General features: G+C 43.5%; 45 protein-coding genes, 1 tRNA gene and 1 pseudogene (1 of these 47 running past the window's edge). 6 read left to right on the forward strand and 41 right to left on the reverse strand.

All coding sequences use genetic code 11. From position 1 onward, the window contains the following. The 19 genes from EV212_RS08940 to EV212_RS09030 all read right to left on the reverse strand — a co-directional run. Positions 1 to 969 carry the 5' portion of a LysR family transcriptional regulator gene (locus EV212_RS08940; RefSeq protein WP_132092040.1) on the reverse strand. Its footprint begins 12 nt before the window's first position, so 969 of the gene's 981 nt are visible here — the first part of the coding sequence; the start codon lies at positions 967 to 969; its stop codon lies off the left edge, out of view. Positions 970 to 1,022: 53 nt separating this feature from the next. Further along, positions 1,023 to 2,120, reverse strand: a complete 1,098-nt coding sequence (glf, locus tag EV212_RS08945) for a UDP-galactopyranose mutase (RefSeq protein ID WP_132092043.1) — start codon at positions 2,118 to 2,120, stop codon at positions 1,023 to 1,025. Positions 2,121 to 2,145: 25 nt separating this feature from the next. Beyond that, entirely contained in the window at positions 2,146 to 3,090 is a 945-nt protein-coding gene (locus tag EV212_RS08950; RefSeq protein WP_132092046.1) for a glycosyltransferase family 2 protein, read from the reverse strand. Then, positions 3,063 to 4,262: a glycosyltransferase gene (locus EV212_RS08955; protein WP_132092049.1), complete on the reverse strand. Its 1,200-nt coding sequence runs from the start codon at positions 4,260 to 4,262 to the stop codon at positions 3,063 to 3,065. The genes EV212_RS08950 and EV212_RS08955 overlap by 28 nt, the downstream gene beginning before the upstream one ends. Positions 4,263 to 4,273: 11 nt before the next feature. Continuing rightward, positions 4,274 to 5,014 carry an ABC transporter ATP-binding protein gene (locus EV212_RS08960; RefSeq protein ID WP_132092052.1) on the reverse strand — a complete coding sequence of 247 codons (741 nt, stop codon included), beginning with the start codon at positions 5,012 to 5,014 and terminating at the stop codon, positions 4,274 to 4,276. A gap of 11 nt (positions 5,015 to 5,025) precedes the next feature. Next, entirely contained in the window at positions 5,026 to 5,814 is a 789-nt protein-coding gene (locus EV212_RS08965) for an ABC transporter permease (RefSeq protein WP_132092055.1), read from the reverse strand. Between the two features lie 24 nt (positions 5,815 to 5,838). Then, on the reverse strand, positions 5,839 to 6,843 hold the full coding sequence (locus tag EV212_RS08970; RefSeq protein ID WP_132092058.1) for a glycosyltransferase family 2 protein: 1,005 nt from the start codon (positions 6,841 to 6,843) through the stop codon (positions 5,839 to 5,841). A gap of 71 nt (positions 6,844 to 6,914) precedes the next feature. Continuing rightward, complete coding sequence (locus EV212_RS08975; RefSeq protein ID WP_165873345.1) at positions 6,915 to 7,904, reverse strand: glycosyltransferase family 2 protein; 990 nt, start codon at positions 7,902 to 7,904, stop codon at positions 6,915 to 6,917. A 165-nt stretch (positions 7,905 to 8,069) separates the two neighbouring features. Further along, positions 8,070 to 8,143 (reverse strand) — tRNA-Pro (locus tag EV212_RS08980). Between the two features lie 274 nt (positions 8,144 to 8,417). Continuing rightward, positions 8,418 to 9,623, reverse strand: coding sequence for a class I SAM-dependent methyltransferase (locus EV212_RS08985; protein ID WP_132092064.1), 1,206 nt, complete (start codon positions 9,621 to 9,623; stop codon positions 8,418 to 8,420). Positions 9,624 to 9,641: 18 nt separating this feature from the next. Then, entirely contained in the window at positions 9,642 to 10,808 is a 1,167-nt protein-coding gene (locus EV212_RS08990; RefSeq protein WP_132092067.1) for an ArsA family ATPase, read from the reverse strand. Between the two features lie 7 nt (positions 10,809 to 10,815). Then, entirely contained in the window at positions 10,816 to 11,994 is a 1,179-nt protein-coding gene (locus tag EV212_RS08995; RefSeq protein WP_132092070.1) for an ArsA family ATPase, read from the reverse strand. 70 nt (positions 11,995 to 12,064) lie between these two features. Then, positions 12,065 to 12,349, reverse strand: a complete 285-nt coding sequence (locus EV212_RS09000) for a ferredoxin family protein (RefSeq protein ID WP_132092073.1) — start codon at positions 12,347 to 12,349, stop codon at positions 12,065 to 12,067. Between the two features lies 1 nt (position 12,350). Continuing rightward, positions 12,351 to 13,652 carry an FAD-dependent oxidoreductase gene (locus EV212_RS09005; protein ID WP_132092076.1) on the reverse strand — a complete coding sequence of 434 codons (1,302 nt, stop codon included), beginning with the start codon at positions 13,650 to 13,652 and terminating at the stop codon, positions 12,351 to 12,353. Positions 13,653 to 13,705: 53 nt separating this feature from the next. Beyond that, positions 13,706 to 14,404 (reverse strand): ubiquinone/menaquinone biosynthesis methyltransferase, encoded by a 699-nt coding sequence (locus EV212_RS09010; RefSeq protein WP_132092079.1) that lies wholly within the window; start codon positions 14,402 to 14,404, stop codon positions 13,706 to 13,708. Next, complete coding sequence (locus EV212_RS09015; RefSeq protein WP_243115517.1) at positions 14,397 to 15,338, reverse strand: prenyltransferase; 942 nt, start codon at positions 15,336 to 15,338, stop codon at positions 14,397 to 14,399. Before EV212_RS09015 ends, EV212_RS09010 begins: the two co-directional genes overlap by 8 nt. Next, positions 15,325 to 16,317 (reverse strand): polyprenyl synthetase family protein, encoded by a 993-nt coding sequence (locus EV212_RS09020; RefSeq protein WP_207669091.1) that lies wholly within the window; start codon positions 16,315 to 16,317, stop codon positions 15,325 to 15,327. The genes EV212_RS09015 and EV212_RS09020 overlap by 14 nt, the downstream gene beginning before the upstream one ends. A gap of 34 nt (positions 16,318 to 16,351) precedes the next feature. Next, complete coding sequence (gene ldhH / locus EV212_RS09025; protein ID WP_132092082.1) at positions 16,352 to 18,508, reverse strand: L-lactate dehydrogenase (quinone) large subunit LdhH; 2,157 nt, start codon at positions 18,506 to 18,508, stop codon at positions 16,352 to 16,354. A gap of 20 nt (positions 18,509 to 18,528) precedes the next feature. Further along, on the reverse strand, positions 18,529 to 19,080 hold the full coding sequence (locus tag EV212_RS09030; RefSeq protein WP_132092085.1) for a LutC/YkgG family protein: 552 nt from the start codon (positions 19,078 to 19,080) through the stop codon (positions 18,529 to 18,531). A gap of 249 nt (positions 19,081 to 19,329) precedes the next feature. Between EV212_RS09030 and EV212_RS09035 the strand changes: the two genes are divergently transcribed. Continuing rightward, positions 19,330 to 19,584: a hypothetical protein gene (locus EV212_RS09035; protein WP_165873346.1), complete on the forward strand. Its 255-nt coding sequence runs from the start codon at positions 19,330 to 19,332 to the stop codon at positions 19,582 to 19,584. Positions 19,585 to 19,673: 89 nt separating this feature from the next. Here EV212_RS09035 and EV212_RS09040 read toward each other — a convergent pair whose 3' ends face one another. From EV212_RS09040 to EV212_RS09070, 7 genes are all read right to left on the reverse strand, one after another. Continuing rightward, a complete protein-coding gene (locus tag EV212_RS09040; protein WP_132092092.1) occupies positions 19,674 to 21,803 on the reverse strand; it encodes a DNA topoisomerase III in 2,130 nt (709 codons plus the stop codon). Positions 21,804 to 21,828: 25 nt separating this feature from the next. After that, complete coding sequence (locus tag EV212_RS09045; RefSeq protein ID WP_165873347.1) at positions 21,829 to 22,701, reverse strand: YitT family protein; 873 nt, start codon at positions 22,699 to 22,701, stop codon at positions 21,829 to 21,831. 99 nt (positions 22,702 to 22,800) lie between these two features. Then, positions 22,801 to 23,742, reverse strand: a complete 942-nt coding sequence (locus tag EV212_RS09050; protein ID WP_132092098.1) for an ABC transporter permease — start codon at positions 23,740 to 23,742, stop codon at positions 22,801 to 22,803. 16 nt (positions 23,743 to 23,758) lie between these two features. Continuing rightward, positions 23,759 to 24,787 (reverse strand): ABC transporter permease, encoded by a 1,029-nt coding sequence (locus EV212_RS09055; protein WP_132092101.1) that lies wholly within the window; start codon positions 24,785 to 24,787, stop codon positions 23,759 to 23,761. Continuing rightward, positions 24,787 to 26,304 (reverse strand): ABC transporter ATP-binding protein, encoded by a 1,518-nt coding sequence (locus EV212_RS09060; RefSeq protein WP_132092104.1) that lies wholly within the window; start codon positions 26,302 to 26,304, stop codon positions 24,787 to 24,789. Before EV212_RS09060 ends, EV212_RS09055 begins: the two co-directional genes overlap by 1 nt. Positions 26,305 to 26,400: 96 nt before the next feature. Continuing rightward, positions 26,401 to 27,465, reverse strand: coding sequence for a BMP family protein (locus tag EV212_RS09065; protein ID WP_132092107.1), 1,065 nt, complete (start codon positions 27,463 to 27,465; stop codon positions 26,401 to 26,403). Between the two features lie 53 nt (positions 27,466 to 27,518). After that, on the reverse strand, positions 27,519 to 28,886 hold the full coding sequence (locus EV212_RS09070) for an amidohydrolase (protein WP_132092110.1): 1,368 nt from the start codon (positions 28,884 to 28,886) through the stop codon (positions 27,519 to 27,521). Positions 28,887 to 29,037: 151 nt separating this feature from the next. Here EV212_RS09070 and EV212_RS09075 point away from each other — a divergent pair, with 151 nt between their 5' ends. Then, positions 29,038 to 29,607, forward strand: coding sequence for a helix-turn-helix domain-containing protein (locus tag EV212_RS09075; RefSeq protein ID WP_243115518.1), 570 nt, complete (start codon positions 29,038 to 29,040; stop codon positions 29,605 to 29,607). 63 nt (positions 29,608 to 29,670) lie between these two features. On the opposite strand, the gene EV212_RS09080 is transcribed toward EV212_RS09075, so the two are convergent. The 3 genes from EV212_RS09080 to rsmA all read right to left on the reverse strand — a co-directional run bounded on the left by EV212_RS09080 (position 29,671) and on the right by rsmA (position 32,397). Next, a complete protein-coding gene (locus EV212_RS09080; protein WP_132092114.1) occupies positions 29,671 to 30,354 on the reverse strand; it encodes a TIGR00266 family protein in 684 nt (227 codons plus the stop codon). Between the two features lie 72 nt (positions 30,355 to 30,426). Next, positions 30,427 to 31,464, reverse strand: a complete 1,038-nt coding sequence (locus EV212_RS09085) for a hypothetical protein (protein WP_132092117.1) — start codon at positions 31,462 to 31,464, stop codon at positions 30,427 to 30,429. A gap of 60 nt (positions 31,465 to 31,524) precedes the next feature. Next, on the reverse strand, positions 31,525 to 32,397 hold the full coding sequence (gene rsmA / locus EV212_RS09090; RefSeq protein WP_132092120.1) for a 16S rRNA (adenine(1518)-N(6)/adenine(1519)-N(6))-dimethyltransferase RsmA: 873 nt from the start codon (positions 32,395 to 32,397) through the stop codon (positions 31,525 to 31,527). 145 nt (positions 32,398 to 32,542) lie between these two features. On the opposite strand from rsmA, the gene EV212_RS09095 reads away from it, so the two are divergent. Beyond that, on the forward strand, positions 32,543 to 33,760 hold the full coding sequence (locus tag EV212_RS09095; protein WP_132092123.1) for a metallophosphoesterase: 1,218 nt from the start codon (positions 32,543 to 32,545) through the stop codon (positions 33,758 to 33,760). Here EV212_RS09095 and EV212_RS09100 read toward each other — a convergent pair. The 3 genes and pseudogenes from EV212_RS09100 to EV212_RS09110 all read right to left on the reverse strand — a co-directional run. Further along, positions 33,721 to 33,855, reverse strand: a pseudogene (locus EV212_RS09100) (D-alanyl-D-alanine carboxypeptidase family protein); the annotation flags it as partial. The gene EV212_RS09095 and the pseudogene EV212_RS09100 overlap by 40 nt on opposite strands. Positions 33,856 to 33,907: 52 nt before the next feature. Next, a complete protein-coding gene (locus EV212_RS09105; RefSeq protein ID WP_132092126.1) occupies positions 33,908 to 34,711 on the reverse strand; it encodes a TatD family hydrolase in 804 nt (267 codons plus the stop codon). Between the two features lie 15 nt (positions 34,712 to 34,726). Then, entirely contained in the window at positions 34,727 to 35,575 is an 849-nt protein-coding gene (locus EV212_RS09110) for a LysR family transcriptional regulator (RefSeq protein ID WP_165873348.1), read from the reverse strand. A gap of 187 nt (positions 35,576 to 35,762) precedes the next feature. On the opposite strand from EV212_RS09110, the gene EV212_RS09115 reads away from it, so the two are divergent. Both EV212_RS09115 and EV212_RS09120 read left to right on the forward strand, forming a co-directional pair. Beyond that, a complete protein-coding gene (locus EV212_RS09115) occupies positions 35,763 to 36,314 on the forward strand; it encodes a chromate transporter (protein WP_132092132.1) in 552 nt (183 codons plus the stop codon). Then, the gene (locus tag EV212_RS09120; protein WP_132092135.1) at positions 36,311 to 36,877 is read left to right on the forward strand and encodes a chromate transporter; all 567 of its coding nucleotides are present in this window, start codon (positions 36,311 to 36,313) and stop codon (positions 36,875 to 36,877) included. The genes EV212_RS09115 and EV212_RS09120 overlap by 4 nt, the downstream gene beginning before the upstream one ends. 426 nt (positions 36,878 to 37,303) lie before the next feature. On the opposite strand, the gene EV212_RS09125 is transcribed toward EV212_RS09120, so the two are convergent. The 9 genes from EV212_RS09125 to EV212_RS09165 form a co-directional block, all read right to left on the reverse strand. Next, the gene (locus EV212_RS09125; RefSeq protein ID WP_132092138.1) at positions 37,304 to 37,942 is read right to left on the reverse strand and encodes a redox-sensing transcriptional repressor Rex; all 639 of its coding nucleotides are present in this window, start codon (positions 37,940 to 37,942) and stop codon (positions 37,304 to 37,306) included. Between the two features lie 25 nt (positions 37,943 to 37,967). Beyond that, complete coding sequence (locus EV212_RS09130) at positions 37,968 to 38,930, reverse strand: PaaI family thioesterase (RefSeq protein WP_132092141.1); 963 nt, start codon at positions 38,928 to 38,930, stop codon at positions 37,968 to 37,970. Positions 38,931 to 39,086: 156 nt separating this feature from the next. Next, positions 39,087 to 40,085: an electron transfer flavoprotein subunit alpha/FixB family protein gene (locus EV212_RS09135; RefSeq protein WP_132092144.1), complete on the reverse strand. Its 999-nt coding sequence runs from the start codon at positions 40,083 to 40,085 to the stop codon at positions 39,087 to 39,089. Positions 40,086 to 40,096: 11 nt separating this feature from the next. Next, complete coding sequence (locus EV212_RS09140) at positions 40,097 to 40,885, reverse strand: electron transfer flavoprotein subunit beta/FixA family protein (RefSeq protein WP_132092147.1); 789 nt, start codon at positions 40,883 to 40,885, stop codon at positions 40,097 to 40,099. Between the two features lie 12 nt (positions 40,886 to 40,897). Then, positions 40,898 to 42,040, reverse strand: coding sequence for an acyl-CoA dehydrogenase family protein (locus EV212_RS09145; RefSeq protein WP_132092150.1), 1,143 nt, complete (start codon positions 42,038 to 42,040; stop codon positions 40,898 to 40,900). A 34-nt stretch (positions 42,041 to 42,074) separates the two neighbouring features. Continuing rightward, positions 42,075 to 42,518, reverse strand: coding sequence for a MaoC/PaaZ C-terminal domain-containing protein (locus EV212_RS09150; RefSeq protein WP_132092153.1), 444 nt, complete (start codon positions 42,516 to 42,518; stop codon positions 42,075 to 42,077). Positions 42,519 to 42,536: 18 nt separating this feature from the next. Next, positions 42,537 to 43,316: an enoyl-CoA hydratase-related protein gene (locus EV212_RS09155; protein ID WP_132092156.1), complete on the reverse strand. Its 780-nt coding sequence runs from the start codon at positions 43,314 to 43,316 to the stop codon at positions 42,537 to 42,539. A gap of 24 nt (positions 43,317 to 43,340) precedes the next feature. Continuing rightward, positions 43,341 to 44,639, reverse strand: a complete 1,299-nt coding sequence (locus tag EV212_RS09160; protein WP_132092159.1) for a GntP family permease — start codon at positions 44,637 to 44,639, stop codon at positions 43,341 to 43,343. Between the two features lie 22 nt (positions 44,640 to 44,661). Further along, the gene (locus tag EV212_RS09165; protein WP_132092162.1) at positions 44,662 to 46,230 is read right to left on the reverse strand and encodes an acyl CoA:acetate/3-ketoacid CoA transferase; all 1,569 of its coding nucleotides are present in this window, start codon (positions 46,228 to 46,230) and stop codon (positions 44,662 to 44,664) included. 332 nt (positions 46,231 to 46,562) lie between these two features. Between EV212_RS09165 and EV212_RS09170 the strand changes: the two genes are divergently transcribed. After that, positions 46,563 to 47,990 carry a sigma-54 interaction domain-containing protein gene (locus tag EV212_RS09170; RefSeq protein ID WP_132092165.1) on the forward strand — a complete coding sequence of 476 codons (1,428 nt, stop codon included), beginning with the start codon at positions 46,563 to 46,565 and terminating at the stop codon, positions 47,988 to 47,990. Positions 47,991 to 48,085: the final 95 nt, after the last annotated feature.

Below are 48,085 nucleotides of genomic sequence, written 5' to 3' on the forward strand. Positions count from 1 at the left end.
AATCCTGGATTCTTCAGAATCCCAATTTCCACTCCATTCGACACTCGTATCCGCATAGTAGATATAATGAAATTCCTTATGTTCTTTCAAATATTCCTTTGTAAATTCTATAAATTGATTCATCGCATGCGTTCTCGGGCGATTTTTCAAACAAAAGAATCCGACATCCCAATTGAATCCCTCTTTAATCTTTACCGCCTTAATATCCGGCAGAGGACTTTTTTCTACCAACGGTCTCGGCAGTATGGAAACTCCAAGATTGGCATCGACCATCATCAACGGGAAATCCCACTGGCTGCTCTTCGCCGTCACATTCGGTGTGAATCCCGCCTGCATGCATAATTGCATAATATCATCATAGAGCAAATACTGTTCGTTCATAAGAACGAAATTTTCGTCTTTCATATCCCGGATACTGATTGCATCCACAGCTGCATAGGCCTTACTCCTGTGGACCACTGCCACGCCTTCATCGTGAGTCAGTGGTATCACCTGTACGTCTCTGGGAATCGGAACGTTTTCCGAAAGCATGCCCATTCCCAAATCCAAGCGCTCTTCTCTCAGGGCCGCATTGATATCTTTCGTGCCCTCTCCGGATACAGAAATATTGATTCCCGGATACTTCTTCTGGAACTCACAGATCAGCTCAAAATAGCATAAATAGCCAAGAATATTTGGAATGCCTATCTTAATCTCCCCTTGATTCGATAACCGGACGTCGTCGATCATCTTGTAAATGTCCTGAAACTGCTCAATCAAACATACAGATTTCTGTAACAGCGCCTGTCCCGTATCCGTCAATTCAAAACTTTTATTGGTTCTCTCAATCAATACTGTCTTCAATTCTGTCTCTAAAAGACGGATACTCTTACTCAATGCCGGTTGAGACAAATGTAAATGTTCCGATGCTTTTCGGAAATTTCTTGTCTTAGCCAATTCCACAAAATATTCCAATTGTCGAATATCCACGGCTTCACCCCTTTATTAAAATATAACCCTTCGTCCGCCCCCTCTATACAGACTTACAATTCCTTTGAAACCAGTTCGAGCGCCGCCTCAATAACCTTATCCATATCATAATACTGATAATTTCCAAGACGGCCGCCGAATATCACCCTATCCTCCTTTGCTGCTAATTTTTTATATTTCTCGAACAATGCATTGTTTGCGTCATTATTTACCGGATAGTACGGCTCCATACCTACTTTCCACTCAGAAGAATACTCTCTGGAGATCACGGTTTTTTCCTGCTGACCAAACTCAAAATGCTTGTGTTCGATAATCCGCGTATATGGCACTTCTCTCGCTGTATAATTTACAACGGCATTTCCCTGATAATTATCACAGTCAAGTACCTCTGTCTCAAAGCGCACAGAGCGATACTCCAGCGCTCCCAGCTTATAACCATAAAATTCATCGATCATACCGGTAAACAACGTCTTTTGTGCAATATCCGGATTTTCTTTTATAAATTGAAAATAATCCGTATTTGTTTTTACATCTACGCCATCCAACATTTTCTCAATGATTTTTGTATAGCCGCCCATAGGAATTCCCTGGAAACGGTCATTGAAATAATTATTATCGTATGTGAAGCGCAGCGGCAGACGCTTGATGATAAACGCCGGCAGTTCCGTACAATCACGCCCCCACTGCTTTTCCGTATAACCTTTGACCAGCTTTTCGTAAACATCACGGCCAGCAAGAGACAATGCCTGCTCTTCCAGATTCTTCGGTTCTTCAATGTGAAGTTCTTCAATCTGCTTTGCAATAATGTCTTTGGCTTCCTGCGGTGTACGGATATTCCACATCTTACTGAAGGTATTCATATTAAACGGCAGATTGTATAATTCATCTTTATATACTGCCACCGGCGAGTTAATATAGTTATTAAACTCTGCAAACTGATTCACATATTCCCAGGTAGCCTTATTGGATGTGTGGAAAATATGCGCGCCGTATTTATGCACATTAATTCCTTCGATTTCTTCACAATAAACATTACCGCCAATATGCGGCCTTTTATCGATCACCAGGCATGTCTTTCCCCGCTTCTTTGCTTCATACGCGAAGACCGATCCGAACAGCCCCGCCCCTACAACTAAATAATCGTATTTCATACCGATTCCTCCATTTTAATGATCACTATCCAAACACCTTACAGAACGCCTGAAGCGCTTTAATCTTCAATCGTCCATCATTCATTTGATAGTCATCCATAATTTTAATAACTTCTCTGATTAAGTATCTGGCATTCGTCGGACGATCCACAACGATATCCGATCCAATAAAGCGTATAAACCAGCGGGTATACTCCCGATTCCATTTCTTTAAAAATCCCTTTTTATACCAGAAGTCGGTAATAAAACGCATATTACGAACATGCTGACATAACTTCCGTTCGTTTTCCCCATTATATTTATTCATCAAAGAACCCTGTCTGAAACATTGATAATAATGGAGTTTATCACTAATAAACTGAATGCCTCTGGCCAATGGGGCTGCCTGAAAAATGAATACAAGATCCTCGCCAAATAGCACCTCTTCTGAAAACGTCAAATGATTCCGCACTAAAAACTCCCTTGAGAATGCTCTGTTCCATGCAAACGGGTTTCCGCTCGGTTCTTTGAATAAAGCATCCGGATGAAATTTAGGATAATAGACATCCCGGCAAGTGAGAGCCCATACCGTCCACGGATCCGGCTCAGGTACCTCCGGAAAAGGCGTTGAGCCAAAAACGATGATATCCGCCCCGTGATTCAATCTTTCTTCATAAATTCGTTCACAGGCATTCAATGCCAAATAATCATCCGAATCCAAAAACAGAATCATATCTCCCGTCGCCACAGCTAATCCGGCATTTCTTGCCGATGACAAACCGCCGTTTTCTTTTTCAACCAATTGCATTCTGCTGTCTAACGCCATATATTCCCGCATAATTTCAACAGAGTTATCCTTTGTTCCATCGTTCACGCCAATAATCTCTATGTCAGACAATGTCTGGTTCATCACACTCTCAAGACAACGGCTCAAATAATCTTCCACATTGTATATCGGTATAATTATCGAGATTTTTGGTCTTTTAACCATGATAATCCCCTCGCAATCTTCTTACATCCAAGCTTAAACGTATAAACAATGCCGTCATCTTTCACACTTTGAATCCCGCCAAGAAATTTTCTTGGGAAAAAAGTAATTAATCTGCCGATTTTATAAGAATAAGAATTCTTAATCGTCCGAACAGCCTTTGATGTATAACCCGGTTGATTCAAAGCTTTCCGCGTATAATACACAACCGGATCCTCCACTAACTGCTTCACATCTTTCCACTTATATTCCTCAAAATATTTCGGATTCATCGTGCCCTTTTCAAAGTCCTCTTTAAATTCCATAGCCGCACGCTCGATAAAAATGTATCTATACTTTGGTGCCAATCTCTCAAAATTCCACATATAAGAATCATATTTTATACGTTTACAAACGCACTCAAGTCTTCCACGGTTCACCGGATTAGTCTCCAAAAACCGCTGCATTTCCGCATATTCATCACAAACGCAGAACACTTTCCCCACAGAATTTACAGAAGAATTTTCATTATCCTGCCGATAATGTAAAAAAGCATCCCGGATTAACTGCACCCTTTTTGCCAGTGCCATTACCTTAAAATTAAAACTGGCATCTTGAAAAGAAGCTCCCGGCGTTTCATTAAAGCGAATATTATTCTCGCGAATAAAATCTCTGCGATAAATGGCTGACCAGATTGTTGGCTTCAAATTAAAAAACTCAACCATTTCCATTGGCGCCTTAAAATCTGTAGCTGGACAAAAAATTACATTTTCTCTCGCCTTTGAAACAATTTCAATCTTTTCATTCCGTTCTGTCGGAATAGAATAGTAAAAATAATAGCCGGATTTTACAATATCCAACCGATTTTTACTGGCAATGCGATACAATACTTCAAACATATTCGGTTCTGCATAATCATCCGACTCAACAATACCGATATATTCTCCCTCAGCCATGTCAAAACCACGATTCATCGAATTTCCATATCCGCTGTTTGGCTTTGAAATAACCTTCACTCTATTATCTTTTTCAACGTATTCCTGAATAATTTCTGGCGATGAATCTGTAGAACCATCATCCACACATATAATTTCAATCTCCTTTAATGTCTGATTCACAACACTATCCAGACATTGGCGCAGATACTTTTCAACATTATAAATTGGCACAACAATTGATACCTTTGGTCTTCCCATATTTCTTCCTCCTATCTGTTCACCTGCATATATTCATCGCAGACTTCATCGACCAATCCGCTCTTACGCACCCGGCCTTTTTCCAGCCAAATGGCATGGTTACAAAGTTCACGTACTGAATCAATATCATGAGAAACATAGAGCAGCGTTGTTCCGCCCTGCAACATCTCCCGCATACGACCATAACATTTCTGCTGGAACTGATAATCACCAACAGACAAAATCTCGTCAACGACCAAAATATCCGGGCGCACCATCGTCGCAATGGCAAATCCCAAACGGGCCTGCATACCGGATGAAAAGTTTTTGATCGGTACATCTAAAAACTGATGCAGTTCCGCAAAATCAACAATTTCGTCAAAATGCTCCTGCATAAACTTACGGGAGTGTCCAAGGACTGTACCATTCAGAAATATATTTTCCCGCGCCGTCATATTGTAATCGAAGCCAGCGCCAAGCTCAATGAGCGGAGCGATGTTACCATTGATTCGAATACTGCCCTTATACGGTTTTAATATACCGCAGGTGGATTTCAGCAGAGTGGATTTTCCTGAACCATTCACTCCGATCAACCCCCAGGATTCCCCCCGCTTTACCTTCAGGTTCACATCCTGAAGCGCAAGAAATTCCTGAAACATCAACTCCCGCCGGATAAGTTTTATAAAATACTCTTTCAAATCACTGATTTTTTCCGATGCCAGATTAAACCGTATCGTCAAATTTTCAATGTCAACTACATAATCCTGTTCCATCTTCCGCGCTCCTATAAATATAAGATAAATTTATCCTGCGTTTTCTTAAACACAAACAACCCTAAAACCAGCATAATAAAAGCCCATATCCAACCGCCTACAAATACCCGCATGGTCGGGAAGCATCCATAAAGGACCAAATCTCTGAAATGTTCTACATAATACCAGGCCGGGTTAATCCATTCAACAATTGATCGGAGCCATTGCGGGAGCAGATCGATCGGATAAAACAGCGGCGTAATATACTGCCATGCTACCAGAAATGCTCCGTAAATATACTGAATATCTCTGAAAAACACATTTGCCGCCGACAAGAAAAATCCCATGCCACAGGCAAAAATGTAAACCTGAATAACGAGAATCGGCGTTGCCAGCAGATAGGGTGTAAACGCTGAACGCGTCACGATCATAACAAGCACCAGGGCCCCCAGAGAAAATACAAAATCCACCATGGTACTTGTGATTTTGGACAATGTGAAAATATATTTCGGAACATAGATTTTTTTAATCAGCGCCCCATTATCCAATACGGAATACATAGCCATTGTCGTTGAATTCCGAATAAAGTCAAATACCGCCTGTCCGGACAACAGATATACCGGGAAATTCTCGATCCCCGCGCGAAACATATGGGAAAATACGGCCACCATGACCAGCATGATCAGTAAAGGATTTAAAATGCTCCACAGATAACCAAGAAAACTTCTCCGGTACTTTAACTTCAAGTCCCGGACCACCAGCTCCCGTAATAAATCTTTATATCGAAAAAGTGTATTTAAACGTTCCATCATCAGATTCATATCCAGAATCTCCTTACACGTATTTTAATAAGAATTTCTACGGTGTTTAAACGCCAGCACGGCCACCGGGAAGGTTAAAAATCCCGTATACCGCATGAACCACACCGCTTTATTTTTTACACTGCGATAGGCCCCGGGGTTCCGCTTCTTCATAAAAGCATCGAACGCCATTGCCTCTTTTTGCTTACCGCTCCCCAGAGGGAAACTTATATAAATCTTCATCTGACTACCGATCATCCATCCGATGATTTCATTCATATACTGCCTCTGTGCATCGCTCAACTTTCCGTCCATATGTTCCATATAGCGTTCCAGACGCAACAAAACATGCAGATGATTTTTCAGATTCGCCTGCATTTTCTTAATAGACATACTTTGATTCGGTACTCCCAGTCGATACCGATACACCGATGGTTCAAGGAAGATCAGTGTATCTACATATGGAATCGGGAAAGTGATATACTCCATGTCAACATAGAACATATGCTCATCAATCTTCACCCTCATCTTTCGAAGAATCTCTGTCTTGATCGTCATGGCATGCATTGATACTGTCGTCTTGCCAACAATGTCTTCCAGATGATAGATTCTTCCATATTCCACCTTTTCAAAAGGATATTCCTGAAGCTTCGTCGGTTTTCGCGTCACATGGTCCACCATTGTATAATTACTTCCGACCACATCCACGTCTAATCGTTTTAACATTTTAATTAACCGTCGGAAATTTTCCGTATCTACCCAGTCATCGCCGTCCACGACTTTAAAATATCTCCCGGCAGCCTCTTCAATGCCCCGGTTGATGGTGGAACCATGACCACCGTTTACCTTTGTGATGACACGGAATGTCTCCGGATACTCTGACTCATACCGTTTGCCAATTTCCTCTGTCCTGTCCACTGAACCATCATTGACAATCAGGACCTCCAGATCTTCTATAATATCCGGATGGATAAAAGAGGTCAGCGTTTCTTCCAAATAAGCTTCTACATTATAACTCGGCACGACAACCGTTAATATCTTTTCACTCATAATGGGTTCTCTTTCCTGAATTTTCTATTTATATTATATCTTTTCTATTTTAAAGCTTTTACACAGGTTTGTCAACGAATCAGTCCGGCGATAAATCCGCAGCCATAGGAAACATGCAGCAGAAAATGAATCAATATCAGCCTCAGGCGCAGCATGAATCCATCCGAAGTATCCTCCGCTTTCAATGTACAAGAAACCCCCACATCCATTACTGTATAAAGTCCCATCACTCCAGCATAGAATTTTCGGAATCTCTGACTGAAACAGCTCATGAATCCTCCGAATATTAAAAACAAAACAAACATCATCGGAACAAGATGGGACAACCGCGCTGGTTTATGATGCTTCTTTATGACTGCGACTTTCCAGAACCCATAGCCAAAATATTGTTTGATAAGCCCAAAATAAGTATCACGTGGATAATAGATACTGTGAATTTCACTGGATATATAAATCTTGCCACCAGCTTCACTAAGCCTGAAATTAAAATCATCATCCTCATTTAAAATTAATTTTTCATCAAACAAACCAATTTCTTCCGCTATGGATTTTTTAAAAGCTCCTAAAAAAACCGTGTCGCTATAGCCCTCATAATCTTTAATATGCTGCTTTCCGCCTCCAAGGGCAAATGGCGAATGATAGGCGGCAGCCACTGCGCGCTGAATTGGATTTTTCCCTTCTGCTACCATTGGCCCGCCCACATTTTCAGCGCCGCTTTTCAGCAGATATTCCACACATTTTGAAATATAATCCTGAGCAAATTCTGAATGTGCATCCATGCGAACAATATACTTGCCTTTTGCCGCTTTGATGCCGATATTCAAACCGCAGGAAATCGTACCCTTTGAATTTTTCAGCATATGGATATGACCATAGCATTCCTCATATTCCCGGATAATTTCCTCTGTATCGTCTTCAGATGGACCTACTGCCAGCAGCACTTCATGTCTGTCCCGCGGATAATCCTGCCGTAACACCGAATCCAGACAGGCCCGTATATATTTATGCTCATTTCGCACCGGAATCACCACCGAAATAAACGGTAGTCTCGAACTTTCCATAACCCTACCTCCGTTCCGCAACATGCTTTCAAAATAAAAACATATTTTTATTAATTATACTTGTATTATTTTGCCAAGTCAAACCGAATTATGCAAAGAAAAGAGGTTCTAAAACAAAAAAGCACCGGATGCCTTAAACCTAGACTTTCCGGTGCTTTTCCATCGTCGAAGCGACGTGATTCGAACACGCGACCTCTGCGTCCCGAACGCAGCGCTCTACCAAACTGAGCCACGCTTCGATGTGCTTTATTATTCTAACGCTTTTGGGCAAAAAAATCAATATGTTTTTTCAAAAAATTAACAATTTGTTCACATCATGCCCACATATTTTTCACAGGACATGGATATACTATAGTCATCAAAAGAAATTTTGATTAATTTTTTCATAACTCCATCCGAAAGGATGGACCCTCCCCCTTTTAATGATAAGAATACTGAAGAAAGCCGCGCGATGCGGCTTTTTTCAGTTTCTCATCAAATCACCAGTTTTTTATCTCTTTCTGTCTCCGCTTTTTAATATCCGATCTTCAGAACGCCCTCTTCAAAAATCAGCGGCTTTGCCACTGTTCCGGCCTGTACATACTCCCGTTTCAAATCTTCTATCTGGCGGATAAGATCATCCTTCGACGATGCCTGATAGAGAGAAAGGATATGTTCATCGCTCATAGCCTGATATAGAAGCAGAAAATCCGGGAATTCCTTATGAGACCAAAGAGAATAGGTCAGAAGATTATTTCCGTCAGAATCCTGCAAAATGAATCCATTCAGAAGTTCCTTGCCAAAGTTCTGGAGTTCCATGTCCGCATACCATCCCGTATACTGAGAATTCTTTGCCAAATCTGTATGAACGATCTGACATGCGCACCAGAATCGATACACTTCATCCGCATCTTCCATGCCTGAATTCCGGGCCGCAAAAACCTGTATCCGACCCTGATTTTCCATCTCTTCACAGACAATTTCGCGATAACATTCCGGAAGGCCGGCAAGGCCGCATTCATTGAGTTTCTGAATCCATCCAAGAAATACCGGGTCCACATCGCATCGCTCCGCAGATACCAGGTAACCATTCTCAGCTACAAGACCGGCCAGCTTCTTTGCAAAATCATCAATATTCTCAGCAAAATCCGCCGCTTCCGCCTTTAACATATTATAACCTGACATTACATCATTAATTTCACAATTTTCCTGAAGAAGACGCATGGCAAATACCGTATCGTATTTCTGTCCCGGAAGATTGGTGACATCCGTATTTATAAATGTAATGTTGTTTACATCCAACCTTTCTGCCAGTTCCTTAGCCGCCCTGATCGCATTTGAGCTCCGGTCAACTGCTGTGATATGAGATTCAGGCAATGCCATTCCCAGGAAGCAACTCATAATTCCGCACTCGCATCCCGCATCCAGAATCTCTTTTCCAAAAACATCATGATTGTCTACGATCCAATTGCAGATCTGTCTGTAATTATCTGCCTGATATCCGCCGTTAAAAAGCAGGGCTTTATCCAGCGATTCGTTTTTCATCTCATAAAATTCTCTGAGATATTCCGGATTATCTTCAAACTCACGAATTTTCCTGTAAAGATCCGTAAGCATCTTACGTCCTGTCGTTTCTCCGTATTTTGCGCTGAACTGAAAATAAAGCAACTTGCTTTCCTTTGGAGGATTCATGTCTAACTGACGCAGATAACTGAGCCCAATATCTTTTTTCTCTTCCATAATTTACACCTTCCCACCTTAGTCATAATCAAACCGAATACAAAGTTCGCCATTATCAAATGACCAATCTGTCATTTTTCTTCTGCGCACTTTGTCCGGCAAATGAAAGCGTCTTGTCTGATTACGCACAACAAGAATCAAATCTTCTCCGTCCTTAGAAACGTCAATCTCTTTTTCCGACACGTACGGAAGTTTGACAATAAAAAGCCGCGTTCCCTGCTCATCTTCCATTCTGAAAGCCTGTTCACGGCTGAATACCGTTTCCGGATCGGACTCAGCGTAAAGTTCACATCCAACCGATTTCAAAATTTCAATTCCACGGAGCTCATCTTCCTGCAGCATCAGCTTAAAAACCTTGCAATCACCAAAGCTCTGCTCCGCAAGTCTGAGGCTTTCTGCCTGCATATCCGTCCACCCCGCAAAATATCCCTGCATCGCTTCTTCCGGATAAATTTTATTTACATAAATGGCATCCACGCCAAAATCATACTCGTTAATCCAGGTATAGCTGCGACGCGCCTCGTCCATAACGATACGCTCCGGTGTCGTCACAATACGCATGCTGGCAAGCTCTCTGTTTTTCAGGATTTTCTGCAGCTGTGCAAGACGTTTGACCAGCTTATCAAATTCCTCAAATACCTGATCCCTCGGCTTCGGCACCTGGGTCTTTCGGGATATCAGCCCCCCCAATGCATTATTCATACTGCGCACTGACGGCAGCAATCTGTCTGCCAGAACGCCCAAACGTTCTGGATATCTGAGCAGGGACAGGGTCTCTCCCGTCGGCGCACAGTCTACAATAATGACATCATAGGCGCCACTTTCATAGGCGTCCAGAATCTTCAGCAGTGAAAAGAGTTCATCCAATCCCGGGAACAGCAGCACTTCATCAGCCGCAATGCCTCCGTTGGCTTTCTCTGAAATAATCTGCTTTAGATAATCCCGCAAATTTCCCCATGCTTTTGTACTTTCGGCTACCGGATCGATCTCCAGAGCCTGAAGCCCTTCAAAAACCTCTGTCGGTTCAAACCCCAACGGCATATCCAGGGAATCTGCCAGACTATGGGCCTGATCCGTACTCATAACAAGGACTTTTTTTCCGGAAAGTGCGATATTTACAGCAGTAGCGGCCGCGATACTCGTCTTTCCAACACCGCCCTTCCCGGTATAGATAAGAATTCTCATGGCTGCCTCACATCCTTTCCTCCACCTTCAGGCAAATCCGAAGTATATCTTCCTGAAAGTATACATCTGTAACCCGTGCCCCCCGCAGTGTATTTGGAAGAGGAATACATCGGTTATAATTATTCACTTTTATATCTACATCCATATCATGCACCGTAACGTTCACTTTATCCGCCTCAGCCCCCGGGAGCCTGATCGACAGACAATATCCGCCGTCAATGACATCATAGGTCTCTTTTTCTCTCTGCACATTTATCTTAAAAAGGTTCGGTGTTTTCAACACATCTCTGGCCAGCCGCTCGATTGCTTCTTTTCCGCGGACTTCTTTCGAATACCACGGTATCTTTGTCACCGGCACATCCACAAATACTCTCTCAAGCTCATCTATATATTTTTTCTGTATATCCCGCCACCGGTTCATAAATTCACTGCCCGTATCCTCCGGCAGAATACGATTGATAAAAACCCCATCGACCTGGTAGTCATACAAGCTTAAATACATATAATTACGCTTTGTCTCTTCGACAACCATTTTCTCCGGCACACACACAAGACGCACACTGCAGACCTCTGGATTCTTAAGAAGCTCCTGCAAAAGGACCATCTGGCCATGCATCTCTTCAATCTCATTCATCGCCTGATGCGTCGGAAGGGTCACTTTATATTTGACCTTCGATACCGGAGCCAGCACCCGGACCATCACTTTACCCACCGGAAAAAACTTTTCCATATACCAGGTGAGCAGTTCCGGCAGTTTCAGGAGCGATAATGTTTCGCCCGTCGGCGCACAATCTACGATAATCCTGTCGTACTCACCGCTCTCATATATATCCTTAATTTTCATCAGCGAAAAAAGGTTCTCGAATCCGGGAATCATAAAATTGTTTCCATCCTTCCCGAGCGCCGCCCCTGAGCTTCCCATCAGCGAAGTGATCGCTTTATTGACATTCGGAAATTCTTCTTTCATAAGCATATCCGGGTCCAGCTCCAGCAGAAACAGATTTTCTCTCACCTTTTTTATATGCCTTCCGACTTCCGTCTCAAAAATATCGCCGAGATTGTGCGCCATGTCCGCGCTGGCAAGCAGGGTCTTTTTCCCCTCGTCAGCCGAGGCTATGGCATGAGCAGCCGCCACACTGGTCTTTCCCACACCGCCTTTACCGGTAAAAATAATAATTCTGCCCATTTATATTCCTCCAATTAAATGAGTCACACCAAAAGTCTCCCTCTGATGTGACTCATTATATCACGGTCTATCAACCCTGTCTGAAAGATACCCCGATTTCACCATGTGGATGTTTCCATCCCTTAACAATCTTATCATGGGAAAGAACTCTGCAGGTTCCGCACTCAAGGCATCCAAGATATGAGAAGCTAAACTTTCCATCAATGTACTTATAGCATTCTGCCGGACAGGCCAGAACGAGTTTTCTGATTTCCTCTTCATCTGTACACTCAAGGTCTACATCAATATGAGAGTTCTCTTCATCCGTATGGAATAAGTCAAGGCCTAACTTCGCTTCAACACTCAATTTCTTCATATTAGAACGCCTCCAGTATATTTGTGATCATGTCAACGAGCTCCCTGGCGCTGGTCTTCTTAGCAATGGACTCAATAATGTACATAATAAGTCCACTGTTTGGCTGACCATCCACTGTAAACAGCTTAGCTGCAATATCATCGGCCATGGCCGGAAGATCCTCAAAAATGCCTCTGCATGTAAGCAGTGTTGGGAATCCTTTACATCCCTCCATATCCTTCATAACAAAGCTGTCCTTCAGCGCTTTTTCATATTCTGAAAGTGTTGCCGCACTGAAATCACCAATTTCGTGTGCTTTGATCAATGTCTCGGCAGCAAGACGTCCGGACTCAATCGCGAAATCCATACCTCTTACAGTAAAGCCAAGGTTGATACACATGCCGGCAGCATCACCAGTCACAAGCACACCGTCTCTATAAAGTTCAGGAATCATATGGATACCTTCTTCAGGTACAAGGTGTCCTGAGTATTCAATGGTCTCTCCGCCTTCAATAAATGGAGCAACTGCCGGATGTTCCTTAAATCTGTCAAGCATCTGAGGAACAGATACATCCGAGTGTCCGATATCACTTAATGTTGCAACAACACCTACGGATACCGTGTCTTTGTTCGTATAGATAAAACCGCCGCCAAAGCCGCCAACGGTAGGATCGCCGGCAGAAAGCCATGCTGTACCTTCGCCCTCTTTGAGAGCAAAACGTTCATTGATGATCTCTTCGCTGAGTTTGATCGTCTCTTTAGCGCCTACAGCAACCTGTCCCGGTTCAAGCTCTTTCTTCATACCAATCTGCTGTGCCAGCAATGAGTTAACACCGTCGGCAAGGATAATAGCTTCTGCATACATCTCTTCACCATCAGATTCGATACCTACAACTTTGCCATCTTCAACGATAATATTATCAACAAGAATACCTGTGATAATTTCTGCGCCGGCTTCTTCAGCCTTTTCAGCCAGCCACTGGTCAAATTTTGCACGAAGTACAGTGTAGGATGCATTTCCCGGCTCTGAACTTAATTTTGCTGAACCATATCCGATATCCAGTGAACCATCCGCTGTCATAAGAGAAACTTTCTCGTGTTTGATAATTCTCTCAATTGGGGCTTCATCTTTGAAGTTCGGAATAATTTTTTCAAGACTGTGCCCATAGAGACGTCCGCCTGTCATATTCTTAGCGCCACAGTAATCTCCGCGTTCGATAACGATAACAGAGAGACCTGCATTGGCAAGAACGATTGCTGCAGAACATCCGGCAAGTCCGCCACCCACGATGATAACGTCGGCGTCAAATTCTCTCTCGCTCATTTATATCCTCCTTATTGTTTAAAAGCCAAAGGTCAATATTTACAAATTATATATTATTTTCGTCCCCAGACCAGAACGCACGCACCGCACATTCTGTTCTTATAATCCACCGCTTTTAATCCGATGTCACGGTACAATTCCTCAAGTTCCCCACGATGTAGAAACTTCTGTGTCGATTCATACAGCCACATATATTCCTGTCTATATTTCCTGCCGCCGCCAAGCCTCGGCATAATATAACGAAAATATATCTTGTAAAACGGCTGTACGACCGGGTTGTCAGGGACAAATGAGTCCAAACAATATATGTAACCACCGGGTCTGACAACTCTTCGCATCTCACGCAGGACCTGTTCATAATCCGCCGTATTCCGAAGTCCAAACGAAATACATGCCGCCGTGAAACTATCATCCCTGTAGGGCAATTTCATGGCATTGCCCTGTGTGAAACGGACATTTTGCCGTCTGCCGCGCTTGCTCTCCGCCACTTCAAGCATCGCCGGTGAAAAGTCAATTCCTGTCACCTTAAGGTCGTGCCTTGCGTCTGCCATCTTCAGCGCTATATCCCCGGTTCCGCAGCAAACATCCAGTATGTTGGTCCCTCGCGGCGTATTGGCAGCAAGTCTGTCTGTAAGTGTTTTCTTCCAACTATTCTGCAATCCCAGACTAATTCGATCATTGGCACTGTCATAGTCTTCTGAAATACTCTGAAATACACCGTAGACACGCTGCTCTTTTGAATGTTCAGCCATGTAAAACCTCCAGAATGAATCCTGCTGCAAAAGCAGCCGTATAAGCTCCGTTCAGTGCGATGTTGGTCATAACAATTCCCTGCATCGTGGCGATACGCCCCTCGGGCTCCAGTGTACATGCCAGCTGCTTTCTGATGGTTTTTCCACCCAGAAGTACCGTAAGTATCCCGCTTACAAAACCAATCGGTCCAAGCAGCGTCACCGGCAGCACGATCACAAGTATCAGCCATGATACAATGAGATACCGATATAACTCAAGAGTTCTCGCTCTGCCAATACATGTCGGAAGTGTCCGCCTTCCGGCCTTTCTATCCTTCTCAATATCACTGCCGTTATTGCTCATCATGATCAATGCGATTCCCGCGATCATCGGAAGTGAATAGAGAAGAAGCTGCCAGTGGATCTTTCCATCGGCGCAGCCTGCAATTCCCAGCGGAATAAGTCCGCCCATCACAACCCCCGATACGATTTCACCTATCGGAAGATAGGATACAGGAATCGGTCCACCCGAATAGATAAGAATCACCACACCGCCTGTGATACCGATAATAAGCGGAACCAAACCGCTTCCCATACAAGACACCAGCCCCAAGACTGCCCCTGCGACCATATATGCAATTCCGAGAATCAATGCACTTCCCGGTGTGATATTTCCATAAACCAGGACCGCATCGTTCACTTCTACATGATCGTTCGCACTGTCAACTCCTTTTATAAAATCAAAATAATCATTTAAGGTATTGACCGCACTTTGAAGAAAGACACAGGCGGCAAGAAGCATAACGCCTTTAAGCCATGTAAGTTCCAGCCCCTGCTGCCAGCAGTAAAAATCAGCAAACAATGCCGGAAATGCAGATGCTACCCATGTGTGGGGTGCTGCCAGGCTCAATGCCAGTCTGGGTGTCAGTGATCTATAATGCTCAGATTGTCTCAAGTTTATCTAACATCCTTCTGATCTTCGATGCTTCCGGGATGTCTTCCAGAGAATCCAGTATTTCTCCAGCCAGTGCCGCATATCTGTGAATTTCCTCCACGGTACGCTTTACACCGCCCCATTGAATCACATTCTTCTCCATTTGTTCTATCTCATCCGCACTCAGATTTCGCTCTGCATTCTCTCGCATGATCGGAAGAAGAGCCTCCCTGCCCCCAGGCGTCTCAAGTGCCATAAGGACCGGAAGTGTATATATGCCGTCATGGAAATCCTTATGTGTCTTCTTCCCCTCAGCCATCTCGCTGGATGTAAAATCCAGAAGATCGTCCCGGAACTGAAACATAATGCCCAGATACGCTCCAAAACATTTAAGTTTTTCGGCAGTTTTCTTACTGCATCCGGCTTCCATCGCTCCAAGTTCGCAGGCTGTGCTGAAAAGCGAAGCTGTCTTTCCTCTGATGTTCTTCAGATAGGCATCGACCGTCACATTCATGTCATATCGGCACACCGCCTGTCCAATCTCACCGATGCACATATCTTCCACTGTTTGCGAAAGAATCATTGCTGCGTCAATAAGTTGCTCTTTCACCTGCCAGTAATGAACCCGCTCAATCAGAAAATCTCCGGCATACACCGCCGCATCTTTTCCGTACTTACCCTGAATCGAAGGCTTTCCGCGTCTGAATGGTGCCTCATCAATAATATCATCATGAATCAGCGACGCCATATGAGTGAGTTCTACCATCGCTGCCAGCATGCAGAGCCTTTCGGACCGCTCCAAAGCATATGGCCCAAAGGCACTGCACAGCAGCAAAAGTCTGGGGCGAATCATTTTCCCGGATGAACCGAGCACGTCATCCAGTACGGCGCCTGTTCTGGTGCTGGCAAATGAATTCTCAGCGATTTTGTGTATATAGTAATTTACCCGTTCCATCGCTGACTCTTCCGTCATCGCACAGGCATTATTCCGCTCTGTCATTCTTTTATCTCCAGTTCATCATCTAATTTAAGTCTTAAACAAGGCCTCTCTTTTCAGCAATGATCTCTGCCGTATGTTTTACCTTGATATCCAGTCCGCGGGCATCCAGACCGCCACGGATCTGCATCATACATCCTGGACAGTCAACTGCAACAACATCTGCGCCTGTCGCCTGAATGTTGGCAATCTTCTTTTCAAGAATCGGTGTTGCAATATCCGGATAAAGGACGCTGTATGTACCGCCGAAGCCACAGCAGTTGTCATGTTCTTCCATCTCTACAAATTCAACACCCTTAGTGTTCTTGAGAAGTTCACGCTGTTCCTGTGTTACACGAAGGCTTCTGCACAGGTGGCAGCTGTCGTGATAAGTAACTTTAACAGCTTTTCCATCGCCGGATTCTTCGCATCCGCCAAGGTCATAGAACAGTTTACAGAAATCAAATGTCTTGCCTGCAAGTTCTGTTGCTCTCTTGTGCATCTCTGTGCCTTCCTCAAAGAAGGTCGGATAATCACGAAGCTGATGTGTACAGGATGGACATGCGGATACAATATAATCGTATTTCTCTGCTTCCATACCTTCGATATTGATTTCTGCCTCTTTTGTAGCATTCTCAACATCGCCCATCGTAGATGCCGGACATCCGCAGCAAGCCTGTCCCAAAGGCATCTCTACAAGATAACCAATGGAGTTCAGATCAAGAACAACGTCACGTGCAAGGTCTGTATATACAAAATCAAGCAGGCAGCCTGCGAATAATGCGATCTTACCCTTTGGATTTGGAACATCCTGTTCAATGGTCGGGAAGATATCACGCAGCGGAACCTGTGCAATATTCGGGAAGCTTCTTCCTTCTGTCAGGCCGGAAAGGAACATCGGCAAATGACGAATCATCGGCTGACCCTTTGTAAATGGTGCCTGAGCAACAGATGCGATACGAAGCATGGAATGGAACAGCTTACGGTCGCTGACAGCATCCAGTGCAAATTTATGAATTGCATTCGGATGTTCTTTCGCATTCTTTTCACGAATCTTCCGAATCATATCTGTAATCTTAAGGCCGCCGCCGCAAACTTCCTTACATCTTCCGCACTGGAGACAGAGACTCTGAATCTCACTTGCGCGGCCTTCATCGATCAGGAAATGTGTCAGCATAATACCGATACCGCCGGTATATACCTTGGAACCATATACATGTCCGCCAACTAATGCGAATGCCGGACAAACATCAAGGCAGGCGCCGCATCGGATACATTCAAATACCTGTCTGAATTCAGGTTCCGCAAGGATTGAACGACGGCCTGGCTCATCGAGAATAACAGCGTAGAATTCTTTCTTTTCTTTCGTATCATTCTCTTTATCTGTAACAACCTCTGTTGCACCTGTGTACATCGAAACATAAGATGCGATTCTCTGTCCTGTACCATTACGTGGAAGAGCTTTGAAGATCCAACGGGCATCCGATATGGATTTTACAAATTTTTCAATACCAAAGATATAAAGATGAATCTTTGGAAGTGCACCAACCATACGGCCGTTACCTTCATTGGACATGGTAAATACCGTACCTGTATCGGCAACTGCTACGTTCGCACCGGAAACACCCATATCTGCTGTACAGAATTTCTCTCTCATAACTTTACGGGCTGTCTTAACCTCTTCAGCAATGACAGGTGCATTTTTAACTTTTGTATAGTCCGTAAACAGATCGGCAACTTCTTCCTTATTCAAATGAAGTGCCGGCATAACCATATGTACCGGAGTATTTCCTTCAAGAGCTATGATAAACTCACCAAGGTCTGTCTCCTGAACCAAAACACCATCATCTGTGAGAACTTTATTAAAATGAAGTTCCTCAGAAGCCATGGATTTGGATTTTACGATCGTCTTAACATTTTTCTCTTTTACAAGAGCACGGATTTTTTCCATTGCCTCGTCTTTACTTTTGGCAACGATAACATGTCCACCTCTTGCTTCACAATTCTTCGTAAACTCTGAGATCATCTCATCAACATGATCTGCCGCATAACGTTTTACTTCACTGATTTTATTTCGTGTAGCCTCAAAATCAACACCTTCATAAGCTTTTTCTCTTTTAGCCGGATATGTCTTACAGAATGTACCCAGTGTTCTGGCAAGAGTGGTGTTGTCCAATGCAGCCCGAATTTCTTGTTTTAATGCTTCACTTGACATTGTATTCCCTCCTTACCTGATCATTCATCATCTACAACAACTACGGACATCTGAAGCGGTCCATGCACACCAACTGTGCTGACACACTCAATATCGGCTGTACGGCTCGGGCCGGTGACAAAGCCGACAAAATTAGGCAATTCCGGAAGTTCTGCGAGAATATCAAACATATCATCATACTCTGGTACAATTGTTGAACCCCTTAAAATACCAATATAATATTCAGACATCGTTGATACGATTCTCTCGTCAATAACGTCCCTCGCCTGAACCATGGTGCCAAGATCTGCAATACCATACTGACTCTCGGAAACACCGCCTTTTACTGTCTCTGCATTAAGACGAATGTGGTCTGTGTACACTTTAATCCCTGCTTCTTCCAGTGCATTGATGACTCCTCCCTCTTTCAGGAGTGGAGTTTCAACGATACATGTATCAGGGATGCCGGCTTCTGTAAATATTCCGGCAACTGCCTTACCAAGATTCTCCTTGGAAGTGCGCACACATGTTCCATTCACGCTTTCAAGATTCTTTTTGAATCTTTCATACAATTCATCCGTGATTTTATTCATTGTTACGCCCCTTTCTGACGAATTTATTGCGTCGTTTTACCTATTAAGTATATTAAAAAAAACACAGTTAGTCAACGTTATGCCGTGTATTTTGTTTGTTTTTTTAATCAAATTGACTATTTTTTCTTCAAATCTGGTCAATTTTTTGTCAATCTTTGGTATCATTTTCAAAAAACCTTATTTTTGTATTGATTCCACAAAACCTATCTGCTATGATTAAATAAAATTCAAAGATTCGAGGCAAAAAATATGGACATGGAAATCGAAAAAATCGCATTAAAACTTCAGGGCGATTTGTGTCTTGATGACTCAGACAAAAATCTGATCATGATCTGGAGTAAAGCCGTCGACATTGCCGACCAGCCGCTCATTGTCTGCTGGCAGGTGACAGACCCGGAGGCCGGCGAACTAAAAAATATGGTATCTGAATGGGACAAATTTATCGTTCTGAATGCCGACGGAAAACCCATCGGCACGGCAAACGATTACTTTTTGACAAAATGATGTGGCGCAGAAACTAAAAAGGACGGATGAAAAAACCGGTTATACCCCGGCTGATTCATCCGCCTTTTTTATCTGCATTCCGATATCATTTAATTTTTCAGATTCAACTTGGCAAAGGCTTCGGCAAAAGCATTATTTAACGGTTGTTCCGCCTCTTTCTTCTGTTTGTTCAGATACTTCTGTACATCCCGCTTGCTCACGCCGGCGCCTTCTTTTTTCCGACGTTCCTGAAAAATGGACAATTTTTCCTTATAGCCGCAGACACAGACAAACGTCTGCCCGTCCCCTTTGCCGTACATTTCCATCCGTTTATGACATTTCGGGCAGCGGGCATTGGTTGTACGGGCCACCGTCTCCCGATAGCCGCATTCTCTGTCCTGGCAAACGAGCATCCGGCTGTTTTTGCCCTTTACCGACAACATCCGCTTACCACATTGAGGGCACTTGGTATTCGTCAGATTCTCATGCCGGAACTTTCCATCTCCAGTGCGGATTTCTGAAACAATTTCTTCTGTATATCCTCGAATATCCCGGATAAACATATCTTTTTTCAGACGCCCTTCTGAAATCGCCATCAACTTCTTTTCCCAATCTGCTGTCAACGCCGGTTTCTTCAAATCCTCCGGCACCAGCTCCAGAAGCTGACGCCCTTTGGAAGTGACATGAATATCTTTATCCTTCTTTTCCATCAGGAATGTATGAAACAGTTTATCAATAATATCCGCCCGGGTCGCCACCGTACCAAGGCCGCCCTTTTCCATCGCTGTCAGCAGGGTCGCTTCATTATAATAAGCCGGGGGTTTTGTCTGACCTTCATTAATTTTGATCAGCTTAACCATTTGGGAGGTTCCTTCCTTTATCTCCGGAAGCAGTTGTTCCCGAATATCTTCTTCCGACACTTCCTCCTGAAAATCCTCATAGGCCGCCTGCCATCCCGGCTGTTTCATCACCCTTCCTTTGGCCGAGAATGTTTCTCCGCCGCACACTCCCTTTAATGTGGTCTGCTCATACTCACAAGGCGGATATAAAACCGCCGCAAAACGGCGCACAACCAGATCATAAATCTTCCTCTCGTCACTGCTCATGTGCTCCAGTTGGACAAACTGCTCCGTTGGAATGATCGCATGATGGTCTGATACCTTGCTGTCATCGACAAAACTTTTATTTAATTTAAGAGGCTGACTGATCAGCTTTCCGGCTACCTTCCGATAAGGTCCCACACTGCAGGCCTTCAGTCGTTCTTTCAGCGTCTCCGCCACATCCTTACCTATGTATCTGGAATCGGTTCGCGGATAAGTCAATACTTTATGATTTTCATAAAGCCTCTGCATGATATTCAGGGTTTCCTTCGCCGAAAATCCAAACCGTTTATTGGCGTCCCTCTGCAGCTCAGTCAGATCGTAGAGCCCCGGCGAATAGGTCTTTTTCGTCGTTCGATGCACTTCCTTTACCGTCAGTTTTTCTCCCTGGACCTGGCTTTTTATCTTCTCTATCCGTTCGGCGCTGAAAGTGCGGGCGCTTGCCGACCGTCCATCCTGCCAGGTCCATGTGACGCCGCCGCTGGACAGAGTCAGTCCGTAGTATTTTTCCGGTTTAAAATCACGGATTTCTTTTTCACGCTGATCGATCATTGATAAAGTTGGCGTCTGAACACGGCCGCAGGATAATTGGGCATTATATTTACAGGTCAATGCCCGGGTCCCGTTAATCCCAACAAGCCAGTCTGCTTCCGCCCGGGCCTCTGCCGCCGCATAAAGATTCATATAAGCCCTGCCGTCTTTTAAATGGGCAAAACCTTCACGAATGGCCTTATCCGTCACCGAGGAAATCCAAAGCCGTTTTACTGGTTTATGACTTCCTGCCTTCGCCAGAATCCAACGGGCTACCAGTTCGCCTTCCCGGCCCGCATCTGTGGCAACGACCACCTCAGAAATATCCTTCCGGTATAAATGGTTTTTTATTGTCTGATATTGTTTCCCCGTCTGTTTGATGACCACTAGTTGGAATTTCTCCGGAAGCATCGGCAGGTCTTTCATCTCCCAGACTTTATATTTCGAATCATAAGTTTCCGGGTCGGCCAGAGTGACAAGATGCCCCAAAGCCCAGGTAACCACATATTGGTCGCCTTCCAGCGCCCCCTGATTATTTTTACTGCATTTTAAGACCCGGGCAATATCTCTGCCCACTGAAGGCTTTTCTGCAATAACTAATGTTTTCATATACTATTCCTTCCTTATCACATAATTACATATCATTGGACACAGGTTTAAATCCTTCGCCAAGAATCTGGCTCACTTCGCTGACAATAAAGAAAGCATTCGGGTCCACCTCCCGGACAATCCGCTTGATCTGCCCGAACTGGGACTTCCGCGCCGCACAGAGAAGCACCGCCCTCTCCTCCATCGTGTAAGCACCGACTGCCTTTAAGATCGTAGCTCCCCGGTCCACATCAACGAGAATTTTATCTTTAATTTCCATATTCTTATCCGAAACAATAAGGAACATCTGGCCATGCTCACTGCCATAAACAATGCTGTCAATAACCTTTGTCTGAGCAAACAGGGCCACAACACCAAAAAGTCCCGCTTCTATATTATGAAATACAAAAACAGAAATGGCAAGTACCAATCCGTCGACCATCATCAAAGCCCGGCCGATGGGAAGATGTGGAAATTTCAATTGAAGCAAAAATGAAATCGCATCCGTTCCTCCGGTGGAAAAGCCCCGCAAGAATACCAGGCCGAGACCGGTACCCATGAAAACGCCGCCGAACAGTGAACCGATCAGCCTTTCGCCCGTATACATGGGCAGCCACGGCGTCACAATATAATCAAGAATGACCGTACTCAGCAGGACCGCTCCAAAACTCTGCAGTGTATACTTTCTTCCCAGATACCGCCAGCTCAATACAAATATAGGCACATTAATGACAAAGGTCATCATACCGATCGGCAGCCCCCATAGATATTGAATCAAAATGGCCACACCGGAAATGCCTCCCGGCGCAATATTGGCCGGTACAAGAAAACAATGAATGCCGATGGACATAATAAAAATCCCACCGACCTCAAAAATTAAGTCCAGCACCCTTTCCTTTCCCTGAAATTTTTGTTCCATGATTTTTTCCTCCTTTTTCCCTAGTATTCCCCAAAACGAAAACGAAGAGTACATTTTTCTTTGAAATATACTCTTCGTTGTTTTATCATGATAAAGTTTTTAGCGACTTCCCCGGATATACGGTTTACTTAATGATTCCGGTTCATTGCTCCGCCCGATGGAACCGAGCAGGGCGATCAATGTGATAATATAAGGCAGCATAGCCAGCGCCTGGGCCGGCAGCGGAACACCGACGGCCTGCAGCCGAATCTGCAGGGCATTGGCACCGCCAAAGATCAGGGCTGCTCCAAATGTCCCCACCGGTGTATATCTGCCGAGAATGACCGCCGCCAATGCGATATAACCACGGCCGGAAATCATATTTTCCGTAAACACGCCCAACTGGACAAGCACCAGATAGGCTCCGCCGATGCCGCCTAAAATTCCGTTGACCAACATGGCAATGTATTGATACTTATGGACCGGGATTCCCGCTGCATCCGCTGCCCGCGGATGTTCACCCACAGCCTGAAAAGCCAGGCCCTTAGCCGTTTTCGCATAAAAAACGGTCATAACAATAATCAACACATACAGAAAATATGTAAAAATATCCTGATTGAATAAAGCATCGCCAATCAATGGAATACTTCTCAGCCCCGGAATTTTTATGGTCGAAAATGTGGTCAGCTGCTGATAACTTTTTCCCTCTTTTAAAATCCTTGAGAAAAAGCTTGTCACACCAAGCACGAACATATTAATAGCGATGCCGCTGACCGACTGGTTCTGCGCCAGCTTGATGGACAGCACCGCATGAATCATACCGACAGCAATGCCGCCCAGGATACCACACAAAAGTCCAATCATGAGACTGCCTGAAAACATGGCTCCCGCAAAAGAACAAAAGGCACCGCTCAGCATGACACCTTCCATACCTATATTTAAGATACCGGCCTTCTCAGCAAACATTTCACCCAAACCAGCATAAATCAAAGGCACAGCCATACGCACCATGGCAGAGAAAAAGGCTGTAAAAAATCCCATGGTCAAAATCTGTTCCAACATCTCTTTTCTCTCCTTTCTATGCTGCTTTCTTTACTTTTTTTCTGCTCATCAATCCTTTGGCCAGAATAAGAAGCACAACAAGACCAACAAGTATATCCACGATCGCCGACGGAACGCCAAGCTGGCGCTGCATCGTATTCGCTCCGACCTGCATGGCCGCCATAGCGATCGATGCCACAACAACGCCCACCGGATGATTACCGGCCATCAGCGCGATCAAAACCGCCGTATATCCACAGTTGGAAGAAATTCCTTCCAAAAGCTTTTTCTGAATCGCCAATACCTCAACCACTCCGGCCAGGCCTGCCAGGCCGCCGCTCAGGAAGGCCGAGATAACAATATTTTTCATAACGGAAATACCGTTGCAGGCTGCCGCCCGCTTATTAAATCCAACGACCTTAATCTCATAGCCAAGAGTCGTTTTCTCTAACAAATACCATACCCCAGCCGCAGCCACCAGGGCAATAATAAATCCCACGTGAAGCCGTGTCGGTGGTAAAATCTGTGCCAGCAATGCGGATTCATCAATCTTCGCCGACTGAGGAACACTGCCGGCCGGATCCATCAAAAATGTCCGGACAGCAAGCCCGATCAGGTTAATAGCTATGTAATTTAACATAATCGTTACGATGATCTCTGAAATACCGAATTTTGCCTTGAATATAGCGGCGATCAACGCCCAGACGCCTCCGGCCAGAAATCCGATCACAAGAGCCAGAATAATCCGCAGGATTCCCGGAACACCCGGAAGTCCAAGGGCCACCATAGCCGATGTGAGCGCTCCCATATAAAACTGCCCTTCGGCTCCGATATTGAAAAACCCGGTACGGAAGGCCACCGCACAGCCAAGTCCTGTAAAAATCAGCGGCGTCGCTTTGACAAACACTTCACAAAATCCATTTAAATTTCCGAAAATTCCCCGGAAGAAATTGGTATAAGCGTCCATCGGATTCGCATTGGACATCACGATCAGGCCGGTTCCTGCAATAATTGTAATCAGCGCAATAACGACTGCCTGAACTATCTTTTGTTTTTTCCCCGTCATTACATGGCCTCCTTTGTCATTCCGCCCATTAACAAGCCAATCTTTTGTACATTCGCCTCACTTCGGTTCAGCACCCCGACGATTTTGCCGCCAAACATGACCGCGATCCGGTCAGACAACGCTAATATCTCTTCCAGATCCGCTGAAATCAGCAGAACGCTCCGATCGGAATTCCTGACATCCATCAGAGTCTGGCGCACAAACTCGGTGGCGCCGATATCCAGTCCTCGGGTCGGCTGATTCGCAATGACCAGTCTCGCCTCCTCCGTAACTTCTCTGGCAATAATAATCTTCTGCTGATTACCTCCGGATAAAAGCTTGACCACCGACTCCATCCCCGTTGTTCCTGTTGTTTTGATCTGGAACTTTTCAATGGCATTCTTTGCCTGCTCTTCGATCGGTTTTTTATTAAATATCCCTTTTTTAGAAAAAGGCTCCTTATCATAATCTTTCAGAAGCATATTTTCTTTTAAAGTCATATCAATGACCAGGCCATCCGCATGACGGTCATCAGATATATAGGAAATTCCTTTCTCAAAACGCTGCTTCACTGTCGCTTTCTGAATACTCTCATTCATAAAGCAGATTTCGCCGGAAGTACTCTTGCGAATGCCCGCGATCACCTCGGCCAGCTCTGTCTGTCCATTGCCGTCAACTCCGGCAATTCCCAATATCTCGCCCTTATTCACCGTCAGATGAATGTTATCCAGTATGGCTTTTTCGCCCTTCATAATATTGACATTTTTAAGTTCCAAAGCCACGCCAGTATCCGACTGTTCCTGTATTTCAAATTCCCCGTGCAACTCCCGTCCGATCATATACATCGACAATTCCTTTGGGTCCGTTTCGGAAGTTACCAGTTCCTTTACTTTCTTTCCATCTCTCAAAATCGTTACCCTGTCACTGATTGCCATGATCTCACTCATACGGTGAGTGATAATAATGACGGCGTAACCTTCTTTTTTCAATTTTCTCAGGACCTCAAAAAAGTCCTGTGTTTCCTTCGGCGTCAAAACGCCCGTCGGCTCATCCAGAATGAGCAGGTCCACATTCCGGTATAAAGCCTTCAAAATTTCCACTCTCTGCTGCTCACCTACGGATAAATCCCGGATTCTTGCATCCGGTCTCACCCGAAGCCCGTATTTTTCCGCCAGCTCTACAATGCTTTTTCTGGCATCCATTTTTGAAAGGAAAAGGCCATCCTGCTTCAAACCAAGAATAATATTCTCCAACACCGTCATTTTCTGCACAAGCGAAAAATGCTGATGCACCATACCTATTCCCTGATTGATTGCTTCTCTTGGAGAATCAAATACAACTTTTTTATCTTTCCAGTAAATTTCTCCGGTATCTGCCGTATAAATACCAAATAAAATATTCATCAGCGTTGTCTTTCCCGCCCCATTTTCGCCGAGCAGTGCATGAATTTCTCCTTTTTCCACAGATAAATCAACATCTTCATTCGCATACACGCCGGAAAAAGCCTTGCTGATATGTTTCATCTCTAAGATTGCCATAATCCTTCTCCTTCAACGTCTTCAATTAACCAGACATGGGACGTCCCGGCCAAGGCCAGTACGTCCCCTTTTGTCTGTTTTTATATCTTCTTAGAATTACTTTCTGATATTTTCATCCAGCGGTACAACAAATTCACCGGATTTGATCGCTTCAATCTTTTCGTCGATCATTGTGCGAACATCTTCAGGGATAGCGCTTTCCATATCATAATATGGAGCCATTTCAACAACGCCCTCTGCCATACCCAGATACTTCACTTCGCCTTTGAATGTTCCGTTAACAACATCCAGATAAGCGGATTCAATAACTAATGGCACATTGTACATGGAAGATGTAAGTACAGTTTCCGGAGCGAGTTCGTGCTGGTCATAGGAATCACCTGTCGCATAGATGCCGGCTTCCTGGGCTGCAGCGATCGCACCATTACCACATTCATTTGCATCATGAGCAATAAAGTCAACACCACTGTCGATCATCGCCTGAGCTGCTTCTTTTGCCAAAGCTGTATCTGTGAAGCTGCCTGTCCATGCTGTCTGAACTTCGATATCCGGATTAATGGATTTTGCACCGTCCTCAAAACCATTCATGATCTTGATGAGGGAAGCGCCTTCGATCGGTCCGATGAAACCAATCTTGTTGGATTTTGTCATGCTTGCTGCAAGCATACCTTCGATATATCCGCCCTGTTCGCAGCTCATAACATAAGAAGCTACATTGTCAGAGGCTGCGGCTGCTTCTGTACAGATAAATGTTGTATCCGGATACTGAGCGCCGACTTCGAGGGCCGGATCACCGAACTGGAAACCATGTCCGATAACGATATCATAGCCATTTGCTGCATAGTCTGTAAATGCTGCGGCCATATCTGCTGCCTGAAGATTTTCTGTATAAGCGATTTCAGCGCCATACTTTTCTTCAAGTAACACAAGACCTTCATAAGCGGACTGGCAGAATCCCATATCGTTTACTGCGCCAGTTACGCACAGAGCAACTTTCAGGCTCTCGCCATCTGCTGCGGCTGTTGTTTCACCACTTGTCTCTGCTGTTGTTTCTGCACTCGTCTCTGCTTTTGTTTCCTTTGTGCCGCCGCATGCTGTCAGCATGGAAACAGCCAGTGTCAGGCTCAATGCCATTGCCACAAGTTTTTTCATTGTTTCAATCTCCTTTACCCTTTTAGTGATTACTTCATTTTATATTGAATAAATATAAATGACTATTTAGAAGACATCGGATAAACTACCGGGAAACGATCCGGAAGTTCAATACCGGCACGGGAACGAATGGCTGCTGCATGTTCTTTTGCTGCTGCAAGCACTTCTTCCTCATTTAAAGAAAGAACGATACGGTCTTTCATCAGCCATTTACCGTCACACATAGTGCTTTCCACGTTAGATGAATGCATGGAAGTTACCAGATTGGCTACCGGATCATGTAACGGCAGCATTCCGGCCGAATCCGGATTAATAACGATCAGGTCGGCTTTCTTTCCAACTTCAAGGGAACCGTAAAGCTCTTCGTCCATCAGGGCTTTCGCGCCATTGATGGTTGCCATACGCAGGATTTCCTGGGCCTTTACAACATCCGGCTCCAGACGCCATCCTTTGTGAATCAGGGATGTCAGATACATTTCATCCACCATATCCATACGGTTATTGGAAGGCGCGCCGTCCGTACCGATCGTCACACAGATACCCTCCCGGAGCATCCGGGGTACCTTTGCGAAACCAAGAACGCGCATTGCCGCGGCCGGATTGTGAGAAACCTTTACCTGATGGTCACGGAACATCTCAACTTCCTCATTTGTCAGCCATACGGTATGTACAGCGAGGAAGTTTTTATCCAGGACACCCAGTTTATTCAGATGGGTAACGGTCCACTCACCTCTGGTAGCCTGCATATATTCCACTTCATCTTTAACTTCGGCCACATGCATATGAAGGCCCACATTATATTTATCTGCCAGTTCCTTCGAACGAACGATCAGATCATCGGTACAGTTGAAAATGGTTCTCAGACCAAACCATACCTGAACACGGCCGTCATGTGTATTATGGAATTTCTTTAAATCCTCTTCCTGTTTATCCAGCTCTTCTTCTGTTGTTTTCTGCCATACTTCCGGAAGTCCCTCCCCGCAGTCCATGACAGATTTTGCCAGCTTTGCACGAACGCCGGCTTCCGCTACGCCGCGGGCCATGCCGGACACATACTGTCCGCCCGGCTCGGCAAATGCTGTACAGCCACACTTGATCTGTTCAAGACAGCAGGCCAAAGTAGATACATAGGAATCTTCTTCTGTCATATTACTTTCATACGGCCAAATACGGTCATGAAGCCACGTCAGCAGATTAACGTCATCCCCTAATCCCCGTCCAAGCTGCTGTGATGTATGTACATGGGTATTGACAAGACCAGGCATAATGATCTTGCCTTTACAGTCAATAACCTCATCCACGTCTTCCTTCAATTCGAAATGTCCGATTTTGCTGATTTTGTCATCCTCCACAAGAACACTGCCCTCAGAATATACCTCTTCATTGGCATTCATGGTAACAACAAGTGCATTTTTCAACAATGTTTTCATAGAAATATACCATCTCCTCTGCTAAACTGCGTTCATTATAACGAATTATGTTCGTTTTGTCAATCACCGCCATGTTGAAAAAAGTTGAAATTTGTATTTGACGAATTTCTTTTTTTTCTATATAATACCAAATCAGAAAAGGAGGCGCCTCATGTCCGATATTGATTTAAACAAAATTGGGAATATATTAAGAAACCGACGCATGGAAAAGAACCTGTCCATCCGCGATCTGTCCGCCCGCTCGGATGTCGCCGCAAGCACGATCAGCCAGATTGAAACAGGAAAGACTTCCCCGAATCTGCTTACACTAAAATCCCTTTGCAACGCTCTGGATCTTCCTGTCTTTTCACTTTTTATGGATGATGAGATAGCTAACGTCCGTCTCGTTCGCCATAACGAACAACAGACATTTATCCGAAATATCAGCAACGGCAAAGCCTTGGTTGAATCATTGATCACTCAGGGACGGAACGAAATGTGGGGTGCCATCATCGATATTCCGGCACATTCCGATTCGGGCACCTTTGCCCACCATGGCGGCGAAGAGCTCGTCTTTATGCTGGAAGGATGTATTCGTTTCGAGCTTGAAAATTATCAGGGCTACACATTGGAAAAATATGACACCCTGTATTATCCAAACTATATCGGTCACCGCTGGATAAACAACTGCGATGAAGATGCAAAGATACTGATCATTTCCACATCGCCTTACAAATTTTAAAAAAAGGAAAACCTTCGGCTTTCAACAATCTGTCCGAATGGTTTTCCTTTATATTTCACCCGTTTATTTGCCCGATGTCGGTATATAAGGGATGATTTTATTTGCCAGCTCAGAAGCCGTCATCGTCTGAAGCCATACTTTTCCAGGGCCTTCGAGAACTGTCAGGAAAAGTCCTTCTCCACCGAAGAAAATATTTGAAAATCCCTTCACCATCTCGATGGAGTATTTCACTCTTTCTTCAAAATAGGCTACATTTCCCGAATCAATTTTCATTTTCTGTCCCGGAGCCAATTCATACTCGCACACAGTTCCATCCAACTCAAGAAATGCCATTCCGTTTCCGGAAAGACGCTGGAGGACAAAGCCCTCGCCGCCGAACATACCGCTGGATATCTTTTTAGTCAGCACCGCATCCAGTTCCACGCTGTGCTGAGCGCAGAGAAACGCCCCTTTCTGTGCAATATATGTATTTCCAGGTGAAATTTCCAGCGCATGGATTTCTCCAGGCATCGATGACGCCATGGTAATCTCCTGTCCATCCTGTTCTGCGGTGTACGTTGCCATAAAAAGGGAATCCCCCGAAAACATCCGACCCAGACCTTTCATCAATCCTCCGTGGGTATTCGTCTCCATGGAAATACCATCTGTCATCCAGCTCATACCTCCGGACTGGGTATAAATACTTTCTCCCCGATTCATCCGGACAGATACAGCCGGAAATGGATTGCCAAATACTTTGTACTGCATATTCATAACCTCCCTTTATTTTTTTCTTTAGTATATCATGACAACGCTTGTAAAAAAACTTAATATTTCCTTTCAGGCAAGGAATGTGTACCAATACCCAAAATCACTGCTTTCGCCATTTCCCTCCCTAATTGGCTTAAATTCCCGAAATCCGAACATATTCGCCATAAATGCTTCCCTGGAATGCCGTGTTCCCGGCACGCCCAAAATGTAACTGCCTCCCCTTTCCTCTTCCGGCTTCAGACGTGCCAGGATCAAATGACGGTAACTGTAATATCCATGAAGCAGGAAACTGTTGCTTCCATAGGACCAGCAATCGATCGGCATCATTCCGATATCCTGTGGTTCCAGACGGACGCAGGCTTCCACGCCATCATCCTCAAAGGGGTACATCCCCGGACACTGGTCAAGAATTTTTCCAAAATTTCTGCATCGTTCATCTGCTTCCATCGTTATCAGAATACCATCCTCCGCCTTTTTATCTTCTTTTTGCTCTTCGATCGCCTCGGCTTCTGTTTCCGCTTTTTCTTTTATAACCATCTCTGCCTCTGACGCCGTCCCCATTTCCTCCGTCAAAACAGATATTCCTTTCTCTTCCAGCGCCGGAGCAGATGAGGTCATCTCTTTCGGCTCAATCTCAGACTCTGGGATGGATATACTTTCCGGCCCCTCCTCAGGCTCCGGGATGGATATATTTTCTGTCCCGGCCGCCGACTCTTCCCACTGGGTACGAAAATGACGAATATCCAAATCACCATGGTCCCATCGTGTACCATAGAATTTTTCCCCTTCACCCCGGATGATCATACCGGACATCTGATCCAGCCGATAACCAGAACCGGCAATATTCATCGTATCCGTTCTGAAATTCCAATCACTGCCATGGTTTTTTATCTGAACATCTCCAATATAAACCCCTCTGAGATCCTGACCAAAACGAATAAACATATACACCTGGCACCGTTCCAGACCGGTATAGACATTCTTTAAAGACAGTCCGATCCGGCACTGGCCATTCCGGCTTTCCACTTTAACAAAACCGGCATTCATGGTTTTTAATCCATTCTCATAGAGATACATATAGGAAACAAAACGACTATAATCCGACATAGAAAAATCCTCCTTTTTGACTATCCTATGCGTCAGACCGGAGGAATATTTCTATAACTTTTATGGATTTATTTTTTTGTTCAATACATTAGCCAGCCCGGCAAATTGCTCCAGAGTCAATGCCTCTCCACGAATTGTCTCCGGCAAACCGACTTCCCGGATAGCGTCCACTATGTCTTCTTTGGTTGCTGTGACCAGATTGGAATTTTTCAATCCGTTCTGCAATGTCTTTCTTCTCTGGTTAAATGAAGCCCGAATCATATTAAAAAGCAGTTCCTCATTATCCACAGATACTGCCGGCGTCTTATGCCGTGTAAGACGAATCACTGCCGAATCCACATTTGGCCTTGGTATAAAACAATTCGCCGGAACATTGGCTACCAGATAAGGTTCGGCATAATATTGGACCGCCAACGAAAGTGCTCCGTAATCCTTGCTTCCCGGTCCGACTTTCATTCGGTCCGCCACTTCCTTCTGAACCATCACTGTAATATTATCAATCGGCACATGACTCTCAAAAAGTCCCATGATAATCGGCGTGGTAATGTAATAAGGCAGATTGGCCACAACCTTAATCGGCTTTCCATCATTTCTTTCCATCGCCAGCGCCCGGATATCTACTTTCAATATATCTTCGTTAATAATCGTCACATTATCATACTCAAATAAGGTTTCATTCAAAATCGGTATCAACTTTCTGTCAATCTCAACGGCTGCCACTTCCCGGGCGGCCTCTGCCATATATTGGGTCATCGTCCCAATTCCCGGACCGATCTCCAATACAAAATCATCCTTTGTTACCTGGGCGCCGAGAATGATTTTGGAAATCACATGCTCATCAATCAAAAAATTCTGCCCGAATTTTTTTTGAAAATTAAACTGATATTTTTTTATCGTCTCAATCGTCTTCTGTGGATTTGATAGCTTTTCCATGTACAACTCCTTTTACTATTTCCCATATCTCCTAACAGTTTATCGTTCCATGAATCAAATGTCAACCGAGAGACGCTCTGTCTTGGACTCGAAATAGAAATTGTGGTATACTGTGAATAAAGCAACGACAAAAAGGAAGTTTACTATGATTGCATTATTTTTATCACCACTTTATCTCATCGGAAATGTTTATATCTGCTGCCGCACCCTTCAATGGCTTTCCGCCTGTTCAGACACTACATCCAGATCCGGGTTTCGGCTGTTCTTTATAATCACCTACACATTTTTGGCCTTATCCATTGGCCTGGCTTTTATCCTGCCCCATTCAGGGTTCCAGAGAATTCTGGCCTGCATTGGCACCTATTGGCTTGGAATTCTCTTATACATAATTATCATCCTGGGTGCTGTCGAACTGATTCGGCTGATTTTACATATTACCCACACCGTCCCCTTCCAAACTCTCACCGACAGAAAAATTTTTATCGCTACAGGTCTGATCTGTATTGCCGCAATTGCATTTTTCTGTATATGGGGTATCATCAGCGCTGTCCACGTTCGCAGTACGAACTATGAAATAACCATTGATAAAAATGGGGGAAAATTAGATGAATTAAATATCGCCCTCGTAGCAGACTTGCATCTTGGCTACACAGTCGGTCCGCGAATGATACAGCAGATGGTGGATAAAATCAATGCCCAGAATCCAGACATCATTCTGATCGCTGGCGATATCTTTGACAATGACTATGATGCCATTGGAAATCCTGAAGAACTCATTCGCATCCTTTCCCAACTCCGCAGCAAATATGGAACTTATGCCGTTTACGGCAATCACGATACCGACGAAAAAATTCTTGCCGGCTTCACTTTTCCTTCCAAAGAAAAAAAGACGAGTGACCCGCGAATGGATGACTTCCTTCAACAAGCCGGCATCCGGTTAATCAATGAAGAAACCCTGCTCATCGATGATTCCTTTTATCTTGTTGGCCGTGCAGATGAGGAGCGGCCCGGCCGCGGTGTTGACATCCGAAAAAATCCGCAGGAAATCATGGACAATCTCGACATCAGCAAGCCGGTCATCGTTGTGGAACATGAGCCCAAATTTCTACAGGCACTCGCTGACGCCGGAATTGATCTGCATTTATGCGGTCATACCCATGACGGTCAGACATTTCCAGCCAACTTTCTCTGTAAACTGGTCTGGGAAAATCCGGCGGGATATCTGAAAAAAGATAATATGCAGAGCATCGTTACTTCCGGTGTTGGTCTTTTCGGGCCAAATATGCGGGTCGGTACAAAAAGCGAAGTAGTGCATATTCAGGTTCATTTTAAATATTCTTCCAGACAGATCCCCTGTCGATAAATGTCCTCCGCAATTGCTTTTCCAACGTATCTGTAATGCCACGGTTCGTAGCCGATTCCGGTAATATCTGTTTTATCTTCCGGATATCGTAGAATAGATTATATCGAAAAGAGGCTGCCGACACTTTAATATTTCTTGATTTAATTCCTAAGAAAACATTAATTTTGACATACGATACATATTCTTTCCATTTTCCCATGTCACCGCTTCCACCTCATCTGCCGGGATTCCCTTTAACTGTGAAATGGTCTCAATGACATATGGCAGATTCAGAGAACTATTCCTCTTTCCCCGATGAGGTTCCGGCGCCAGATATGGGCAGTCGGTCTCAAGCACAATCCGATCCATCGGAGCATACTGAACAACATCTTTTAAAACTCTGGCATTTTTGTAAGTGATAACGCCGCCAATTCCCAAATAAAAACCCTTATTCAGATAATTGCGGGCCATTTCCACCGAGTATGAATAGCAATGAATCACGCCGCCGATATCTTCACATTTCAATCCATTCATCATATCCCACGTATCTTTTGCCGCCTCTCTGGAATGAATCACCACCGGAAGCCCTGTTTTCCGAGCCAGTTCCATTTGCTTCTCAAACCAGTGTTTCTGTTTTTCACGTTGCTCCGGATCCTTTTCCCAATAATAATCCAGACCGATTTCACCGACAGCGACAATTTTTCCCTGTTCTTCAACAGATTCCTCCACCAGACAGGTCAGCCACTGGAAACTACGTTCATCCAGACAATCCACATCACTCGGATGTACCCCGGCCGCCGCATAAATAAAATCATATTGCTTCGCCAACGCCACAGCCCGACGGGTGGAATCAATGTCTGCGCCAATGTCTACAACACGCCCGATTCCTGAAACCTGAAGCTGCTTGATCAGCTCTTCTCTGTCCGCATCAAATTTTCTATCATCATAATGTGCATGTGTATCAAAAATCATAATACTCCTCCTAAATTATACTTCAAACTTTTCAAAAAATATTTTCGTAATATTGGATATATACCGGTCATCCCGTTTCACCAACACCAATTGTGTTTTCAGTGCTTCCTCTTTCAGGTTCCAGATTTGAATTCCTGGAATATCTGCGGCAAAGGATTCAGGCAAAAGCGCAATTCCCATCCCGGCCCGGGCCATTTGAATACTCGTCCAGGCATTATCTGCCATACAGGCCAAACGAATCGTGAGCCCTTTATCCTCAAAAACCTGACGAATTGAAGCCTCCCATCGCCGGTATAGCACAAGGGGATGCTCAGCCACCCCGATCAATCCGGTTTGCTCCGGCAAATGCCCCGGCAATCCGGCAGCCACAAAATATTCTTCCTGATATTTATGACATATAAAACCGGTCTCCGGAAAAGGCGCACGAACCAATGCCAGATCAATTTGATTCGTTTTCAGTCCATTCAATAGCTGATACGTATTTCCTTCATAAATCTGAAAATTGACTTCCGGATATAATTCGCGAAATGCCATCATTCTCTGTACCACACAGCCAGTCACCGAAGATGATACCATTCCCATGCGCAGCGTCCCACGGAGTCCATTCCCCAGGCTGTCAATTTCCATCTTGGCTGCCGAAGCCATATCTAATATGGCATTGGCACGCTCATACATTAATTCCCCTGCATCTGTCAATGTAATGCTTCGAAGACCCCGCTCAAAAAGCACGACGCCCAATTCTGCCTCCAGCAGCTTCATCTGATTGCTTAAAGGCGGCTGAGAAATGTGCAGTTTTTTTGCCGCTGCCGAGATACTTCCTTCATCAACAATCGCTGTAAAATAGCCCAGCTGCTTCAAATCCATAAAATCACCACCTGATACATTATTGCACAAAGCACGGCGATGTATATCTTTTTGATATAGATCATATACTTTTTTAATACTTTTCATATATATTTATTTATGATATGATACCAATAGTTTCGGGGAAAATCAAGCATTTCCCTAAGATATCATGGAAATACTATATCGTTGAGGAGGAATCACATTTATGAAAGAATTTTTAAACCTCTTCATGGCCTTCTTCCGAATCGGCGCCTTTACCTTCGGCGGCGGTTACGCCATGCTCCCAATGCTTCAAAAAGAAGTTGTTGAGAAATACCACTGGGCCACTGAAGATGAAATTATGGACTATTTCGCCATTGGTCAATGCACACCGGGGATTATTGCAGTAAACACCGCAACCTTTGTCGGTTACAAGACTAAAGGTGTCCTTGGAGGTATTGTTGCTACCCTTGGCATCATCACCCCATCATTGATCATTATCACATTGATCGCTGCCTTTTTGCAGAATTTTGCCGATCTTGCCGTCGTTAAATATGCTTTCAACGGGATTCGTGCCTGCGTTTGTGTTCTGATTTTTAACGCCGTCTCCAAGTTGGCTAAAAAATCGGTTATTGATAAAATCTGCCTCGGTATCTGTGTCGTTGTTTTGCTTTTATCCTTATTTTCTCCATTGTCTCCGGCGCTTATTGTTATTCTTGCCGGTATCGCAGGCGTCCTCTTTAAACGCACAGGTATCTCAGGAGGTGAAAAGAAATGACCACACTTTTACGTTTAGCATTTGAATTTTTTAAGACCGGACTTTTTGCTGTCGGCGGCGGACTGGCTACCCTGCCTTTCCTCTATGCCATGGGATCAGCTACCGGATGGTTTAACGCCCAGGATGTGGCCAACATGATCGCCATTTCCGAGTCCACGCCCGGACCTATGGGCGTCAATATGGCAACCTATGTAGGATTTACCTCTTTCGGACTTCCGGGCGCACTCGTCGGACCACTGGCCCTCGTATTTCCTTCCGTTGTCATCATCATCCTCATATCAAAGATTTTAAATAAATTCAAAGAATCCAAACTGGTACAGGATGTTTTCTATGGACTTCGTCCGGCCTCCACCGGTTTGATCATCGCTGCCGGTCTTGGCGTTGCCAAAATTGCTCTGCTCCATCTGGACCAGTATGAAATCACAAAAAGCTTTGCCGACCTGTTAAATTATAAAGCTATTATTCTGGCTTTAGTCATCTACTTCGTCATGAAGAAAAAAGACTTCCATCCAATTCTCATGGTGGTAGCCTCCGCCGTTATCGGAATTATTTTTAAATTTTAAGAGCAAAAACAGTGCAGTCTTGAAATTCGGAACATGATTTCTCTGACTGCACTGTTTTTCGATTTTCTCCGAAAGAATTCGCTGTCTATCGTCTCTTTAATTATGTTTTCATCTCGAACACCGTCGATGAATGATGATTGATAAAGTCGTCTTTATATTTTAAAATTAACTTATCTTCTATAGCGGCTTCGGTTCCGCTGACACAAAATTTCTTATTTTTACATATCTATTCCATTTTCTTTTCATTGCGGTTCCGCACAGCCTTTTTTCATCCCATTGTTACAGCATGCAGGACACCCGATAAAAACAACCACCTTGGGAAGAAAAAATTTACTCACATGATAAAAAGGGGCAGTCCCACAGCCATTTCTCAGGCCCTTCGGGGCTACCCTCTTCCTTCTGCACCAATATTTTTACTGATATAACTTATGCCTGCTTCTTCAGAAGATTTTTATATTCGTAGGCCAATGTCATCAGATTTTCATCTAAATGCACATTTTTAACACATATATGAAGCATTGTATTTAAATCCACAGGCGTAAAATTCCAAATCGCTTGTATTCCTGTTTTTTCCAGATACATCCCAACATCCAGCGCTGCTTCCTCCGGAATCGTCAACACCGCAATATCTACCTGGTTTTCCTGAACAAAACTTTCCAGAGCATCCATCATCATGACCTTAATATTCCGAATAGCAAAACCATTTAAACGCGGATTAATATCAAAAATTCCAATCAATTCAAACCCAACCTTGTCAAACTGATAATTTGCCAGAGCCTGACCCAGATTACCGGCCCCAACAACAATCATCCGTTTCATTCTGTCAAGATCAAGTATTTTTCCAATTTCTTCTCTTAAATATTTCACATTATACCCATATCCCTGCAGTCCGAATTCTCCAAAGCTACAGAAATCCTGCCGAATCTGTGAAGATGTTAATCCCATTCTCCGGCTGAGTTCCATCGATGAAATCCGATTCGTTTTTTCTTCCAAAAGTTCTCCCAAATACCGATAATAACGTGGAAGTCTTTGGATAACCACCTCAGGTACCTTGTCTAATTTCATATGCCACCTTCCTCGTCTAAAACCGTCATTTCTGCAAATTACAAAAAACAAATTCGGCACAAGCGACTAACAGATCCTGATCATCCCGAATCTCCACATCCAGATGACGAATACTCTTGCCTAATTTTCTTGGTTTAGCTTCGGCAAGCAGAAATTTTGGCGAAAACGCCGGATTAAAATATTGAATATAACTATTCACAGTGGTTGATATCCCTCCCTGCGAACCTATCGTAAATCCACAGACCGCATCTGCCAACGTAAAAATACATCCGCCGTGAACAACGCCAAGGGGATTTAAATGTTCCGGCCGGATTTTTAATTTACCATAATATTTATCATTTTGACCTTTGATCAATTCTATACCAATATTTTTTCCAAAATCATTCTGCCCAAGAACTGCAAATCCAGCATATTCAAGATGAACATTGTTTTTTTTACTCACCAGATAAATTGTATGATATTCCGCCTTATCCACTGTCAGAAAAACGGCGGAATCCGGTGTACACAAAACCGATCCATCGTCCCATTTCAATGAAAATTCTGCGTCCGCGCCAAAAAAAGCGATCACACAGGCTCCCACTGCTTCCCCAATTCGCATTTTCACCGAATCATTTATATTTAGACGACGCATATTCCCACGAACATTATGCGCCATTGTTGCCGATAATACCATGCCGTCCGTCAATGCTTTATATTTACTCTCATTCTGTGCAAAATATGATTGACCCGGACGATATAAAAAGCTTCTTTCCGTTCCTTCTTGTTCCAGGCACTGTTTTTCCACTTCCAAAACGTCCTTCAATTCTCCGGACAATACATAAAATTGCGTGCTCATTCCTTCATTATTAAAATATAATTCTTCATTTTTCTTCAAGAAGTTCAGAGAAAATTTGAACTGGAAATCAGAATTCTGACATTCCTTTACATCCAAATAACCGTATATATCTCTATCTTGATTTTCTTTTAAAGAAAATGTCTTCACTTCCATAAATTTTCACCCTCTTATTCCATTCTTTCCCAAACGGGAATCAGCGGAAAACAGTCTCTCACCTGATTTCCGCTGATTTTAGTATGAACACGTATTGGTTGTGGTGCAATCAAGCTTTACTTGCTCATACCTGTTTAAGGAGTTTAATAATATGATTTACCTTCTCTTCTTGATTTCTTCTGTCAGAATTGGAACAACTTCAAAAAGATCACCGACAATGCCATAATCAGCCACTTTAAAAATATTCGCTTCCGGGTCTTTATTGATCGCAATGATCACATCGGCAGAAGACATGCCCGCCACATGCTGAATTGCACCGGAAATTCCACAGGCAATATAAATCTTCGGTCCCACGGTTTTACCAGTCTGTCCGACCTGATAAGCATGATCGATCCATCCTGCATCAACCGCCGCACGCGATGCTGCAATACTTCCTCCCATCGCCAATGCCAACTCTTTTAAAACCCCATAGCCTTCCGGGCCGCCAACCCCTGCGCCTCCGGACACAAGTATTTCGGCTTCCTCAATATTCGGCACATCCGAACTCACGGTCGTAACGATATCGACGATCTTTGTACGAATCATCTCTAACGGTGTTGTAATATCCTCTTTAATAATATTTCCAACTCTGTGTTCATCCGGTTCCGCCTTTTTAAATACGCCAGGTCTCACCGTGCCAAGCTGTGGTCTATGTTCCGGACACAGAATATTTGCCATCAAATTGCCACCAAAAGCCGGTCGGGTCCAGACAATATTTCCGTTATCCATTGCCAAAGACGTGCAGTCTGCCGTTAACCCGGTTTTCACTCTGGCAGCAAGACGCGGTCCCAAATCACGTCCACGGTTTGTTGCTCCAATAAATATCGCTGAAGGTTTATATTTTTCAGCCAATACATTTAATACATTCGTATATGCATCCGTTGAATAGGAAGCATATTCTTCACCTTCAACAACGATTACTTCATCTGCTCCATATTTAATAGCCGTCTGGGCAAGAGCCTCTGTATCTTTACTATCGATAACAATAGCAACCAGCTTCTCATTGACACTGTCAGCCAACGCTCTTGTCGGATTTAAAAGCTCAAGCCCGACATTTGCCGCAACACCATTGGAAGATTCAATGTATACCCACAGATTCTTATACTCTTCAAACATTCTACAACCTCCTAGATTATGCTCTTTTCATCAAGGATAGAAATTAATTTGTCTACAGATTCTTTTGCGGTTTCCTCTTTAATAACAACACTGTCACCTTTCATTGGTGGTGTATATGTCTTTTTAACTTTTGTCGGAGAACCTTTCAGACCTGCACGAGACAAGTCAATGGTAATATCCTGTGATGTAATCACATCAATTGGTTTACGGTTTGCAGCAATCTTTGCCTTAACAGAAGCCATGCGAGGTTCAAATTCTGTCTTAACAACGGTCAACAGAGCCGGAATCTGTGTTTCAACCATTTCGTAGCCGGTTTCTGTTTCCTTCTTTACAATAACCTTGCCATCTTCAGTCACATCGGCATCCAAAGCATAAGTTACCTGTGGAATATCCAAATGTTCTGCGATCTCCGGCCCTACTTGAGCTGTATCTCCATCAATCGCCTGTTTGCCGCACATGATCAGGTCAAATTTCCCAAGAGAATGAATAGCAGATGCTAAAATGTAGCTTGTAGCTAAAGTATCTGAACCGCCAAAAGCACGATCTGACAAGAGATATGCCTTGTCTGCTCCGACAGAAAGACACTCTTTTAAAGCAGCTTTTGCCTGATCCGGACCCATACTCAGTACAGTAACTGTTCCACCATGTTTTTCTTTTAAACGCACTGCAACTTCCAGTGCATATGCGTCAAAAGGATTGACAATACTCGGCACACCTTCACGAATCAGAGTATTCGTTTCATAATTAATTTTAATTTCAGTTGTATCTGGAACTTGCTTTACGCAAACCAAAATATCCATTAAATATACCTCCTATCGGCAAACATAACCGGAAATTACCATACGCTGGATTTCATTGGTTCCTTCGTAGATCTGCATAATCTTTGCATCTCTTAAAAGTTTTTCAACCGGATATTCTCTGGAATAGCCATAACCGCCTAAAATCTGGATAGCTTCCAGTGCACATTCTACTGAAGAATCACCACCATAGCATTTTGCAATTGCTGCGGCTTCACCATACGGTTTTCCTGCATAATACTGGTTGAAGCAATTAATAACTGCCGCCCGTGTTGTTTCAAGTTTAATCTGCATATCGGCAAGCTTGAACGAGTTCACCTGGTGTTTAATGATCGGTTTGCCAAACGTTACTCTTTGTTTTGCATAAGCTACACATTCTTCAATACATCTGCGGATAATACCTGCTGCCATAGCACCGATAATCGGTCTTGCCAAATCAAGTGTTGACATAGCATAACCATATCCTTTGCCTTCTTTACCAATGAGATGATCGGCAGGTACATGAACATCATCAAATACAACGTCGGCTGTGTTTGAAAGACGGATACCCATTTTATTCTCCTCTTTACCTACAGAAACGCCGGCTCTGTCTCGTTCTACGATAAAAGCTGAGTATCCTTTTGCGCCCTTTGATTTATCTGTGATTGCAAAGACAACATAAATCTGAGCCGGACCCGCATTTGTAATAAAACATTTTCGTCCATTGATGACATATTCATCACCGACTTTTTGGGCAACTGTTTTACCTGCACCTGCATCAGAACCAGCATCTGGTTCAGTTAAAGCAAATGCAGCGAAGCCATTGCCTTTTCCACCACAAATATAGTCGGCAAAGTACTGTTTCTGCTCATCATTACCGAACATTAAAACCGTCTTTAACGCAAGACCATCCGCTGCAACACCGGTACAGAAACCAGCATCAATTCTTGCAAATTCTTCATAAACAGCACAGCATGTATAATAATCAAGTCCGCTTCCGCCAAACTGTTCTGGAATTTCAAGTGCATGGAAGCCTAAATCAAAAGCTTTCTGATATAAATCCATCGGGAATTCACCAGTTTCATCATACTGAGCACATACCGGTTTTACTTCTTTTTCTGCGAAATCTCTTGCAAGTTTTACGATATCCATTGATTCTTCATTTAAAATATATCCCATAATAATATTCCTCCATTATTTTTTTGTTAATCTTTTATACAACAAACATTATTGTCCATTCTTCGTCACCAACCACAACATCATTCTGGTTAACGACCTTAACACTCAATGTAACAATACCACGTTTTGGATTCTTTGTTGGTTTCTTGTCAATTGCTGTGACTTCCAGATGAATTGTATCACCGAAAAGCACTGGCGCCGGCCATTTTAAATTTGCACCCAAAAAGCCAACAACCACACCTTCGATCATTCCAGAATGATCCATAAGACCTGTAGCAATAGAAAATGTTAAAGCACCATGAGCAATTCTCTCACCATATGGTGTATTTGCTTTTGCAAACTCAGCGTCTGTATGTAACTGATTATAATCTCCGGAAAGTCCGGCAAAACGTGTAACATCGGATTCAGTTACAGTCCGTCCGCTTGTTTTAAGTGTTTCACCAATAATCCAATCATTATATCTCTTACCTCTGGCCATTACTTTCTCTCCCTTCTACTATTTATTCTTAAATACCGGCGAACGCTTTTCTACGAAAGCGTGCATGCCTTCTTTTTGATCCTCTGTTGAAAATGCAAGGCAATCATTTGCTGCTTCAATCGACATGGCATCATCAATGTCTACCTGTCTGCCTCGATTAATCGTATCCTTTGCAAGTCCAACTGCGATCGGAGCTTTACTTGCAATAACGTTTGCCATCGCCATTGCCGTATTTATCAACTCTTCCGGCTCAACGACCTGATTAACAAGACCCATTTCTTTTGCTTCCTGACCATTGACCTGGCGTGTTGTAAAAATCAATTCTTTTGCAAGTCCGTCTCCGATCAAACGCGGCATTCTCTGTGTTCCGCCAAAGCCTGGGAAGATACCCAGACCAACTTCTGGAAGTCCAATTTTTGCCTTTGTGGAAGCAATACGAATATCGCAGGCCAGCGTCAGTTCACAACCTCCGCCTAAAGCAAAACCATTAATCGCTGCAATAAACGGTTTACGTACTTTTTCAATACGACGATAGAGTCCCTGACCCTGTTCCATATAGCTCTGCGCCTGAATCGGGTTAAAATCCTTCATATAATCAATATCCGCACCAGCTGCAAAAGCTTTTCCTGCTCCAGTAATAACCGCCACTCTTACATCCTCATCTGCTGCTACCATTTCAACGGCGTCAGCTAATTCTGTTAAGAGCACATCATTAAGTGCATTCAGCGCTTTTGGACGATTTAAGGTAATAAGTGCAACATGTCCCTGTTTTTCATAAATCAAATTTTCATATACCATATGAATCACTCTTTTCTTTAATTTTTATCCCATAATGCTAAACATCGCGACAACAAGTGCCAGTTCAGCAGTGGTAATAACAACGGTAACGATAAATGCATCGAAATAGGATTCTTTATGGTTTGTCTCACAATACTGCAAACAAGTATTTACAAAACCATTATGCGGAAGGGAATCCAGAGCCGAACTGGAAACAGCTGCAATACGATGAATTGCTTCAGCGCTGACACCCATTGGTATAAACAGGTCAGCACACATCGGCACGGCAATACCAAGGCCGCCGGAAGCTGATCCGGAAATACCTGCCAATGCTGCTACAGCAATTGCTACAGCAATGTAAGCATTTCCATTCTGAGCCATACCGGTCAATGCTGCGGACAATGTTGCAAAAGCCGGTGTTGCCTGAACAACTGCGCCAAAGCCTACTGTAGCTGCTGTATTGGCAATTGAAGAAAGACCATTTGTTGCTCCTGCACTCATATCTTTCCAAAACTGTGCAAAGGTATGCGGCATCCATTTCCAGTAAATAACAATTCCTAAAAGAACACCAACAAACAAAGATACAACGATCGGCCATCCGGTAACGTTAAGAATGATGATCAATAAAATCAACGGCAACAGAGAAATAAGGAAATTAGGAACTTCTCTGTTATCATCTTCTGATAAGCTTTCCTCACCAGGAAGAAGCACATAATGTTCGCCGTTTTTTCTGCATTTGTTAATACGCCACTGGATATAAATTGCACATAAAATTACGCAGAAAACAGAGCCAACCAAACCTGGAATTAAACCTGCCGACAATGTTGTTCCTAAATAACTTGTAGGAATAATATTCTGTGTAGACGGTGAAAACGGGCCCGTCATGGCAAACGTACCGCAGCCGGCCAGGTAGCACATTGGGAACAGTCTTCTCGGAACATCCGCACGTTTAAACATACTCTTTCCTAATGGATACAGTGCGAAAAGTGCAACAAACAGATTGACTCCGCCATATCCAAGAACAGCAGCAGCAATGAAGATACCAAGTCCTACATATTTCTCTCCTAACTTATCAACAATTGTTTTGGCAATACTGTCCGTTGCTCCACTGACTTCTGCCAGTTTTCCGAAAATAGCTCCTAATGTAAAAATCAGGAAATAATTCATAAAATAATTTGCAAAGCCTGTCATATAGGCCTGTGTAATCCCCTCAACCACATTAACACCCTGTGATGCCAAAACAAAGATTGAGGCAATTGCCGTAGCAAAAAGGATCGGAACGCCCTTAATAGCTAAAATGGTTAATATTACTAATCCTATAACCACTAAAATAATACCCAACATACAATTTCTCCCTCCGAAAAATTTACTTGTTTAACATAGTTTCCCTCAAATTAATCAGTTCATCTGTAAAAAGTCTTGTATCCATGACTTTCAATTCATCTTCTTTAATAATCGGAGCAAATTCCATTTGACCCAGAATATCCTTTTCAAGATCTACACCCGGTGCAATTTCGATCAACTGAAGGCCGCCTTTAACTAACTTAAATACAGCTCTCTCTGTGACATACAGCACGTTCTGTCCGGTTTCCGCTCCAAACTCACCACTGAAAGTAACCTGCTGTACTTTCTTGATAAATTTCTTGCTTCTTCCTTCCTGAACAATTATCAGTTTTCCGTCCTTAATTTCCTCTTTCAAACCGCCTGCTGTAAAGGTTCCACAGTAAACCAAATTTGGCGTAGTCTGGGAAATATTGATAAAACCACCGGCTCCAGTCACGCCAGTTCCGAATTTACTAACATTGACATTGCCAATTTCATCGGTTTCAGCAAGTCCAAGATAAGAAACATCGAGACCGCCGCCATTATAAAAATCAAACTGGATTTCCTGTTCAACAACTGCCCATGCGTTCTGAACAGCACCAAAAGCTTTGCCGCCTAAAGGTACGCCTGCTACTGCACCGCTCTCAGAAGTCATTGTGATCAAATCAGCACACCCTTCTTCTGCCGCAATATTGGCAATACCTTCCGGCACGCCAACGCCAAGATTAATAATGCTTCCCGGTTTTAATTCCATCGCCGCACGGCGGGAAATCACCTTTTTCGCATTAAATGGCAAGGATGCCACCGCTTCTGTCGGTACAAATGCATGGCCGGAAAGGCTTGGATCATATACATGTAAAGCCGTCTGCCGATGTGTTTCTTCTGGTGTCTGAGATACAACTACAGCATCCACAAAAATGCCAGGAATTGCGACCTTGTCTGTCATTAAACGATCACACGTATACTTAACTTCGACAATAACTTTACCACCGCAGGCTTTAGCTGCCATCGCAATAACACGCATATCTACCGGGAGAGCTTCTTCCTCAAATGAGATATTGCCTAAACTGTCTGCCGTCGTTCCGCGAACAATTGCAACATCAATCTTTGGCGTTTTATACATCAGATATTCTTCACCGTCAATTTCAACAACTTTGACAATATCCTCTGTTGTGATATCATTCAATTTTCCGCCTTCGATACGTGGATCAATAAATGTCTTGAGACCAAGCTTTGTAATATGTCCAGGCATACCCCGAACCGCTTCATGGAACATATCCACGATAACTCCCTGAGGCATATTCCATGCTTTAAACTTATTCTCACGGATCATTTTGCCAATCTGGTCACAGCTTCCAAAATGGCCGCCTATTAATGAGGCCAGTAACCCCTCATGCGCCATATGCTGCCAGCCATGTCCCGGTTCCCAGCATCCCTGCCCGGCAGCAAAAATACCATTCAGATTTTTTGGAGCTCCTGTCTCCAAAAAGCTTTTTTCAATGCCCGCAACAACTTCTTCCGGGAATCCTGCCATTGCGATGCCTGACGTAGCGATACAATCACCATCTTTGATCAGGCCAATGGCATCCTGCAGCGACATTAACTTACTCATATAAATACCTCCTTAAAATATTTCAATACCGACTCACCTTTGATAAGTTATTGTCAATATTTTTAATTATTTAAGAAGCAATTTTTTAGCCAAAAATCTATTCTTTCTTCTTGTTTTTTATTTCACATTAAAAAATTGTTTAAATTATCCAAATTCTTTTTTCTTTTTTGTGCATATTATTCTTTTTTTAGAACAGTCTTTAAAAAAATGGGGGTTTATGATATGATAATTAAAAGAGTTTTCAGACATTTTATGAAGTTTTTCTACTTTTATCGACTATTTTTTAACATTTTTTCTACAAATATAGAAATTGTGAGGTGAAATAAATAAAAATGAGTAACACTATTTTCAACAGTATCTATTTTGAAGATATTCTTCATTATTACGAGGGCAGTATCATTATCTGTGACAATACCGGAAAACTACTTCTTTGTTCTGATGGAACCTGCAAACTTACCGGCCTGTCCCGTGAAAAGCTGCTGAATACCACCATGCAACAACTCGTGGATAACGGAGTGTTCAGTAACAGCTCCTGCCTTGACTGTATCAAACAAGAATCTGAAAACATGTCCTATCTGATTCTCAATGGAGATCCAGAACAGGGAATTTATGCTTACTCGGTACCGATTTTTGATTCAAATCACAAATTAATCCGTACTATTACCTTCAGTCAATCCGAACGTTTTTCTATCCAATACAGAAATCGTGTAGATGAACTCTGCCGAAATATGCAGCAAACCTTCAACACTGTTTTAAACAGCAAAAAAAAGCACTCCTATATCGCGGAAAGCCCCTCCGTCAAAAGAGCTTTTGACTATGCAAAAAAAGTTGCCCAGACCGATGCCAGTATCACAATATACGGGGAATCAGGCAGCGGCAAAGAAGTCCTTGCAAAATATATACATGAGAATAGTTTAAGAAAAAATGAAATTTTTGTTCCGGTCAACTGTGCGACGATTCCAGAAGCTCTGATGGAATCTGAAATCTTCGGCTATGAAAAAGGCAGTTTTACCGGAGCAAACAAAAGTGGAAAATCTGGTTTATTTGAACTTGCCAATAATGGAACTCTTTTCCTGGATGAAATTGGAGAAATGCCTATAAATCTCCAGCCAAAACTTCTGCGTGTCCTTGAAACAGGAGAAATCCGAAAACTTGGCGGAACTACAACTAAAAAAATAAATGTCCGTATTATTTCCGCAACAAATCGAAACCTTCTTAATATGGTTAAAGAAGGGACTTTCCGTGAAGATTTGTATTACCGGCTGAATATTATTCCTATCACTATGCCAGCCCTCCGCGAACGTATTGAAGACATCGAGCCGCTGATCAATTTTTTTCTGAATATTTATAACTATAAATACCATAAATCCGTTACCATTGATCATTCCTACAAAAATGCCATGATAAACTACGCTTGGCCAGGCAACGTACGTGAATTAAAAAACGCGATTCAACGTTATGTGATCACCGACGGAATGTCACAAGATTTGTTAGTGGGTCCATCCTTTACCCCTTCCCATGAAAAAACGATAAACTCCGAAACAGAGCATATCTTGAATGATTATATTTATGAAGCCCCAAATGTTTTCCGTCATTTCAAAGATTATAAATATAACTGTGAATATCAATACTTTTTTGAGCTTTTAAAACATACCAATGGAAATGTAGCAAAAATTGCGGCTCTTTCCGGCCTTCACATGTCCGGAATTTATAAACGATTGGATACCTTCAAATTAGACCCCAAAAAATTTCAAAAATAAATCGAGTAGGAGGAATTTCTCTTGATTGAGAAATTCCGACCTCTCACACCACCGTGCGTACCGTTCGGTACACGGCGGTTCAATCAACTTGACAT

This window comes from Frisingicoccus caecimuris, assembly GCF_004340975.1.
Classification (GTDB): domain Bacteria; phylum Bacillota; class Clostridia; order Lachnospirales; family Lachnospiraceae; genus Frisingicoccus; species Frisingicoccus caecimuris.

What these genes read in the sequence shown, in the direction of transcription:
- EV212_RS09075 (WP_243115518.1), top strand. Translation starts at nt 29,038, where the DNA reads ATGTCCGATATTGATTTAAACAAAATTGGGAATATATTAAGAAACCGA.
- EV212_RS08960 (WP_132092052.1), bottom strand. Translation starts at nt 5,014, where the DNA reads ATGGAACAGGATTATGTAGTTGACATTGAAAATTTGACGATACGGTTT.
- EV212_RS09110 (WP_165873348.1), bottom strand. Translation starts at nt 35,575, where the DNA reads ATGGATTTGAAGCAGCTGGGCTATTTTACAGCGATTGTTGATGAAGGA.
- EV212_RS08975 (WP_165873345.1), bottom strand. Translation starts at nt 7,904, where the DNA reads ATGGAAAGTTCGAGACTACCGTTTATTTCGGTGGTGATTCCGGTGCGA.
- EV212_RS09030 (WP_132092085.1), bottom strand. Translation starts at nt 19,080, where the DNA reads ATGAATAAAATCACGGATGAATTGTATGAAAGATTCAAAAAGAATCTT.
- EV212_RS09055 (WP_132092101.1), bottom strand. Translation starts at nt 24,787, where the DNA reads ATGACGGGGAAAAAACAAAAGATAGTTCAGGCAGTCGTTATTGCGCTG.
- EV212_RS08990 (WP_132092067.1), bottom strand. Translation starts at nt 10,808, where the DNA reads ATGAGAATTCTTATCTATACCGGGAAGGGCGGTGTTGGAAAGACGAGT.
- ldhH (WP_132092082.1), bottom strand. Translation starts at nt 18,508, where the DNA reads ATGTCAAGTGAAGCATTAAAACAAGAAATTCGGGCTGCATTGGACAAC.
- EV212_RS09135 (WP_132092144.1), bottom strand. Translation starts at nt 40,085, where the DNA reads ATGTTTGAAGAGTATAAGAATCTGTGGGTATACATTGAATCTTCCAAT.
- EV212_RS09080 (WP_132092114.1), bottom strand. Translation starts at nt 30,354, where the DNA reads ATGCAGTACAAAGTATTTGGCAATCCATTTCCGGCTGTATCTGTCCGG.
- EV212_RS09070 (WP_132092110.1), bottom strand. Translation starts at nt 28,886, where the DNA reads ATGAAAACATTGTTGAAAAATGCACTTGTTGTTACCATGAATGCCAAT.
- EV212_RS08965 (WP_132092055.1), bottom strand. Translation starts at nt 5,814, where the DNA reads ATGAATCTGATGATGGAACGTTTAAATACACTTTTTCGATATAAAGAT.
- EV212_RS09115 (WP_132092132.1), top strand. Translation starts at nt 35,763, where the DNA reads ATGAAAGAATTTTTAAACCTCTTCATGGCCTTCTTCCGAATCGGCGCC.
- EV212_RS09120 (WP_132092135.1), top strand. Translation starts at nt 36,311, where the DNA reads ATGACCACACTTTTACGTTTAGCATTTGAATTTTTTAAGACCGGACTT.
- EV212_RS09020 (WP_207669091.1), bottom strand. Translation starts at nt 16,317, where the DNA reads ATGACAGAGCGGAATAATGCCTGTGCGATGACGGAAGAGTCAGCGATG.
- EV212_RS09040 (WP_132092092.1), bottom strand. Translation starts at nt 21,803, where the DNA reads ATGAAAACATTAGTTATTGCAGAAAAGCCTTCAGTGGGCAGAGATATT.
- EV212_RS09105 (WP_132092126.1), bottom strand. Translation starts at nt 34,711, where the DNA reads ATGATTTTTGATACACATGCACATTATGATGATAGAAAATTTGATGCG.
- EV212_RS09170 (WP_132092165.1), top strand. Translation starts at nt 46,563, where the DNA reads ATGAGTAACACTATTTTCAACAGTATCTATTTTGAAGATATTCTTCAT.
- EV212_RS09155 (WP_132092156.1), bottom strand. Translation starts at nt 43,316, where the DNA reads ATGGTATATGAAAATTTGATTTATGAAAAACAGGGACATGTTGCACTT.
- EV212_RS09005 (WP_132092076.1), bottom strand. Translation starts at nt 13,652, where the DNA reads ATGAGCGAGAGAGAATTTGACGCCGACGTTATCATCGTGGGTGGCGGA.
- EV212_RS09145 (WP_132092150.1), bottom strand. Translation starts at nt 42,040, where the DNA reads ATGGGATATATTTTAAATGAAGAATCAATGGATATCGTAAAACTTGCA.
- rsmA (WP_132092120.1), bottom strand. Translation starts at nt 32,397, where the DNA reads ATGGAAAAGCTATCAAATCCACAGAAGACGATTGAGACGATAAAAAAA.
- EV212_RS08985 (WP_132092064.1), bottom strand. Translation starts at nt 9,623, where the DNA reads ATGGAAGAGAAAAAAGATATTGGGCTCAGTTATCTGCGTCAGTTAGAC.
- glf (WP_132092043.1), bottom strand. Translation starts at nt 2,120, where the DNA reads ATGAAATACGATTATTTAGTTGTAGGGGCGGGGCTGTTCGGATCGGTC.
- EV212_RS09095 (WP_132092123.1), top strand. Translation starts at nt 32,543, where the DNA reads ATGATTGCATTATTTTTATCACCACTTTATCTCATCGGAAATGTTTAT.
- EV212_RS09060 (WP_132092104.1), bottom strand. Translation starts at nt 26,304, where the DNA reads ATGGCAATCTTAGAGATGAAACATATCAGCAAGGCTTTTTCCGGCGTG.
- EV212_RS09010 (WP_132092079.1), bottom strand. Translation starts at nt 14,404, where the DNA reads ATGGCTGAACATTCAAAAGAGCAGCGTGTCTACGGTGTATTTCAGAGT.
- EV212_RS09050 (WP_132092098.1), bottom strand. Translation starts at nt 23,742, where the DNA reads ATGTTGGAACAGATTTTGACCATGGGATTTTTTACAGCCTTTTTCTCT.
- EV212_RS09150 (WP_132092153.1), bottom strand. Translation starts at nt 42,518, where the DNA reads ATGGCCAGAGGTAAGAGATATAATGATTGGATTATTGGTGAAACACTT.
- EV212_RS08995 (WP_132092070.1), bottom strand. Translation starts at nt 11,994, where the DNA reads ATGGGCAGAATTATTATTTTTACCGGTAAAGGCGGTGTGGGAAAGACC.
- EV212_RS09085 (WP_132092117.1), bottom strand. Translation starts at nt 31,464, where the DNA reads ATGTCGGATTATAGTCGTTTTGTTTCCTATATGTATCTCTATGAGAAT.
- EV212_RS08950 (WP_132092046.1), bottom strand. Translation starts at nt 3,090, where the DNA reads ATGGTTAAAAGACCAAAAATCTCGATAATTATACCGATATACAATGTG.
- EV212_RS09000 (WP_132092073.1), bottom strand. Translation starts at nt 12,349, where the DNA reads ATGAAGAAATTGAGTGTTGAAGCGAAGTTAGGCCTTGACTTATTCCAT.
- EV212_RS08970 (WP_132092058.1), bottom strand. Translation starts at nt 6,843, where the DNA reads ATGAGTGAAAAGATATTAACGGTTGTCGTGCCGAGTTATAATGTAGAA.
- EV212_RS08955 (WP_132092049.1), bottom strand. Translation starts at nt 4,262, where the DNA reads ATGGGAAGACCAAAGGTATCAATTGTTGTGCCAATTTATAATGTTGAA.
- EV212_RS09165 (WP_132092162.1), bottom strand. Translation starts at nt 46,230, where the DNA reads ATGAGTAAGTTAATGTCGCTGCAGGATGCCATTGGCCTGATCAAAGAT.
- EV212_RS09140 (WP_132092147.1), bottom strand. Translation starts at nt 40,885, where the DNA reads ATGGATATTTTGGTTTGCGTAAAGCAAGTTCCAGATACAACTGAAATT.
- EV212_RS09045 (WP_165873347.1), bottom strand. Translation starts at nt 22,701, where the DNA reads ATGGAACAAAAATTTCAGGGAAAGGAAAGGGTGCTGGACTTAATTTTT.
- EV212_RS09125 (WP_132092138.1), bottom strand. Translation starts at nt 37,942, where the DNA reads ATGAAATTAGACAAGGTACCTGAGGTGGTTATCCAAAGACTTCCACGT.
- EV212_RS09035 (WP_165873346.1), top strand. Translation starts at nt 19,330, where the DNA reads ATGGACATGGAAATCGAAAAAATCGCATTAAAACTTCAGGGCGATTTG.
- EV212_RS09160 (WP_132092159.1), bottom strand. Translation starts at nt 44,639, where the DNA reads ATGTTGGGTATTATTTTAGTGGTTATAGGATTAGTAATATTAACCATT.
- EV212_RS09130 (WP_132092141.1), bottom strand. Translation starts at nt 38,930, where the DNA reads ATGGAAGTGAAGACATTTTCTTTAAAAGAAAATCAAGATAGAGATATA.